This is a genomic window from Clostridium sp. OF09-36 (genome assembly GCF_003481985.1).
Lineage (GTDB): Bacteria > Bacillota > Clostridia > Lachnospirales > Lachnospiraceae > Brotaphodocola.
The window spans coordinates 1-50,914 of record NZ_QUMD01000019.1 but is presented as its reverse complement, the minus strand read 5'-3'; the positions used below and the strand labels follow the sequence as shown (position 1 = coordinate 50,914).

Annotated in this window: 82 protein-coding genes (1 of these 82 cut by a window edge); 16 read left to right on the top strand and 66 right to left on the bottom strand. The window is 46.5% G+C overall.

What is annotated here, in order from left to right:
* Window positions 1–352, top strand: the 3' portion of a protein-coding gene (locus DXA97_RS13835) for a DUF2513 domain-containing protein (protein ID WP_118720799.1). Its footprint begins 38 nt before the window's first position; 352 of the gene's 390 nt are visible here — the last part of the coding sequence; its start codon lies beyond the left edge, outside the window; the stop codon is at window positions 350–352.
* On the opposite strand, the gene DXA97_RS20265 is transcribed toward DXA97_RS13835, so the two are convergent.
* Both DXA97_RS20265 and DXA97_RS13830 read right to left on the bottom strand, forming a co-directional pair.
* Window positions 315–491: a hypothetical protein gene (locus DXA97_RS20265; protein ID WP_182436909.1), complete on the bottom strand. Its 177-nt coding sequence runs from the start codon at window positions 489–491 to the stop codon at window positions 315–317. The two genes, DXA97_RS13835 and DXA97_RS20265, sit on opposite strands and share 38 nt — an antisense overlap.
* Window positions 492–507: 16 nt before the next feature.
* Window positions 508–729 (bottom strand): helix-turn-helix transcriptional regulator, encoded by a 222-nt coding sequence (locus tag DXA97_RS13830; RefSeq protein WP_243107673.1) that lies wholly within the window; start codon window positions 727–729, stop codon window positions 508–510.
* Between the two features lie 133 nt (window positions 730–862).
* Between DXA97_RS13830 and DXA97_RS13825 the strand changes: the two genes are divergently transcribed.
* The 7 genes from DXA97_RS13825 to DXA97_RS13795 all read left to right on the top strand — a co-directional run bounded on the left by DXA97_RS13825 (window position 863) and on the right by DXA97_RS13795 (window position 6,030).
* Complete coding sequence (locus DXA97_RS13825) at window positions 863–1,270, top strand: helix-turn-helix transcriptional regulator (protein WP_118720797.1); 408 nt, start codon at window positions 863–865, stop codon at window positions 1,268–1,270.
* Window positions 1,271–1,285: 15 nt separating this feature from the next.
* Window positions 1,286–1,510 carry a hypothetical protein gene (locus DXA97_RS13820; RefSeq protein ID WP_118720795.1) on the top strand — a complete coding sequence of 75 codons (225 nt, stop codon included), beginning with the start codon at window positions 1,286–1,288 and terminating at the stop codon, window positions 1,508–1,510.
* Between the two features lie 59 nt (window positions 1,511–1,569).
* Window positions 1,570–1,806: a hypothetical protein gene (locus DXA97_RS13815; protein ID WP_182436908.1), complete on the top strand. Its 237-nt coding sequence runs from the start codon at window positions 1,570–1,572 to the stop codon at window positions 1,804–1,806.
* Window positions 1,807–2,085: 279 nt separating this feature from the next.
* A complete protein-coding gene (locus DXA97_RS13810) occupies window positions 2,086–3,033 on the top strand; it encodes an Abi family protein (RefSeq protein WP_118720793.1) in 948 nt (315 codons plus the stop codon).
* Between the two features lie 199 nt (window positions 3,034–3,232).
* Entirely contained in the window at window positions 3,233–4,504 is a 1,272-nt protein-coding gene (locus DXA97_RS13805) for a site-specific integrase (protein ID WP_118720792.1), read from the top strand.
* Between the two features lie 158 nt (window positions 4,505–4,662).
* Window positions 4,663–5,691, top strand: coding sequence for a tyrosine-type recombinase/integrase (locus DXA97_RS13800; protein WP_118720790.1), 1,029 nt, complete (start codon window positions 4,663–4,665; stop codon window positions 5,689–5,691).
* An 18-nt stretch (window positions 5,692–5,709) separates the two neighbouring features.
* Window positions 5,710–6,030 (top strand): hypothetical protein, encoded by a 321-nt coding sequence (locus tag DXA97_RS13795; protein ID WP_118720788.1) that lies wholly within the window; start codon window positions 5,710–5,712, stop codon window positions 6,028–6,030.
* An 89-nt stretch (window positions 6,031–6,119) separates the two neighbouring features.
* Here the strand turns inward: DXA97_RS13795 and DXA97_RS13790 are convergent, their stop codons facing one another.
* From DXA97_RS13790 to DXA97_RS20245, 61 genes are all read right to left on the bottom strand, one after another.
* Entirely contained in the window at window positions 6,120–6,935 is an 816-nt protein-coding gene (locus DXA97_RS13790; protein WP_243107672.1) for a M15 family metallopeptidase, read from the bottom strand.
* Between the two features lie 12 nt (window positions 6,936–6,947).
* A complete protein-coding gene (locus DXA97_RS13785; protein ID WP_347561623.1) occupies window positions 6,948–7,109 on the bottom strand; it encodes an XkdX family protein in 162 nt (53 codons plus the stop codon).
* Window positions 7,110–7,113: 4 nt separating this feature from the next.
* Window positions 7,114–7,590 carry a hypothetical protein gene (locus DXA97_RS13780; protein ID WP_118720786.1) on the bottom strand — a complete coding sequence of 159 codons (477 nt, stop codon included), beginning with the start codon at window positions 7,588–7,590 and terminating at the stop codon, window positions 7,114–7,116.
* Between the two features lie 74 nt (window positions 7,591–7,664).
* Window positions 7,665–8,036 carry a phage holin family protein gene (locus DXA97_RS13775; protein ID WP_243107671.1) on the bottom strand — a complete coding sequence of 124 codons (372 nt, stop codon included), beginning with the start codon at window positions 8,034–8,036 and terminating at the stop codon, window positions 7,665–7,667.
* A gap of 223 nt (window positions 8,037–8,259) precedes the next feature.
* Window positions 8,260–8,463 carry a hypothetical protein gene (locus DXA97_RS13770; protein ID WP_118720784.1) on the bottom strand — a complete coding sequence of 68 codons (204 nt, stop codon included), beginning with the start codon at window positions 8,461–8,463 and terminating at the stop codon, window positions 8,260–8,262.
* A gap of 495 nt (window positions 8,464–8,958) precedes the next feature.
* The gene (locus DXA97_RS13765; protein ID WP_118720782.1) at window positions 8,959–10,128 is read right to left on the bottom strand and encodes a phage tail protein; all 1,170 of its coding nucleotides are present in this window, start codon (window positions 10,126–10,128) and stop codon (window positions 8,959–8,961) included.
* Between the two features lie 13 nt (window positions 10,129–10,141).
* Window positions 10,142–10,822, bottom strand: coding sequence for a hypothetical protein (locus tag DXA97_RS13760; RefSeq protein WP_182436907.1), 681 nt, complete (start codon window positions 10,820–10,822; stop codon window positions 10,142–10,144).
* Window positions 10,819–11,655, bottom strand: a complete 837-nt coding sequence (locus DXA97_RS13755; RefSeq protein WP_243107670.1) for a baseplate J/gp47 family protein — start codon at window positions 11,653–11,655, stop codon at window positions 10,819–10,821. The genes DXA97_RS13760 and DXA97_RS13755 overlap by 4 nt, the downstream gene beginning before the upstream one ends.
* The gene (locus tag DXA97_RS21015; protein ID WP_243107669.1) at window positions 11,649–11,996 is read right to left on the bottom strand and encodes a hypothetical protein; all 348 of its coding nucleotides are present in this window, start codon (window positions 11,994–11,996) and stop codon (window positions 11,649–11,651) included. Before DXA97_RS21015 ends, DXA97_RS13755 begins: the two co-directional genes overlap by 7 nt.
* Window positions 11,989–12,351: a hypothetical protein gene (locus DXA97_RS13750; RefSeq protein WP_118720780.1), complete on the bottom strand. Its 363-nt coding sequence runs from the start codon at window positions 12,349–12,351 to the stop codon at window positions 11,989–11,991. The genes DXA97_RS21015 and DXA97_RS13750 overlap by 8 nt, the downstream gene beginning before the upstream one ends.
* 4 nt (window positions 12,352–12,355) lie before the next feature.
* Window positions 12,356–12,724, bottom strand: coding sequence for a Gp138 family membrane-puncturing spike protein (locus DXA97_RS13745; protein ID WP_243107668.1), 369 nt, complete (start codon window positions 12,722–12,724; stop codon window positions 12,356–12,358).
* Between the two features lie 66 nt (window positions 12,725–12,790).
* Complete coding sequence (locus DXA97_RS13740; RefSeq protein ID WP_118720776.1) at window positions 12,791–13,642, bottom strand: hypothetical protein; 852 nt, start codon at window positions 13,640–13,642, stop codon at window positions 12,791–12,793.
* Window positions 13,642–14,001 (bottom strand): hypothetical protein, encoded by a 360-nt coding sequence (locus DXA97_RS13735; RefSeq protein ID WP_118720774.1) that lies wholly within the window; start codon window positions 13,999–14,001, stop codon window positions 13,642–13,644. Before DXA97_RS13735 ends, DXA97_RS13740 begins: the two co-directional genes overlap by 1 nt.
* Window positions 14,002–14,013: 12 nt before the next feature.
* Window positions 14,014–14,601: a phage baseplate protein gene (locus tag DXA97_RS13730; RefSeq protein WP_118720772.1), complete on the bottom strand. Its 588-nt coding sequence runs from the start codon at window positions 14,599–14,601 to the stop codon at window positions 14,014–14,016.
* 9 nt (window positions 14,602–14,610) lie between these two features.
* The gene (locus tag DXA97_RS13725; RefSeq protein ID WP_118720770.1) at window positions 14,611–17,001 is read right to left on the bottom strand and encodes a hypothetical protein; all 2,391 of its coding nucleotides are present in this window, start codon (window positions 16,999–17,001) and stop codon (window positions 14,611–14,613) included.
* 77 nt (window positions 17,002–17,078) lie between these two features.
* Window positions 17,079–17,231 (bottom strand): acetyltransferase, encoded by a 153-nt coding sequence (locus DXA97_RS13720; RefSeq protein ID WP_118720768.1) that lies wholly within the window; start codon window positions 17,229–17,231, stop codon window positions 17,079–17,081.
* Complete coding sequence (locus tag DXA97_RS13715) at window positions 17,224–17,487, bottom strand: hypothetical protein (protein WP_243025742.1); 264 nt, start codon at window positions 17,485–17,487, stop codon at window positions 17,224–17,226. Before DXA97_RS13715 ends, DXA97_RS13720 begins: the two co-directional genes overlap by 8 nt.
* A 59-nt stretch (window positions 17,488–17,546) precedes the next feature.
* Entirely contained in the window at window positions 17,547–17,948 is a 402-nt protein-coding gene (locus DXA97_RS13710) for a phage protein (protein WP_118720764.1), read from the bottom strand.
* A gap of 12 nt (window positions 17,949–17,960) precedes the next feature.
* Window positions 17,961–18,662 (bottom strand): DUF3383 family protein, encoded by a 702-nt coding sequence (locus tag DXA97_RS13705; protein WP_243107667.1) that lies wholly within the window; start codon window positions 18,660–18,662, stop codon window positions 17,961–17,963.
* Window positions 18,617–19,024, bottom strand: a complete 408-nt coding sequence (locus DXA97_RS21010; protein WP_243107666.1) for a hypothetical protein — start codon at window positions 19,022–19,024, stop codon at window positions 18,617–18,619. The genes DXA97_RS13705 and DXA97_RS21010 overlap by 46 nt, the downstream gene beginning before the upstream one ends.
* Complete coding sequence (locus DXA97_RS13700) at window positions 19,014–19,544, bottom strand: hypothetical protein (RefSeq protein WP_118720762.1); 531 nt, start codon at window positions 19,542–19,544, stop codon at window positions 19,014–19,016. The genes DXA97_RS21010 and DXA97_RS13700 overlap by 11 nt, the downstream gene beginning before the upstream one ends.
* Window positions 19,541–19,909, bottom strand: a complete 369-nt coding sequence (locus tag DXA97_RS13695; RefSeq protein ID WP_118720760.1) for a hypothetical protein — start codon at window positions 19,907–19,909, stop codon at window positions 19,541–19,543. The genes DXA97_RS13700 and DXA97_RS13695 overlap by 4 nt, the downstream gene beginning before the upstream one ends.
* A gap of 34 nt (window positions 19,910–19,943) precedes the next feature.
* Entirely contained in the window at window positions 19,944–20,696 is a 753-nt protein-coding gene (locus DXA97_RS13690) for a hypothetical protein (RefSeq protein ID WP_118720758.1), read from the bottom strand.
* Window positions 20,696–21,343: a phage gp6-like head-tail connector protein gene (locus tag DXA97_RS13685; RefSeq protein ID WP_118720756.1), complete on the bottom strand. Its 648-nt coding sequence runs from the start codon at window positions 21,341–21,343 to the stop codon at window positions 20,696–20,698. The genes DXA97_RS13690 and DXA97_RS13685 overlap by 1 nt, the downstream gene beginning before the upstream one ends.
* The gene (locus DXA97_RS21625; protein ID WP_279221177.1) at window positions 21,312–21,437 is read right to left on the bottom strand and encodes a hypothetical protein; all 126 of its coding nucleotides are present in this window, start codon (window positions 21,435–21,437) and stop codon (window positions 21,312–21,314) included. The genes DXA97_RS13685 and DXA97_RS21625 overlap by 32 nt, the downstream gene beginning before the upstream one ends.
* A 10-nt stretch (window positions 21,438–21,447) precedes the next feature.
* A complete protein-coding gene (locus DXA97_RS13680) occupies window positions 21,448–21,855 on the bottom strand; it encodes a hypothetical protein (RefSeq protein ID WP_118720754.1) in 408 nt (135 codons plus the stop codon).
* Between the two features lie 15 nt (window positions 21,856–21,870).
* The gene (locus tag DXA97_RS13675; RefSeq protein ID WP_243107665.1) at window positions 21,871–23,496 is read right to left on the bottom strand and encodes a phage major capsid protein; all 1,626 of its coding nucleotides are present in this window, start codon (window positions 23,494–23,496) and stop codon (window positions 21,871–21,873) included.
* 13 nt (window positions 23,497–23,509) lie between these two features.
* On the bottom strand, window positions 23,510–24,175 hold the full coding sequence (locus DXA97_RS13670; protein ID WP_118720752.1) for an HK97 family phage prohead protease: 666 nt from the start codon (window positions 24,173–24,175) through the stop codon (window positions 23,510–23,512).
* 91 nt (window positions 24,176–24,266) lie between these two features.
* A complete protein-coding gene (locus DXA97_RS21005) occupies window positions 24,267–24,998 on the bottom strand; it encodes a phage minor head protein (RefSeq protein ID WP_243107664.1) in 732 nt (243 codons plus the stop codon).
* Window positions 24,950–26,428 carry a phage portal protein gene (locus tag DXA97_RS13665; protein ID WP_243107663.1) on the bottom strand — a complete coding sequence of 493 codons (1,479 nt, stop codon included), beginning with the start codon at window positions 26,426–26,428 and terminating at the stop codon, window positions 24,950–24,952. Before DXA97_RS13665 ends, DXA97_RS21005 begins: the two co-directional genes overlap by 49 nt.
* A 5-nt stretch (window positions 26,429–26,433) precedes the next feature.
* Window positions 26,434–27,885 carry a terminase gene (locus DXA97_RS13660; RefSeq protein ID WP_118720750.1) on the bottom strand — a complete coding sequence of 484 codons (1,452 nt, stop codon included), beginning with the start codon at window positions 27,883–27,885 and terminating at the stop codon, window positions 26,434–26,436.
* Window positions 27,875–28,699 carry a terminase small subunit gene (locus DXA97_RS13655; RefSeq protein WP_118720748.1) on the bottom strand — a complete coding sequence of 275 codons (825 nt, stop codon included), beginning with the start codon at window positions 28,697–28,699 and terminating at the stop codon, window positions 27,875–27,877. Before DXA97_RS13655 ends, DXA97_RS13660 begins: the two co-directional genes overlap by 11 nt.
* 112 nt (window positions 28,700–28,811) lie before the next feature.
* Window positions 28,812–29,258, bottom strand: a complete 447-nt coding sequence (locus DXA97_RS13650; protein ID WP_118720746.1) for a hypothetical protein — start codon at window positions 29,256–29,258, stop codon at window positions 28,812–28,814.
* Window positions 29,259–29,281: 23 nt separating this feature from the next.
* The gene (locus DXA97_RS13645; RefSeq protein ID WP_118720744.1) at window positions 29,282–30,403 is read right to left on the bottom strand and encodes a DUF4317 family protein; all 1,122 of its coding nucleotides are present in this window, start codon (window positions 30,401–30,403) and stop codon (window positions 29,282–29,284) included.
* A 38-nt stretch (window positions 30,404–30,441) separates the two neighbouring features.
* Window positions 30,442–31,161 carry a hypothetical protein gene (locus DXA97_RS13640; RefSeq protein WP_118720742.1) on the bottom strand — a complete coding sequence of 240 codons (720 nt, stop codon included), beginning with the start codon at window positions 31,159–31,161 and terminating at the stop codon, window positions 30,442–30,444.
* 1 nt (window position 31,162) lies between these two features.
* Window positions 31,163–31,705 carry a LemA family protein gene (locus DXA97_RS13635; protein WP_118720740.1) on the bottom strand — a complete coding sequence of 181 codons (543 nt, stop codon included), beginning with the start codon at window positions 31,703–31,705 and terminating at the stop codon, window positions 31,163–31,165.
* A gap of 148 nt (window positions 31,706–31,853) precedes the next feature.
* A complete protein-coding gene (locus tag DXA97_RS13630; protein ID WP_118720738.1) occupies window positions 31,854–32,267 on the bottom strand; it encodes a hypothetical protein in 414 nt (137 codons plus the stop codon).
* 33 nt (window positions 32,268–32,300) lie between these two features.
* The gene (locus DXA97_RS13625) at window positions 32,301–32,807 is read right to left on the bottom strand and encodes a class I SAM-dependent methyltransferase (protein ID WP_118720736.1); all 507 of its coding nucleotides are present in this window, start codon (window positions 32,805–32,807) and stop codon (window positions 32,301–32,303) included.
* 14 nt (window positions 32,808–32,821) lie between these two features.
* Window positions 32,822–33,172: a hypothetical protein gene (locus DXA97_RS13620; RefSeq protein ID WP_118720734.1), complete on the bottom strand. Its 351-nt coding sequence runs from the start codon at window positions 33,170–33,172 to the stop codon at window positions 32,822–32,824.
* A 27-nt stretch (window positions 33,173–33,199) separates the two neighbouring features.
* Window positions 33,200–33,790: an HNH endonuclease signature motif containing protein gene (locus DXA97_RS13615; RefSeq protein WP_118720732.1), complete on the bottom strand. Its 591-nt coding sequence runs from the start codon at window positions 33,788–33,790 to the stop codon at window positions 33,200–33,202.
* Between the two features lie 16 nt (window positions 33,791–33,806).
* A complete protein-coding gene (locus DXA97_RS13610) occupies window positions 33,807–34,247 on the bottom strand; it encodes a hypothetical protein (RefSeq protein WP_147355575.1) in 441 nt (146 codons plus the stop codon).
* 19 nt (window positions 34,248–34,266) lie between these two features.
* Window positions 34,267–34,521, bottom strand: coding sequence for a hypothetical protein (locus DXA97_RS13605; RefSeq protein WP_182432961.1), 255 nt, complete (start codon window positions 34,519–34,521; stop codon window positions 34,267–34,269).
* 149 nt (window positions 34,522–34,670) lie between these two features.
* Window positions 34,671–34,841, bottom strand: a complete 171-nt coding sequence (locus DXA97_RS20260; RefSeq protein ID WP_182436906.1) for a hypothetical protein — start codon at window positions 34,839–34,841, stop codon at window positions 34,671–34,673.
* Window positions 34,842–35,036: 195 nt separating this feature from the next.
* On the bottom strand, window positions 35,037–35,309 hold the full coding sequence (locus DXA97_RS13600) for a hypothetical protein (protein ID WP_118720728.1): 273 nt from the start codon (window positions 35,307–35,309) through the stop codon (window positions 35,037–35,039).
* Window positions 35,310–35,322: 13 nt separating this feature from the next.
* Entirely contained in the window at window positions 35,323–35,487 is a 165-nt protein-coding gene (locus DXA97_RS20255) for a hypothetical protein (RefSeq protein ID WP_182436905.1), read from the bottom strand.
* Window positions 35,480–35,725, bottom strand: a complete 246-nt coding sequence (locus tag DXA97_RS13595; RefSeq protein ID WP_118720726.1) for a hypothetical protein — start codon at window positions 35,723–35,725, stop codon at window positions 35,480–35,482. The genes DXA97_RS20255 and DXA97_RS13595 overlap by 8 nt, the downstream gene beginning before the upstream one ends.
* On the bottom strand, window positions 35,715–36,209 hold the full coding sequence (locus DXA97_RS13590; RefSeq protein WP_118720724.1) for a hypothetical protein: 495 nt from the start codon (window positions 36,207–36,209) through the stop codon (window positions 35,715–35,717). The genes DXA97_RS13595 and DXA97_RS13590 overlap by 11 nt, the downstream gene beginning before the upstream one ends.
* Window positions 36,210–36,489: 280 nt before the next feature.
* Complete coding sequence (locus DXA97_RS13585) at window positions 36,490–37,023, bottom strand: hypothetical protein (RefSeq protein ID WP_147355574.1); 534 nt, start codon at window positions 37,021–37,023, stop codon at window positions 36,490–36,492.
* A gap of 1 nt (window position 37,024) precedes the next feature.
* Window positions 37,025–37,366, bottom strand: coding sequence for a hypothetical protein (locus DXA97_RS13580; RefSeq protein WP_147355573.1), 342 nt, complete (start codon window positions 37,364–37,366; stop codon window positions 37,025–37,027).
* Between the two features lie 122 nt (window positions 37,367–37,488).
* Window positions 37,489–37,776 (bottom strand): hypothetical protein, encoded by a 288-nt coding sequence (locus DXA97_RS13575; RefSeq protein ID WP_118720718.1) that lies wholly within the window; start codon window positions 37,774–37,776, stop codon window positions 37,489–37,491.
* On the bottom strand, window positions 37,773–39,032 hold the full coding sequence (locus DXA97_RS13570) for a hypothetical protein (RefSeq protein ID WP_118720716.1): 1,260 nt from the start codon (window positions 39,030–39,032) through the stop codon (window positions 37,773–37,775). The genes DXA97_RS13575 and DXA97_RS13570 overlap by 4 nt, the downstream gene beginning before the upstream one ends.
* Window positions 39,032–41,149, bottom strand: a complete 2,118-nt coding sequence (locus DXA97_RS13565) for a PcfJ domain-containing protein (RefSeq protein ID WP_182436904.1) — start codon at window positions 41,147–41,149, stop codon at window positions 39,032–39,034. The genes DXA97_RS13570 and DXA97_RS13565 overlap by 1 nt, the downstream gene beginning before the upstream one ends.
* Window positions 41,130–41,726, bottom strand: coding sequence for a hypothetical protein (locus tag DXA97_RS13560; protein ID WP_118720712.1), 597 nt, complete (start codon window positions 41,724–41,726; stop codon window positions 41,130–41,132). Before DXA97_RS13560 ends, DXA97_RS13565 begins: the two co-directional genes overlap by 20 nt.
* Window positions 41,727–41,728: 2 nt before the next feature.
* Complete coding sequence (locus tag DXA97_RS13555; RefSeq protein ID WP_118720710.1) at window positions 41,729–42,238, bottom strand: hypothetical protein; 510 nt, start codon at window positions 42,236–42,238, stop codon at window positions 41,729–41,731.
* A gap of 6 nt (window positions 42,239–42,244) precedes the next feature.
* Window positions 42,245–42,607, bottom strand: coding sequence for an RNase H family protein (locus tag DXA97_RS13550; protein WP_118720708.1), 363 nt, complete (start codon window positions 42,605–42,607; stop codon window positions 42,245–42,247).
* Window positions 42,588–43,409: a hypothetical protein gene (locus DXA97_RS13545; protein WP_182436903.1), complete on the bottom strand. Its 822-nt coding sequence runs from the start codon at window positions 43,407–43,409 to the stop codon at window positions 42,588–42,590. The genes DXA97_RS13550 and DXA97_RS13545 overlap by 20 nt, the downstream gene beginning before the upstream one ends.
* Window positions 43,410–43,594: 185 nt before the next feature.
* Entirely contained in the window at window positions 43,595–43,789 is a 195-nt protein-coding gene (locus tag DXA97_RS13540; protein ID WP_118720706.1) for a hypothetical protein, read from the bottom strand.
* Entirely contained in the window at window positions 43,782–43,961 is a 180-nt protein-coding gene (locus tag DXA97_RS19920) for a hypothetical protein (protein WP_147355572.1), read from the bottom strand. The genes DXA97_RS13540 and DXA97_RS19920 overlap by 8 nt, the downstream gene beginning before the upstream one ends.
* An 8-nt stretch (window positions 43,962–43,969) precedes the next feature.
* Window positions 43,970–44,407 (bottom strand): hypothetical protein, encoded by a 438-nt coding sequence (locus DXA97_RS13535; RefSeq protein WP_118720704.1) that lies wholly within the window; start codon window positions 44,405–44,407, stop codon window positions 43,970–43,972.
* A gap of 96 nt (window positions 44,408–44,503) precedes the next feature.
* Window positions 44,504–44,659, bottom strand: coding sequence for a hypothetical protein (locus DXA97_RS20250; RefSeq protein ID WP_182436902.1), 156 nt, complete (start codon window positions 44,657–44,659; stop codon window positions 44,504–44,506).
* A gap of 14 nt (window positions 44,660–44,673) precedes the next feature.
* Window positions 44,674–44,832, bottom strand: coding sequence for a hypothetical protein (locus DXA97_RS20245; RefSeq protein ID WP_182436901.1), 159 nt, complete (start codon window positions 44,830–44,832; stop codon window positions 44,674–44,676).
* Window positions 44,833–44,933: 101 nt separating this feature from the next.
* Between DXA97_RS20245 and DXA97_RS13530 the strand changes: the two genes are divergently transcribed.
* The gene (locus DXA97_RS13530) at window positions 44,934–45,533 is read left to right on the top strand and encodes a hypothetical protein (RefSeq protein ID WP_118720702.1); all 600 of its coding nucleotides are present in this window, start codon (window positions 44,934–44,936) and stop codon (window positions 45,531–45,533) included.
* Here DXA97_RS13530 and DXA97_RS20240 read toward each other — a convergent pair.
* Window positions 45,507–45,659 (bottom strand): hypothetical protein, encoded by a 153-nt coding sequence (locus tag DXA97_RS20240; protein ID WP_182436900.1) that lies wholly within the window; start codon window positions 45,657–45,659, stop codon window positions 45,507–45,509. The genes DXA97_RS13530 and DXA97_RS20240 overlap by 27 nt on opposite strands.
* Before the next feature lie 105 nt (window positions 45,660–45,764).
* On the opposite strand from DXA97_RS20240, the gene DXA97_RS13525 reads away from it, so the two are divergent.
* Window positions 45,765–46,259, top strand: coding sequence for a hypothetical protein (locus DXA97_RS13525; protein ID WP_118720700.1), 495 nt, complete (start codon window positions 45,765–45,767; stop codon window positions 46,257–46,259).
* Here DXA97_RS13525 and DXA97_RS13520 read toward each other — a convergent pair.
* Window positions 46,241–46,513, bottom strand: coding sequence for a hypothetical protein (locus DXA97_RS13520; protein WP_118720698.1), 273 nt, complete (start codon window positions 46,511–46,513; stop codon window positions 46,241–46,243). The genes DXA97_RS13525 and DXA97_RS13520 overlap by 19 nt on opposite strands.
* Before the next feature lie 147 nt (window positions 46,514–46,660).
* Between DXA97_RS13520 and DXA97_RS13515 the strand changes: the two genes are divergently transcribed.
* Complete coding sequence (locus DXA97_RS13515; RefSeq protein ID WP_118720696.1) at window positions 46,661–47,020, top strand: helix-turn-helix domain-containing protein; 360 nt, start codon at window positions 46,661–46,663, stop codon at window positions 47,018–47,020.
* 290 nt (window positions 47,021–47,310) lie between these two features.
* On the opposite strand, the gene DXA97_RS13510 is transcribed toward DXA97_RS13515, so the two are convergent.
* Complete coding sequence (locus DXA97_RS13510; protein WP_118720694.1) at window positions 47,311–47,508, bottom strand: helix-turn-helix transcriptional regulator; 198 nt, start codon at window positions 47,506–47,508, stop codon at window positions 47,311–47,313.
* A gap of 177 nt (window positions 47,509–47,685) precedes the next feature.
* Between DXA97_RS13510 and DXA97_RS13505 the strand changes: the two genes are divergently transcribed.
* The 5 genes from DXA97_RS13505 (at window position 47,686) to DXA97_RS13485 (ending at window position 50,783) form a co-directional block, all read left to right on the top strand.
* Window positions 47,686–47,868 (top strand): type II toxin-antitoxin system HicA family toxin, encoded by a 183-nt coding sequence (locus tag DXA97_RS13505; RefSeq protein WP_118720692.1) that lies wholly within the window; start codon window positions 47,686–47,688, stop codon window positions 47,866–47,868.
* 40 nt (window positions 47,869–47,908) lie between these two features.
* Window positions 47,909–48,337 (top strand): type II toxin-antitoxin system HicB family antitoxin, encoded by a 429-nt coding sequence (locus DXA97_RS13500; RefSeq protein WP_118720690.1) that lies wholly within the window; start codon window positions 47,909–47,911, stop codon window positions 48,335–48,337.
* Between the two features lie 35 nt (window positions 48,338–48,372).
* The gene (gene dinD / locus DXA97_RS13495) at window positions 48,373–49,182 is read left to right on the top strand and encodes a DNA damage-inducible protein D (protein ID WP_118720837.1); all 810 of its coding nucleotides are present in this window, start codon (window positions 48,373–48,375) and stop codon (window positions 49,180–49,182) included.
* 165 nt (window positions 49,183–49,347) lie between these two features.
* Window positions 49,348–50,013 (top strand): recombinase family protein, encoded by a 666-nt coding sequence (locus tag DXA97_RS13490; protein WP_118720688.1) that lies wholly within the window; start codon window positions 49,348–49,350, stop codon window positions 50,011–50,013.
* A gap of 104 nt (window positions 50,014–50,117) precedes the next feature.
* Complete coding sequence (locus tag DXA97_RS13485) at window positions 50,118–50,783, top strand: zinc ribbon domain-containing protein (RefSeq protein ID WP_147355571.1); 666 nt, start codon at window positions 50,118–50,120, stop codon at window positions 50,781–50,783.
* The last annotated feature ends 131 nt before the right edge of the window (window positions 50,784–50,914 follow it).

The following is a 50,914-nucleotide window of genomic DNA, read 5'->3' as shown; positions in this document are numbered from 1 at the left end:
TACTGTCGAAAACATGAATTACAATTCTTCTTATACAGTCCAACAACTGCATGACCACTTACCTGCATATTCGATTGAAGAACTGAATTATCATTGCCTTCAAATGATCGATGCAGAATTGCTGAATGCAAAATCAATGAATGTTATAGGTTATATCTCTCCTCAAATATGGAGAATATTTGACCTCACCTATACTGGACACCAGTTTTTAGCTGATATTCGTTCCGAAAGCACTTGGAACAAAACTAAATCCATTGCTAAAAATGTTGGATCTGAATCGCTTCATGCTTTAAAAGACATTGCAGTTAGTGTTGTCACTTCTGCGATTCAGAACAAACTCGGCCTACATTAACATACATTGTCACTGTAAGCTTCGCTGGTTCTGATGAGTCAGCGAAGTGTTCGAGTTTATACCCTGTTACATTCTCAATTTCTTTGCCATTCAGAAATATTCTTTCATTGGCATCGATTGAAACTTCTTTTAATTCCACGTATCTCGCCTCCTCTCTATGTCACTTTATGTGACATCTTCGGTAAAAAAATTTTTTGCACAGTTGTCTTATAATACTTTGCAAGCGCAATCTTTGTAGAATCTCTTGGAACGCGCTGTTCCGTCTCATACATTCCAAGTGTTGACGTAGCAATTCCAACTGCTTTTGCGACTTCTGCCTGACTTCTGTTTCCTCTCAGCTTAATTAATCGCTTTCCGTACGGAACCAACTTTATCACCTCCTGTTTGTCACTCTCTGTGACTGGTTTTAGTATAGCACCAGTCACGTATAGTGTCAATCACATTTTGTGACATTTTTACATTTACTTTTATCACGTTATGTGATAACATCAATTCATAAGGAGGTACAGCATGGGCGACTTTCAAAATATATTTAAACGACTTAGAAATTCATGTGGACTTACACAAGCTGAAATGGCTGAAAAATTGGGAATATCCAGAAGTACTATAGGAATGTATGAAACAGGAGCAAGAGAACCTGATTTTGAAACTCTCGAAAAAATTGCAGATTTTTTTAATGTAGATATTGATTATCTATTGGGACGAACTGACAAAACTACTGTTCTTCCTGAGACAGTTGGTCATTACTATATAAATGACGAAACCAGAGAAATAGCTCAAGAAGTTTTTGAGAACCCAGAGCTGCGCACCCTCTTCCACGTTGCCAGAGACATCCCGCCGGAACGCCTGAAAGCACACATCGAATTTATGAAGAGCCTGAAAGCTCAGGAAAAAGGCGATCCGGACGAACCGTGTTAAGCAAAGGAGACCTATATGAATAACCCACTGCTGACAGAAGCCATCGGGGTATACTTTCTTGATATGGATACCGCTGTGGAAGAAGAAGTGCATCCGAACGAAGACGGCAGCTTTACCATTATCATAAATGCCCGGATCAGCCAGGCCAGGCAGATGATCGCATATCAGCACGCCCTGGAGCACATCATGCGGGATGATTTTGGCAAAGCTGATGCAGATGCGATTGAAATGGCTATGTAACCCAGCGCTGATTGTCATAGAAAAGTTTTGAAGAGCAATACTATTGCAGAAAGGATTCCATGGATACAAATACCGGAAACATTTTAATATACCAAAATGAAAAGGGAGATACCAAAGTCGATGCTTATTTCAATGATGATACTATTTGGATGACCCAGCGTTCCATGTGCGAACCATACCAAGTTTCAAAATCCTCAATCAGTGAACATATCAAAAATATCTATCTTGATCACGAATTAGAGGAAATTCAACTGTTCGGAAATTCCGAACAGTTGGGGATCACATCACCGAAATGACTACCTATATATGACGCATTTTACATTCCAATCTATCTATCAACAATTATTAAGTAACACATTGTACAAATGCAATGAGAGCAATAGTAATTCAGCCAAATATATCGTTGAATGATTGTTTATTTTTACATATTGACAAATTTCTGTTGACACAGGCGCACTAAAATGATATAGTGTAGGAACAAAGAACGCATACTTCGATGTGTTCTTCATATACTATATGGAACGTACTCCGGTGTCCTTCGGGCCCGGGGTCTTTTTATTTTCAAGGAGGATTTTATGGGAGATAAACCATTCAAAACCCATGAAGAGCTTATAGTTATTTTGACGCAAAGAGGAATAAAGATTGATTCTGACGAGGACAAAGCATATGCAAAAACCGTTCTTGCCAAAGAAGGGTACTACAATCTAATAAATGGATATAACAAATTATTTTTAGATTCCAGCGCTGGACCAGATCACTATAAAGATGGAACAACCTTATATGAAATACATGCACTTTATCAGTTTGATCGTGTGCTACGCGATATTTTCTTCCGTTACATATTAAGAGTTGAAACTCATGTAAAAAATTTAATTGCCTATTACTTTCCCATGAAATATGGACACAGCAATTATTTGTTGTATAACAATTTTAATACGAAAGTTAAGGATGCTCAAACCAATATTACATCTTTAATTTCCGAAATCCAACGCCAAATTGCAAGCCGCACGAGTGATCCTAGTATATCCCACTACTTAAAAGAATATGGATATATCCCGCTTTGGGTCCTCAATAATATTTTGACATTTGGCACTATCAGCAAATTTTATAGTCTGATGCAGGTGAAAGAACGCCAAGATGTTTCGCGGACATTTGGAATTATGGACAACGAACTTGAAAACGCCTTAATGTATCTCTCTGCCATTCGAAATTTCTGTGCTCACGGAAATCGGCTTTATTGCTACAGAACTAAAAAGGCATTGATTGATACCAAATTGCACGATCAAATGGGCATTGCAAAAAACAGTAGGGATGAATACATGCAAGGAAAACGTGATCTATTTGCAGCGCTCATTGCTTTAAGACGCCTTCTATCTCATAATGACTACAAAAGAATGACAGAAGAGCTTTCGCGATCTATTCGTAATTTGAATAAAAAATTATCGGTCTTATCACCAGACGATGTATTAAAAGAAATGGGCTTTCCAACCAACTGGAAGGATCTCGGATCATTACCTAATTAAATTCATATAGCAAAACCGCCCGGTGTTACCAGCACCGAACGGCTTTACATAGATTTCTCTTGCCAGATTGCTCCGGCTTGATATATCAGCTTGAACACCTGAATTATATCATCTCCGAAGCGCCCTGGCAAGGGGCGTATTTTTTGTACCTATTTTACCGTTGCGACGTCGCAACACCCACACGAAAGGAGAATGATATATGGGACAATTAAGAACAAGGAAACGTGGATCAACCTGGCAATACAGCTTTGAAGCTGCGCCGGTGAACGGGAAACGAAAATCTATCTCAAAAGGCGGATTCCGTACCAAGGCTGAGGCCCAGACAGCCGGAACTGCAGCAATGAATGAATACAACTCTTCCGGCCAATCATTCACACCATCTGAACTCAGCGTGTCCGACTATCTGGACTACTGGTTTGATAACTATTGCAAAACGAATTTAAAATACAATACGCAGCTTGGTTATCTCTATATTGTAGAGAATCGGTTAAAGCCACGTTTCGGGCAGTACCGGCTAAAATCGCTGACCACTGCTGCCATACAGGAATATGTGAATCAGTTAAGGATTGACGGCCTAGCAAAATCATCCGTCCTTGGAATCTTGCGAGTATTATCGGCTGCCTATGAATATGCTATAGAACCGCTGCAGTATGTCAGAGAAAACCCCTGCGCCCGGATAAAACTGCCAAAATTTGAGAAAGCTCCAAAACAGCGCTATGTTATCCGTCCAGACGAATTTAAAAAAATTCTGGAACGTTTTCCGGAAGACAGCAATTTTTATCTGCCGCTTATGATTGCCTATTATACCGGTTTACGTCTCAGCGAGACCTTTGCGTTATGCTGGGATGATATCGACATGGAAAACCGCACTCTGTCCGTCAAAAAGACTATCGTAAAACGAAATTATGGGGTTGATGTCCGTAAGGTGCTGGAACAGAAGGGAAAGAAGGAAGAAAAATCAGCCTGGTACTTTGGAACACCAAAAACAATCAATTCCATCCGCACCATCAAATTTGGAGATGCTCTCTACAAAGCGTTAAAGCATGCTCTAGTCACACAGAAAAAGAACCGGCTTCTCTATGGCGAATATTACACAGATTATTATCTAAAACCGGAGAAAGATGAAAAAGGAAATGGTATATACCGGATTGTTCCGGTTGAACACAGCATTAGCTGTGCCCTACAACGCGTGGACTTCCTGTGCGTCCGGGAAAACGGGGAATTTATCAGCCCCGACTCCTTTAAATACTGCGCAAGGGTAATCCACCATGAGCTGAATATGGCTTTCGACTATCATTCCCTCCGGCACACTCACGCCACCCTCTTAATAGAAAATGGTGCCGATATCAAGGATGTCCAGATGCGCCTGGGACACGCTGATATCAACACCACCTTGCAGATCTACACTCACGCCACCGAAAAAATGGCAGAACGCAGCGTAGAAATCTTTGAAAAAGCTGCCAGTCTTTGACAACATCTCAAAAAAGTGTTGTCAAATCGTAGTCAAATGGGCTTTCGTGGTCGCCCAGAAAGCCCACAAACCCTTATTTTACGCGGGTCAGCAGCGCGATCGTCTCACAGTTGGTTGAGGTTAAAAGTTACCATATTATAATATCAAAGGAGGTCCCTATGGTACGAACTATTACAACCACAACATTGATCAATGACATCCTGATTGCTCTACATACATCCGGTGTCGTCTCGGACGAAAACCTGAATACAGCTAAGATGATCCTGGAAATGCACCTCTGTCCCTACCAGATCACGCAGGAGGATGAAACAGCCCTGTCTACGGATCTGGATATGACAGATTCTTATCTACAACAATTCCTTTTGGACATGCACTTGCGCGGATGCACCGAATTGAGCATCCGATCATACCGCTATGAGCTGCGCACGTTTCTTGATTTTGTTAATAAAAATGTTAAAGATATCAAATATGCCGACATTATGGCCTATCTGGTGCACGGACGGCTGAATAGAAAATGGCGCGACGGTACCTACAACGGAAAGCTGATCCAGATCCGTTCCTTTTTCTCGTACCTGTATGCAGAGGATCTTCTCCCGGACAATCCCGGGAAGAAACTGAAAGAGGCAAAGGTAGAACGAAAGATCGGTCCTACAATCAACTCCTACCAGCGCGAAGAGGTCAAATGTGCCTGCAAAAATGAACGCGAACTTGCGCTTTGTGAAATGCTTTACAGCACCGGTGCCCGTATCAGTGAGCTGTTAGCCATGAATCGCAGTGATGTGGACATGGTAAACATGAAAGCTATCGTGTACGGTAAAGGACGCAAAGAACGTGAGGTTTACTTCACGGCTCCGGCCAAACTGCACCTTGAACGCTATCTCGCATCACGCACTGATAACAATGAGGCTTTGTTTGTCTCAGCCAACAAGCCATACAATCGTTTAAGCAATGCCGGAGCACGTCATATTTTAAAGAGTATCCAGGCTCGTGATGAGAACATTGCACACATCAAGCTCACCCCGCATACATTCCGTCGATCGGTCGGCACCGATATGATCAACCGTGGTGCGCCATTGGAACTTGTAGCCGAAAAGTTAGGTCATGTGCAGCTTGATACCACCAAAAAATGCTATGCTGCTATCAGCAAAGAGACCGTGCACCAGGCACACAACCGTTTTGTCCAGTAAAAAAGGAGACCAATTACCATGCCTTATACCTTAAACATTAATTATGCCATGTACTATTTAACCTTACAGTATCTTAATGCCAAATCACGTAACTCTGGCCGTTCTTTTGTTATTGACAAGACCGATATTTATTCTGCCGGGGAGGCTGAGTACATCAACCTTTCCCCAGAGGAACAGCACAGCGTTTCTGTTATGGCTGCTAAAGTCGCAGACCAACTCTTTTCCAAGTTACAGGATCGCCCTGGTACGTTAGTTCTTCGGATGCGCCCTGCCGTATTGATCGATGCGCAAGACAACTCTGGCTTACAAGATTCCTATTTATTTGAACCGGAGCTGTAAAAAAAGAAAAGAGCTGGGAGATTGCTTCCTAGCTCTTTTTCTTTATACGTGCGCCCGGCGGCGCACGTATAAAAAGGGAGGGGGAGATCTTATATCTCTCCCTCCCTTTTGTTAAGCCGCAAGTCCTGGATACTGCAGAGCACCATCCTGATCAGAGTCAAGGTCACCGGCTCCGTTGCCATGTGCCCCTCCTCATCCAGATAGTACCATTTGCCTCCAATGGTCTGCAGGCCTTTTACCATTGCTCCGTCTGCTCCCAGGTAGTACCAGTCATCATTGTATCGATACCAGGTGTCATGGACCATCATTCCCGCACCGTCAAACCAGTACCAGCGATCCCCGTCTTTGTACCAGGCATTTACCACATACTTTCCGCTACCGTCCCTGTAGTAAAACCGCCAACCGCCGTCCTCCTGCTGCCATCCGGTCTTAATCTCCTCCGGCACCCATGTAGCCATGAACCGTTCGGGAGTTCCGAACTGTTGAATCATCATGGTCGGTGTGCTTCCCCATTCTGGCATGTACAGGTGCGGTTTGTCTACGATGCTTGACCAATCTCCTCCCCATGCAAGGCCCAGCTTTTTTGCAATCTCTGCAGCACGCTCAAAATGGTGTTGGCTGTCGTTGTACGCATCATCTGATACTTTTCCATCGCCGTCCACATCCATTTTTAAATAAAAATCAAAGGCGATGCCCCACTGATGCTGTGATCGGTAGCTGCTGCCTCTTGCGTTCGTTACGATGTTTCCCGGTTTGGTTCTGCCCTGAGCAAACAAAGCATCCTGTTCCGCTGCTGTTCTCAGGGTCTCACTGATGGCTACGGTAATTCCTTCTGTGGCACATGCTTTAATCCAGGCTGATGCAATACGCTGGAGTCTCGGGTGGCATAATGCAATGTCTCTCATACTCTCACCCCTTTACTTTTCGGTTGCACCGGTGCAACTTTTCTTCTTTTCGATGATTTCTGCTTTCTCCTCTGCCGTGATCCATTTTTTCTTTACGGCATTATCCAGACCTTTTTCGGTCAGTTCCCCTTCCAGGTACAGCTTTTCAATTTTTTCTCTCATAATGTTTCCCATAGCCTTATCCCTCCAGCATTGCCACTAAAATATTGTTCTGGACTTCCTGCATTTCTTCTACGTCCTTGCGCAGATCTGACTTGCACAGGACGATTTCTGCGGCATCTCCATACACCAGCTCACTGTGATAGGATTTAACCTCTCTATCGGTAATGCCGGTGTTATCTTCTGCTTCTGCAGGCTCCTCTGTTTCTGTTGTCTCTTCCGGCTGCTCATCTTCTACTTTTTCGATGTCTACCGGCACATCAAACAGTTTTGATACGCTCTTGATGTACTTATATCCTCTATAGTTCTTGATCAGCTTATCATCTTCATCGTAAAGGCCAATCACATCCAGGTTCTCAGACTGCAGCTCTGCTTCGATATCATCAATGCTTTTATCTCCCAGCTTGATGCGCATGGTCAGACTCTCTTCTCTATCCTGGACTCCGTTTGGCACCATGCTTTCAGTGTTTCCTGATGCAAATTTAAACTTTTCCATAAAATTTCCTCCTGTTTTTAGGTTTATGCGGCCATAACCCGGGCCGCTACGGGAGATATCCGGATCACCTCCTTCTACTCTTTGCTGCCTGCCTTGCTATCAATTTTATTTTTCAGTACCGCAATATACTTCGCCAACCACTCCGGGACTGGTGCACCCATTCTCCCTGCATTTTCTATGATTGATAACGCTTCATTAACCAAGTACCATGCTGTCACCAGCAATGACAGTCTAACATTCACTGGCAACGATAAGCCCAACTGACCAGATGCCTTGATAAGTACATAGTCTATTGCTATTGCAGCCAAAATAACACAAAAATAGGCTACTTTCTTTACTATGCCTTTGGCACCCTTCCGGCTGCTCCAGCCGTAATGACTATCTCCTGGATGGTCCAGTGCTTCCACTGCACTGGCTGACATTCCAGAAAGGTAATCGATCACCATAAGGGCCAGTAAAATTCCTAATAAATAAAAAAGTAAACCCCAGCTTTTCGCTGAGATATGCGACCAATCCAGCCGCCAAAACCTGTACAGTCATGCATGTGCTCCTGTTCATTTTTCTGTTTGCCTCCTTTTGCAATTCATGTTATAATGTTGCAAAAGTTTATACTAAAAAGAACCCGGAAATCCTTAGCCCTTGGATCCGGGTTCTTTTCTTTATTCTCCCTTATTCGTGATCGCAATCCTGATGTCCAGGACCACCCTGCACATGCCTCGGCTCTGCATGATCTGCAGTTCCCGGCGTGCTGTCCTTACGGTACTCATGATCCTTTCCGGTGCTCAGAGCCTCGTTGTGCGGTTCTGGAGACTGTACTCCTGTTGCTGGTCCGTAAGGGATGTTCGGTGTTTCAGATTTGTGTTTGATACTCATGTTCTTTTCCTTTCTGCTGTTTTACGGACAGCTCCGATTCATAAATAAAGCCGCCTTTTTCATGGCGGCATGTTACTCTTTTTTTCAATTTGTAATCGCCTCTTACATGTTCTACCTCTCCGCTTCTCCATCCCATTCGCTGAGTCATATAGTAATTTCGCTTATCGTAAAGGTGACAGCCTTACGATTGATAATGTTGTGATATTCGGTTGTATAACACTACAAAAAGCTCATCTGATTTTTCATATTCCGCTAAATAAACCTTGTTTTGCTTCATCGTGCAAAATTAGTGGCAATTTTTATGTAAGACAAAACGGTGCTTTCTTGCCAGAAACTCCTTGGACGCAACCACTATCAATCAATGTGTATTCGCTTGGCATAACATTGAAAGGGGGCATGATCGTTGTAGATATGACCGGTCATATATGGGACACGGCAACAAATAACGAAGGATGTGTTGTGCATTTGTTTGATACCACCATTACATTTACTTGATTATAATTTTTTATCAAACAGAACAACGCCATAATTATAACCTCTGTTTTCTGGTGATGAAAAAGTAACCTGTTGTCCAGAAATAGAGTATGTAATTAATTCTCCGGTTTTCGCTGGTTCAAATATTGGCATTACATTTGCGGTTTGTCCTACTCCGTATATTAAATACATCCCTGGATCATTTCGTCCAGATGCAACAACAAGCGCTGTAGAACCACTGCGTGGCACACTCACACTATAGCTAGATTGCCAACCTTCGCCATAAACAGTGTTCTTCAAATTACTATTTAACTCATTATATTTTGTCAGCAGGTCCTCATACTTGTCCAACAGATCCTTATTCAGCTGATAGAGCAGGTACGCGCTCGGGATTTTGTCCAGACTGTCAACATTTGCCTGTGTGATCATACTTTTCAGCAATCCATATTTTTTCAAGTAGTTGATGTCGGTATCATGTTTCTGACCCAGAATTGTTCCCATGACTGTGACTAAATCACCAGTCACACCCTCACCAAAACCATTAATAATGTCATTCTGGTGTACCGATGTTCTCTTTTCATCCATTAAATCGATACTTTTTGCATAATGCTGTTTCACATATTCATATCGTGCCAGTAACCAGCGGATATCCTCTCCTCCGTCCAGGATATAATCCTGTTCATTCTTGCTTTCATCCAGTTTCGGAAGCGTTGGATATGCAATCTCGTCAAACTTTTCTTTCGTTACCAGACTTCCGGGATTGATCACAGCAGTTACGCTCTGCACCTCTCCGATCTTAACCACCAGAGTCATCTCAATAAATTTGCTGATCGCGTTGTTCTCTGGGTACATATACTGAGGATCCGCTGACATGTCCAGATAAGCATACAGGATTTCTCCCTCATCCGGATCTGTAGCAAAAAGACCGGCCTCCGTGATGGTAAATCCGGTCTCTACTCCAATTGAGCTAATCTGCATAACCACGCTGGCCTCATCTCCTGATGCGCTGTGAGATGCGATGCTCCCGTCCATTTTGTATTCATTCAAGCCGGTCATGCTGCCTGGATCATACCCTCCCGGCACCTTTCCGGTACCAATGGCCACTCTCGTAAAGGTCAGCGCTGTTTCTGATGCCACCAGCTTTGTGATCAGCTGTAAGCCTTTACGCGTTACTACTGTTCCGTTTGCCATGATTTACTCCTCCTTAATTTGCTCCATATGTGATCTGCAGGTATTCCAGACGCGGCAATGCCACATTGATGCCTGTACCCATTCTGATTTTTTTGTTCGTTGCATCTGGTGATGCCGTTATCTTGATATGATTGGACCGCATCGACATGATATACAGTTTTTCCGCCCCGCCGAAGTAGGTCTGATAAAAGATCCGGATGCCGATTCCAGATGCCTTGATTCTGCTCATTAGCCCCGCTATGGTTTCCGCTACTCTTTTATGCTCCTCATCCAGCTTGTCCTCATCTATGTACAGGTACACTTTAGCTGGATAGATTTCTTCGGTTTTAACATCTGCTGCCGTTACTCCAAACAGCGTAGCTGCAGACAGGATTATTGTGTCCAAATCTCCGGAGGCCAGCATGGCAATGGTCTTGACCTTGATCATGATTCTCAAAATCTCATCACTTGCCTCGCCCCTCGGCACTCCAAAGCTCTCTCCATATCTGGTCAGCGCAGATCCCTGCATGACATCTATGTTGTCCCACAGTTTTACCTTTTCCGTCTGGTCTTTGATAATATCAAATCCCCAGCCCGCAAGCGAAAACAGCTTTCCGATGTTGGTCTGCGGCATCTGGTTTTCTTCCAGGCGCTGCATATCCGTCCGGTTGTAGGAGCTTGTCAGCATCTCCAGCATCTTGATTGCAAAACTCATACGATGATCACCGCGCTTTCTTCTGTGATAGCCTTTTCTCGATACCCCACTTCGATGTTTGTCTTTGTGTAGGTGTTTCCGTCCGTGCTGATATCAATATCAAAGTCTTCCACTCCCGATACCGCCGTTACAATCCCAGGGAGCTTGATGTATACCACATTCTGTCCAATCTCCAGACCTCCGGCTGTATTGCTGCCGATGTAATCAATCAACGCCTGCTTTATAGCATCATCTCCAGCATAGTCCGCGCCCTTTTTCAGGTTTGAGACCTTGATCCATACCTTTTTCGTTGTCGGCCGTGAAAAGCGAATATACAGCTGTTGCTGTGATGCTGTCATCACACTCACTGCGACATTTCCAACGGTCTGGATTCCTCCGGATCGTTTTGCATAGATAGTCTTTGCAATGGTCTCATCTACTCCACCATAGACCACCGCCTCAATGGAATGTGCCGGCAGGTTATAGGTATTGTCAAACTCATCTGCGTCATTCTCATACACAAATGCAGATGATACACCCTCAACGTCATTCAGCAGCGCGGCGCGAAGTGCATCCGCATTTACTCCTCCCGGATAATCGACTGATTGATAATACCGTTCCCGGAATTCTGCGTCTGTTTCTTTCAGCCGTCCTCCCGCTATGTCTGCATCGTTTGTAATCGATTCAATTCCCGCCACCGAAGAGGGATTGACAATCACCAGCACGGTTCCTGCTGCTGTGTTGTATTCCGGTCCTGTCTCCACCGCTCTAACCAGTGCCAGTACATTCCCGGACTCTCCGATCGTCACCGGCTCCATGACGGTATACTGCAGGCCTCCATTGGTGGCTACCAAAAACCAGCCGGAACCGTTGTCCCTGGTGTTCCGGTCACCTTGATATATCCGGTTGCCTTTCCCTCCGTGAGGAGCTGCATGCCAATCGCATTACCCAAGTGATACAGGCTTGTCCCCACTGCAGTATCGATAAACCTGCTGTTATAAACATCTTCCAGGCACGCAAAGAGGATATTCCAGATCCATGCCAGGATGCGCAAAAACACGCCCAGAGGGGAGCGCACAGTCAGATTAATTCCGTCCCCATATAACTCCCGCGCTTTATATTCCAAAGCGTTCAGGAGAACCGTATAGGTCGGTCTGTAAAACCCTTTGTCTGTTAATCCCCAGTTATCATTCACCTACGTTCACCTCCATGCTGACTTTCTTTCCGTCATTCAGCGTACCGGAAAAACTGATCTCAACCGCACGCTTGTCCATGTTTACTGTAAGCTCATCTATCATTGCGACGCGATCCTCCTGGAATATTGCCTCGCGAATGACCTCATCTGTGGTCTCCTCATCGACCGGCAAGCCTAGAATTTGCTCATAGTCGGTACCGTGTTCTGGTACCAGGTCAAAATCGCCCTGAAAGGCTGTCAGGGCCATTCTCACGCTTTGCGCTGCCGTCTCATCATCGCTTATGGTTTCCAGTATCCCGTTATCGTCAAAACACAGGTCTTTCGTGTCCGGATTTATTTTCCATGCATCGTTCATATCCTTATCCTTTCTGCACTACACCGACAAAGACCGCATCGTCTCCAGAATGCACTCTGGTGGAGTTTGGCATGCTCTCCGCGCCACTCTTTAATGAGTTATCGCTGTCCAGGTCCAAATAGACTACCACTCCAATATCTCCAGGATTGATTTTAACCTTTACGGTTCCTTTCTTCCCCTCGACCTCCACCTCGATCGGGATGTTGGCCACCTTAACTCCAAGCACTGGAGGCGGCGATACATACGTTCCTCCAATCTCTCTTTTTACAAGCGGCTTTACATCGACGGTCATCTTTCCCTCGTTAAATGCAGTTACCTGTACAAGATCTGCGCAGCGTACCTTTAACAGGTTTTTCCGCTCGTTGGCTTCCAAATTGGCTAATCCTGGGTCTTTTCTTGCCATAGCCTAACTATTCCCCACCTTTCTGCTTTCTGTCCGTTATCCGGCCACCTTGAACTCAATCTCCGTGTTCCACGTTCCGGTCGGGCTACCTTTGTGCGTTCCGGAAACGATCTGAAACATCCCGTTTAAATCTCTCGACTGGATCTGTACAATGTCACCCGGTCCCATGCGATAATTTAACAGGCATGTTCGTTTCCAGGTTTTCTGTTCTGCTGCCTTTTTTTCCGCATCTGCCCCTTTGGTCTGGGTCGACTCGACCGTCGTAACATCCGAATCCGCAGATGTGAACAGCAGTCCCGTTTCCGGTGTAAGTAAATAACCTTTGTTTACACCGTCCGCAGGATTGTTGATAATGATCTGGTTTGTGCGGATCAGGAGACGCGATTTGCACTCGTTTACCACAATCTCAGTCAGGATGTCTTTTAGCTTTCCGGAGCACACACGCCCTCGCGGATATGTCACATTTTCAACCAGTTGAAAAACTCCAATCTCCAGCCCGAAGATGTTGAGCAGATCTCTCACGATGTCCTCTGCCTTGCAGTTTTCCGCGTAGGTTTTATTGATCTGGGTGTTTAGCCACTGATCCAGGGCCGCCGTGGCTGTGATCTTTGTCACCCACTCAACACCCTGCTGGACATGCCTGCAGCTTGCTACCTGGCCAACAAACAGCACTCCCACATCGTCCTCATATCCTGCATTGAGGATAACAACCTGGTTTTTTTGGATTCCGGCTCTTGATGTGGCACTGAGGTTGTTTACCGTAAAGCTCGCAGTCACCAGCTGGTCGGAGTCATAAAACGGTACCTCAAAGTCAAAATAAAATCCGTCATCCATGTTATATTTAAGCGGCCCGATCTGGAGCATGGCGGACCTCAGAAAAAATGCCATCAGTCCGTCCTCCTCTCATGCAAGTACAGCTGCACATCGGTACCGAAATTATCCTTTGTAACCTCATCAACCTCTCCCGTGAGGCAATACGGAACGATAACCGGCATCGGATACCTTGCATCCTCAATAACACGGAACATCGGTCTCCCATAACGGACCGGATCCCCGTAACAAAGCACCTCACCCGTTGCCATAATAGCCAGGTCGATCGTGTAAAACCCACCCTCATCGTTATACTTGACCGTCATCGTATAGGTGCGGTCATCCAGCTTTACCGAAAAGGTATATGGTACCTTTTCCGCATCGATCGGAATATATTCCACCTCAGCGGTCAATCCCATTGACTGGAGTTCATCCATGCCCCCGCCTCCTTATACTCCATTGTGACTTGCTGTTTTTCTCTGTGTCGGTCCAGAGCTGCTTTTGCCGTTGTAGCTGTTTACATAAGCTGCATAAGAACTCTGGCTGATTTGTTTGCTTACGGTTGTCTTTAACCCCGCTGCTTTCGTTTCCTTCGCTGCTGCTGGTTTCTTTTCGCTTTTGTCTTGTTGGCTCATGAGCTGTTTCTGTCCAATCTCAACATAAGATCCGGAAACAATATTCGCTTTTTGCAGCGTTGCCGTGAACGAAAATCCTTTTTTGTTTGACGCATCATTTTTTAGCTGCAGGTTCGTGATCACATAATTGCTCACCCGGAATTTTCCAACATACGTCACCAGATCCCGATTCCTCCACATACTTTCCAGCCTTGATTGAAAGGAGCTGTAGTTTTTTACTACAACTCCCACAATCTGGATCTGCTCCGGATTAAGATATACATGGTCCTCGATACTGCTTCCACCCTCGATGGCATTTGATGTCATCTTACTGGACTTTGTCACAGTCTCTTGTGTAATGGTTCCGGTCTTTGGCACAAATGATACCGTCCCAGACTTTTTCCCAGTCAATCTATATGACATAATCTCCTCCTACGCATTTCCCTGCTGGATTGCCAGCTGATCGTTCTGATCGTTTTGCATCTCCTGATATAACTCTTTTACCATCTGTTTCAGATCGTCGGTCCATCTGGTACCGCCTCCACCGTCTCCATGGATTTCCACTTTGATCGTTGGATTAAAATTGATATCAGTCTTGGTTGTTTTTGTGCTGTTGCTATTGTTAATGATCTTATCGCTTTTATCGGCCGGAATGATCGTTGATCCGGACGGAAGATATGCCATCTCTCCACCACGCTCATTGATATGTGTCCATCCGCCGCGGAAATTAAGATCACCGTCCGCATTATGCGGGATCTTGGCACCGGCTGATTTTACAGAGGATCCTCCTCCAAATAATCCGGCTACCTTTTCCAGCACTGTTCCGACACCGTTGCCGACATACTCTATAATCTTGGACAAAAAGCCCACGACTGTAGATAACACGCTTGCGATACCACTCAGGACCGGCGATATCGTCTGCAGAATCGGCGGTATGATACGCAATCCGGATGCCAGTGCTGGCAAGAGTGCGTTTACCATGTTTTCGACGTGTGGCATGAGTGGCGCTATCACGTTGTCGTTTAACGTCTTTAAAATGCTGACTAATGGCGGGGCTACCGTGGTTGCGATGTTCCCGATCATGCGGGCCAGCGGCGGTAATACCGTTGTTCCGATGCTTAACAGGATTCCTCCCACCGGAGCCGCTACACTTCCCAGTTGTCCCAGGATGTCCATAAGCGGCAGTATCGCATTCTGAGCCAGGTCCATAATGACCGGTGCTCCTGCTGCAATTCCATTGCTCAGCATGTCAACCAGCCCCATAAGGACCGGTTCAACCTGCGGCCACGAATCCAGCATCGTTCCTACCAGATTCGAAAATACCGGTTCAAATCGTTCCGCGGCATTGGACAAAAAGTCCTGCCAGATACCGTTCAGGCTTTTCAGACCATTGGTATAGCCTTCCTGCTTCTGCGCAGCCTGCTGCTGGATCTCCGTGGAGTTTTTCAGCAGCGCATTCATACGGACCTGTGCCATGGCAGCATCATCCAGCTCATCAATGTTCTGCCCCAGCCCCATTTCCATTGCTGACTGTTTTAATACCGTGTCATCAATCTGGATGCCATATTCCGCAAGGGCACTGGTATTGCCATTGATGTAGTCCTGCATGACTCCCAGTGCTTCTGCATCATCCATCTTAAAGGCTGTTCCCAGGTCATAAGCCAGTGACGTTGTAATCTTTGACAGATCTGTCGCGGCCTCTCCTGTAATCCCCAGCTCGTTGTACATGGCTTTATTTGATACCAAAAAGCCTTGCACTTCTTTTTCGCTTCGGTGGATTGCTCCTGCGAAGTTATCCGCCCACTCTGCCACCCCAGAGTCTGCAGAAAACGCAGCATCAAACTTTGCCCCTGTCTGCTCTGCGTTCTTTCCTGCCTCTACTAGTGCGGATCCGAATTGCTTTGCGACATCGATTCCAGCCTTGACTACTTCAATGGCTGCCGATATAGCAAAAAACGACTTGACCGCAGATCCCATAGCATCCTTGATGCTGGTTCCTGCGTTCTCGCCGTCTTTACCCATATCGTCCAGATCGTCTCCGGTCCTATCCGCTTCGTCTCCTACATTGTCCAGGTCTTCGCGTGCCCTGTGCAGTGCCTCCGAAAGCTTTCCCTTTATGGTCTGAATCGGATGCTCAAATGCGTCCCTGACGCTCTCAGCGCCCGCCACAGCCTTTTTTTTGAACTCATCCGCACGTTTTCCCGCATAGCCATAAGCGCCCTGCATTCCGGCTCTCATTGTCTTTGCCATGGAGTTTGTTTCCTTGTTTGCTGCCGCACTTGTCCGAATTACGGCTTCCCGGAAGCTCCCGGCCTCAGCGCCCATCTGAACATATGACTTCTGAACCTGGTCTCCCATTTGGTCAAAGCTGTCTCCGGCATCTTCTGCTGTGTCGGCCATCGTATCCATGTCCTTTACAGCCGTTCCTGCAGTCTTTGCGACTTCGCTTCCCAGGTCTTCCGCTGCATCTGCAGCTTTCTCCAGTTCCCGTTTGGTATCGCTCACATTCTCCGCGGCTTTGGAACCCATTTTGTCAAATTCTCGACCCGTATCCCGGATAGAGTCCCCAACATCCTCTCCAGCATCACCCACAGCATTCATTCCAGCAGTAACTTTCCAGCTTTCCTCCCGTGCCTCATGCAGCTCATCCGTAAGCATTCCGGCGCTTTTGGCTACTTCGCTTCCCATTCTTACACCGGTATTTTCTGCTTCCATGAATCCTGCCTTAATATCGGATATCCTGTTGATGATTTCTCCAATCTGAGAAATGGAATCACTAAGGCCAAATGTCACACCTATGGTCAGGTTTCTCTTGTCATTCAACTCCGTCCCCCTTCCCGCATATAAAAAGCGGGGGCTCTACGACCTTCCCGCTTGTTGTTTCCGTTCTTCCTGGTAAATTATCCAGCTTCTCTTGCTTCGCAATATTCTGCCAGGTCCATAGCTGCCCATTCCGAATAGCTCATTGTTCCTGATGTAAAAACCAATGTCCAAAATTCATGATGCCGTCTTGCGCTTGCTTGTGCTTGTTCTTCATCACTTTCACTATCCAAGAAAGTGTTCCACCTCTGTCAGCAGCTTTCCGGCTGTTTTGATATCCTCAGTTTCCTCGAAATAATCCAGTCCATTTGTACTGACTTCTTTCGGTTCAACTACTACATTCTTGAATAACTCGTCCATGTATTCCGCAGTCTTCCTGCGTCCTCCAGTCATTCCGCACCGGTCATTCAGATCAAAATACCATCTCGGAGATACACTCTGTAAAGTAAATTCCATTCCATTTACAGTTACCTTTTTCTGTCTTGCCATATATTTTCTATAGCTCCTTTCTGATAGTCCTTTTGGCCGCTCAGGCCACGCTTTACTCATTAGCGGATCTGCAGGTTCGGCACGAAAATACTTACCTGCACACTTCCGGCGGTCTTTCCTCTTGTTACATCCGGCATCTTTACCACGCGGCACCTCTGGGCGCTTACTTTGATGGAATCACTGTCATTCGAATCTGATACCATCAGCGAAACCTCTTTCCGTGATGCCGCCAAGGACCGGAACTTACTGACTGATGACGATGTGCCTGCTAAAGTCAGCTGGACGGTACCGCTCTCATTCGCGTTTTCGGAATATACAACATCTCCCTGGCATCCGACCTCCGTTGTTACCGCATCTTCATTTTTTGTAATGGTAATGAGCGAATCTGCGGCAAAGCCGGTAATGATGCTGCCATTTACACTTACATTTACCTTTTTTACGTCATAACTGGTAATTTCCACGGCTTATCCTCCTTAATCCATTGATACTTTTAACCGACCAGAAATCTTTACACCATGAACGGCTCCAGCCAGCGTAGCCTCCCACGGAATATCCGGCATCTGTCTGGATGTAGCCTGCTTATCAGTTGCCTCTGAACGCTTCGGCACGGTCACGGTATATACTCCTGCTCCTGACTCCGCATCTGTTGCAATGATTCCGTAGCCTGCTGCCTCGTCCATGGTCTCAAATACACCAGCGGCAACCTGGGTAAAGCCTGCATCCGTATACGGAATGGTCGGATTGGTCATAAAAATATTGTAGAGCTTTTCTCTCATGGTCTTTGCGATCCAGTCCGCTCCCAGGATAGCATCGATCCATTCGCCATCCGCACAGCATCCGTTTTTGATGTAGTTTTTCTTGTACTCGTTGGTTACCCAGTTTACGTGATGTTCTTCCAGGGCCGTAAGCTCTGATTCTTTCAGGGCCGGTACGGATACCCCAGTCGGCATCTTAAATTTCCAGGTGACGGACTGCGGATACCACGGACCTACCGCACCGATCCATGCTGCGTCAATATGCTCATCCAGGTCCTCAGTGTACACAATCACCGAACGGCGGTTGCTGACCTCCAGTTCCTTGTTGTCGGTCTGCGCAAAATAAAACTTCCGGTGATCCTCCACACCAGCGGTCAGCTCCGCCTCGCTTGGCTCACTGTCCTCCGCAAACTTGGCCAAAGCTTGATATAATCATCCTCGGCCTTGTCCGTCAGGAACAAATACCAGCCATTATCCGTTTCCTGGAAGGTTTTAATAGCCGTTACCAGTGCGGAAGCTGATTCCGGTTCTGCAAATCCCACAATTCTGACCTTTTTGATCAGAGAGGCCGGGGTCGGTTTTGCCTTGCCCTGCCCCATCATCTGGGCGGCCATCTTATACATATCACTGGTTTCTCCCCAGTCGGTTTTGATATCCTCTAATGCGGTATAATCCTTTACCGCCTTTTCTCCGGCTGTTGAAATCAGGAGAATGTCCAGGGAATCCACTGAGGTATCCACCTGTTCCAGACTTACAACAACCACAACATCTTTAGAGCTCATCGTTCTCTCCCTTCTTTGTTACTACATTTTCGATCACGCTAACCTTGCGTGCCTCTTCATGCGCATAGCGGATTCTGGCATCAAATCCATACCGCCGCGCCTCTTCATCCACCAACAGCGTAGAGCGGTCCTGCACCGTTGATACATCAATCACAGTCACGCCCATGCCTGCAAAAAAGTCATATCCCACATGGTCGAACCATCCTGCTGCCTTCATGGCCAGGAAACAGGCTTCATCCTCTCCCAGGATATACTCGTCACCTGCCTCACGGTCCACGCTGCAGACCGTAAAGGAAAAGCTGCAGCTTGGTTCCTCCCGCCTGTACTCAGTATAGGTGTCTCCATCCTGCTCAGTTCTGTAGTTCCCCAGTTCCCCCGCCTCCGGGTTATACGGCAGTACGCTGTAAAACACATACGGCGGATCCTGTTCCGGGTTCTGCTGATTGTTGAGTACCACCGGGCAGCCCAGATTCTCACTCAGCCCCTGCACGATTCTGTTTCTGATTTCCAAAAAGTTCATCGTTTTGCTGATGCCTCCTTCCGCTCAATCAGATAGCGTTTCATCGGATGGATGGAGTTATGCCCCAGTTCCTGAACCACTGTATAAATGGTTCCATCTTTGTCCCGCACCCGTGCCCCATTCTGGAGCGCATGACCGTTGGTATAAATTTTTTCCGTACAATGGGTGTACGTTCCTGCTGCATCCCGCACCAGGTCTTTGTCATTCACCGGCAGCACCACACCCTGAAACGGTTCTTCTTTTCCTTTCCCTGGGATGTACTGCCCTCCGTTGTTCTGCTTAAATTCCGCCCCTGACTGAATCTCATACATCTCATGCATCAATCCGGTCGGAATCTGCGGCTGTGCGTATGCGAATCCCGTCATCTCATGCTCCTTTCCAGTTGCACCGGTGCAACTTTTACTCCAGACCCTCAATCCGATATGTGATCGAATTTCGGAGCCGTCCGGTCTCAATCAGCGGGTTGTCTGGCCAGTTTGTCGTTGCTTTGGTGATTTTTCCTTTTGCCTTAAAATTAAACGGCTGATTGATATATTCCTGGATCATCCCGACCACCTTCATTCCTATCCGGTTCGCTGCTGTCTCAGCTGTTTCGCCGTACAAAATGATCAGATAAACTGCTTCGGCGGCTATCTCCTCCATGGCCTTCTGATTATTGTCGTATCCGGCGCGGATAAAGCTACGTTCTGGGATATTGACGGATTCCATCAGGATAAACAGAAACTCAATATCATCTTGCTTTTTCCGCTTTGTCTTGTCTTTCCCCGGCTTTTTCTTGTCCGGCTCTTTGTCGGATGGCTGTGCTGTCTGCCTGGGTGCCCCGCCCTTACGCTCTTTGCTGATACATCCAAACAGATAGCCCTCCGCAGTGCGCAGGAAGAACAGCCCTTCAAAATCCATTGGACTTTTTCCGATGGACTTTTTTGCAATCGGAATGGCCAGGTACTTGACGTTCTTGGCCTTGATCGTTGCTCCGAACTCATGCACGTTTGCAATGGTCATGATATCGGCCGGAGCTCCTTCCCGGCCCTCACCACCTGCTCCATATCCGTTCTCACCCTGGATACCAATATGTATCTGTACCTCACTCAGCTTTTTCAATTCTCTCTGAATCCGTTCAAGCTCCGGAGTCACATTATCCTCGATCGTCATTACGTCCACCTCATGTACCGGTTGATTACATTCTGTACCTGGGTACTCAGCTCCTTGTCAAAAGTCCAGCTTACGTCTGAGATGCTAAAAGCTGACAGCCCATTTGCGCCATTGTTGGCAAGATTCCACTGTTGCTGCACCATCTGCCAGACCACATACTGGAGATCATACGGCAGATCTGACAGATTCTCGGCGGTGGCATCCTTCGGCATGATGTATCCGGCCTCATAGGTCACCCGCAGGCACCTCTTGACCGCAATCATATCGTTGGCCAGGCCGCCATAATATCCGCTGAGCGCCCAGCCGGAATCCTTATACAGCACACCGATTTCCCCAGTATCCTCATAGGAATAGGAATCCGGTTCCATAACCTTTCCGCAGTCAGTATCTACTACCGATGCCACAGACCTGATCGGATACTGTTTCAGGCATAATTCCTGGTACCCGGTCGGGTGATGGTTCTCAACATACTCTTTCCGGGCAAACTTACGGTCCGTCATCGTCTCGATGTACGCAGATGCGGCATTAATCAGCCTTTCCAGGTTATCCTTTGTCGCATCGTCTACCGTTGTCATCCCCATAAATCCCATCAGGTCCGAAAGCGTTGTCATGGCATTACCTGCCAGCAGGCTTTTTCTTTCTTCCATGGCTCTCACCATCCTTTTTTAAGGAAGAGGCCGGAGTCTCCGCCTTGTTGCATCTCGGACCAGCCATCTTATTTTCTCGACTTTTCTGATCCATAGGTACCTCCTTAGACCGGTGCCTTGGTCGGATCACCCATAACCAGTGCATACGCTGCGTTAGCTGCTGCCGGGCTGCTGCCTCCGGTAAAGGAAATAGTCGGAGTGATCTTGATATAACGTTTGCATCCCAGGAGATCCAGATTCATTTTCAGCTCATCACCGGAGCTAACCGCCACCTCTTTCAGGATGCCATTTAAGGTGGTTGCGTCCGGATCCATCTTGGTATCCGGTACCGGCTCAAATTCGCCTGCTGCGGTGTCACAGTGTTCCACCTTCACGCTCAGCTTGGCCGCAGTCGGGGTGCCAGTAATAGCACCTACAGATACAGCAAAGACCGCGGAGAGAAATCCCTCGCGGTCCACAGCCTTTTCAGCACCGATCACAACAGCCACATTGTCAAACAGTGTTCTTTTCATTCTTTTTCACCCTCCTTAAAATGCCTTGATTCCCTTGCAGTACAGGAAGCTTTCCTCATGGCGCGCAGTAATATCATCAAACATGATTGCACGGGTAGCGGACAGATTTTCCTCGAATGCGTTATGGGTAATTCCCTGCTCATCGGTCCATGAACCATCCAGAGTAGTGTAGGTCTCCAGTCCCATCTGATCACCAATCAGGAGATCCGACCAGTTACCAAAGAACAGATCTGTCTTTCCGTTCTTATCGGTCGGGATCTGGTTGCTTACGCGGTACGGCATTCCGCACAGCTTATGCTCACCCATCATCTCATCACGATAGATATACTCTCCGGTCTGGGTCTTCATGTTTTTGAATACACCCTCCAGCAGGCTGTTCATAGCCCAACCGGTATGGACGTCATCGATATTCTTGGCCATTGCCTTTGCAGATACATATACCGGGAAATCTGCAGTGATCTTACCGGTTGCATCTGCCAGATCCGTGTTATCCAGCTTGGTTGCGTCAATATTTTCAATGCCCTTATTGTTTGCAATACCCATCGGCATGAACTCAGATCCGGTTCCATACAGACCACCAAAATCAAGACCCAGCTGCATACGGCGGAACAGATCGTTCGCAAACATCGCGTCTGCAGAGTATGTGGTCATTAACAGCAGTTCTCTGGACTGCGGTACAATGGCCTCCAGTCTCTTTGCAGACATCCGGATGTTTCCATACTTCGGATTGGTGGCTGCGATCTTACGACCCTCACCGCCCCACTGTGCACGGGTTCCGGAGGTCATGCGCGGAAGGTTCAGGTTACCATTGGTCAGCGGAATCGGCTGAGCGCCTAACTCTACGATAACAGTCTTCGGATACAGCAATTCGATGATCTGGTCAGAATATACCTCCGGAATCAGGAAACCGCCACCAACGGAATTGGTTGCGGACATTGCCTTAAACTCCCGCTCCATGTCCTTATCGCCATACTTCTTGCGGGCAATCCATGCCGCACGTTCCGGATCACCCTTTCCATGGATGTCCATGCACTTGATAGCACGGGCAATCACAATCTCCTTCGGAATATTCTTCTGCTGCACTACGCCCGGGTCCTCTTTGCGATTCAGGAAGATATTACTGTACTTTCTGGACGGAGCACGACGGGCGGATTTCTTCTGACGTTTCGGAGCTGCGCTCTTTCTGCCCTTCTGCTCATCATCTTCCACGCTGTCATCCTCCATTACCTCGGCAACCGCATCCAGCAACTCATCCGCAAAACCGTCACCCAGCTCATCATCCTTGCGGGATTTACGCTTCTCGTTGACATCGTCGATGGCATCCTGGATTACGGTCTCCAGATCCACCTCGTCACTCTTGGTGCCGTCTGCCGCATCCACGATGGCATCCACGATCTCTGCTGCGTCATCCTCGCTGATTTCATCAGCCTTGGCCGCCTTGCGCTTCTCGTTCATGGCATCAATGGCATCGCTCACAATGCCAGCCAGGTCATCGTCTTTGCCCTCTTCCGGCTCGTCATCATCTTTCTGTTCTTCCAAAGCATCTTTTACTGCTGCCTTGATCATATCAGTCAGATCGTCCGCTCCCATTTTCATGCTTTTTCTTCTTGCCGCTTTACGGTTTAATCTGTATTTGCTCAAATTATCATCCTCCTTAAAATACAATTTCAATTTCTCTTGATTTTCTGCTTCCAGGAGTCCTTCTCCGGGAAACTGATTTCTTGCCGTCTGCTTCCTCGATTACTGAATCGATCATGCGGGCGGAGTCTTTCATAGACTGGCTGACCTGTTTCAGAGACTTCAATCTTGCATCGCTGATTTTCCGTCCTTCTTTCAGTTCGCGTCGGATTTCCTCAGTCGCGGACTTATAGTCCGTAATGACTGCCTCCGGGTTCATGGCCCAGGTAACTACCGATACCTCCCACAGATCCACCTCTTTCAGATGCCGGATGCCTGCCTGGTCAAATTCAAAGACCACCGGCTCATATCCAATGGATAACTCATTCAGGACCCCATCCTTTAACAGGATCTTGATGTCCTTACCCATGGAGGTATCTGAGATCTTTGCTTTTAAGAACAGCCCCTTCTCATCCTCCCGAAGTTCCAGAGGCTTTCCTATCGGCAGCCAGCAGTCATTATGCAGAGCCAGGATCTTCACCCGCTCCCATCCTGCTGCCAGCGCCTTCGCAAAAGCTCCCGGCTCGATGATGTCACCGCCACTATCCACATTCTCGAAGACCGCACCGTATCCGGAAAAGATACCCTCTTCCTCGTCGTACTCGTCCATCTTGAATGACAGCCGCTTTGTCTCGTGCTTCACGCTTGGTTCCTCCTTTCTGCCAGATTTTTATAAATAAAAAAGACCAGGTCTCCCTGATCTTCTTTACTCGCTTATTCAATTTTCCCCGGCTTTAATCGTAGGTCAGGAAGCAATGACAGTTTACCGTCTCTTCTGCTACCGTACAGTTTGGATCGCACGGCATCATCAGCTTGTTACCCTTAGATGTCACAAACGGTTCCGATATCATAACCGTCTTGCCGTTAAGCTCCCGGTGTGTATCTCTGGCCTTGCTGACGTTGGTAATATGCCAGGTCTTGGTAGCAAATCCTCCGTGTTGGGCCATATCAAAGTTACCGGCCAACAGGCTTGTATTGCACTCCTGCGCTGCAATAGTCCGTGCCCTTGACTCCGTAGTGTTCATGGCATCCATGATTTCCTCTGTCAGTTCCTGACGGCCTTTTCCAGTCTCCAGACCGCTCGACACAATCTTTGCAATCTGGTCCTTTGTTGTCTGGGTCACTTTCGTGATACGTTGGCCACCCATCAGTCTTGCCGCGGATGTCAGTTCCGGCCGGTTAATAGATGGGATACGGTACATCCGGATCACATCCTCTGCTCCCGCATCGTAGGTCTCAGCCCACAGCGGTGTCAGGATCTGATCCAGCAGTTTCTCCTCTTCCTTCCAGTCCAGCAGACCATTGACAAATCTCATAGTAAGATCCTGCTGCTCCTCCTGTGACAGCTGCATGAACTCTTCCTCGGTAATTCCCATGGCATCCCATACATTCTCATCAGCGGCCTTCCTGGAGCCATTCAGCGCCTGCTCCATGCGGTCACGCTGCTGCCGGAAATACTGCTGCATTCCCTGCTCAAACTTGCGGCCCTGGGTTCTTCTGGCTTTCTCCAGGCTCCGCCCTGCTGCTTGATACGCCTGGCCTTAATCTCCGCCGCCCTCCTCAGAATCTTTTCTTCCTCCAGTTCAATGAGCTCAGTCGGTTCGATTTCAACCTGGTTCCTGTCCTCTTCCATCGGCGGTGCCCCATCGGCATATTGCATATTCGCGGATGCGGAGCTTACTGCTACCGGATCCTCATCTGACTGCAGGTACAGGTCAGCAAAATTCATCTTGTAGATATCCCCGTTCTTGGCTGGTTCCACTCCCAGAAGCTCGCGTGCCTCGTTCTTGGTCAGTAAGCCAGCATTCCAGCCATCCAGGGCCGTTTCCTTATCAAACTCCTGATTGTGTGGGATGATATCGTCATATTCCCAAACCAGGTCATCCCCATATGCCGGGAGCAGCTGCTGATTGATTGCATCCTGTCTGCTCCTCAGTTTCGGTGTCAGCACATTCTTGGCATAGATATACTGCGCCGCATCGGCGGTGGCCCTGTTGCTGTTCTGAGTGATTCCAATGATCTCACGGGGTACTCCAAAATGCTCCAGGACTGCATCCCGCACAAAGGTCCGGCCATTGACCATGTCCAGGTCCTTCATGTTATCTGCTACCTTTGTTACTGTGGCCGGATGATCCGGCGGGCCTCCGATTGTGATGACGCTATGGCTCTTGTCTGCTCCACGCAGCCTTTCTTTCCATTTTGCCAGGAATCGTTCCTGCTGTGCGTCACTCGCTCCAGGCATTGCTACAACGATTCCCGGAGTGGCATCATTGTAGAAAAACTTTTTCTGGAACTTCGCCGCGTATTCATCAATCTCAATCTCATCTGCCAGTGCTTCCGCCTGGCCCAGACCTCTCCGGTACGGATCCAGCGGTTTCAGATCCCTCATGATAAACATGTCATCTACAGACACGTTCATGATGGCTCCGTCCGTTGTCTTGATCTGATAAAACGGATTCCCCATGTATGGTGTTGTCTGCACCCAGTGTGTCGGCACCGGCCACAGCTCCGCCGGGGTACCGTCTCCGTATCGTTCGATGATAAAGTATCCTTCGCCCTTGAGCATCAGATAGATGGCCTGCAGTCTCCATACCGCTGACGCAGTGAACTCATGCAGCGGGTTTGGCTGAGCCATGAAGTCCAGGAACGGATGATCCGTCACTTCCTGCCGTTCTCCATCCTGGTTGATCCGGTACAACTTTCCCGGAACATACGACAGGTCTGATGCTATCTTGTCCACAACCGCCATACGCGGGTTTTCCCCGAAACTTCGCATCCACTCCGCTGAGTTTCGGTCAGGTGGTGTGGTCCACTTCGGATACATCTTTTCTGTTCCGCCTACAAAGCGGTCCCTCTGATTGCTCCGATTTCTGTTAAACAAATTAAATAATCCCATATCTATCACCAGTTTACAGTCCACTCAGGCGGATCGTACAGTGCAAGAGCCAGCGCATCGGCCATATCCGGAGATTTTAACCCACGCTTTTTCATCTCTTCTTTTCGCTCCAGCTCTATCCGTCCGTCTTTGTTTACTCTGTATTTACGGTTGCTCAGCTGTGTCATGAGTGTGTCATTTTCCGGGATCTGCAATGCCCCGGCCTTTAATGCTTTTCGGACGGCTCCCCACATCAGTCCGGTGCTGTTGGCATATTCTACAGGGTCATCCTCATCCACCTTACCGCCGGATCCGCCGAAATGGCACTCAACGATGTGGATGTCTGGCTTTGGCACCCTCTGGCATGCATCCCATTGATGCGCATCTTTCGGGTCCAGTCCGTCCTCTCTGCAGCAATCCTCCCATATATCGTCAATGATCCTGTCCTTTTGCTCCTCCAGGTTGTCGTATACACCGACTCCCAGTCCATCACAGTCCACCTTGACATGTATGGATGCCTCTCGGTACTCCATAGCATAGCGTTTTACCATGATGACCGCGTATCCTGCGATCTCCGTTGTGCGGTTGTGGTTGTACTGCTCTATCTTATCTGACTTTTGCTTGTCAAATACTGGATACAGCACGGAGCTATCGTCTCCAAATCGCGCAACGTCAATCCCAATATCGATCCTCTGTTCCGGCGGCTCGATGCTCAGCTTGGTTGCCTGCTCGCACCACTCCATTGCTATAAAGGAGTCCGGCGTGCTCTTCGGAAATTCTCCCGCCACACGTACCCGGAAGACATCGGAATCCTCGCCAAACATCTCAATGATCTGGTCCACAAACTTTTTCGATACCCTGATGCTATCGCGCCCGTCCACATGGATAGCGCTGTAGGATCCTCGGTTTTTATGATGCGAGTCATAAAAAAAGCCCGACAGTCTTGTCGGGTTACCCATCATCAACAGCTTTGCGTCTGGTCCTGTCATCGCACCCAAAACCGGCTCGAATACCTTATCCGATACACCGGATGCCTCATCAATGATATACAGCACATGGTCTGCGTGAAAGCCTTGCAATGCCTCCGGGTTGGTTGCTGTACGCGGTACCGCGAACCACTCCTCCGGTTGTCCACTCATGTATAGCTTTTCCTGCGTCCAGATCAGGTCCTTTTTTAATGCTGGATTGCCTCGCATCCACTTACTGATCTCAGCCCACAGGATATCATACAACTGGTGCTGTGTAGGAGCTGTGCACGGGATCTTCGGAAACGGTCTGGTCACCATAAACCAGATCACAGACCATGCCTCCACGGCGCTCTTGCCGATACCATGTCCAGATCTCACGGATGTCATGCTGTAGTCTCTCAAAGACCGGAGTATGTTACGCTGCTTATCGTCCGGTGTCGCATGCAGGATGTCCTCCACAAAATCAATCGGATTATCTGCATAATACAATATTGCATTATCATCCAGCATCGTCCGCACCGTCCTCTCTCTGCTTTGCCATTCTCTTTTCCCATGCGCCCACAATCGTCTGCGCAAGGGACTGCTGCCCGCCTGTGCCTAAAGACATGTGCTCAGACAGCCACTCCATGGCCTGCATCGCATCGTATAACTCCACGCTTGCACCATCTTTTCCGTTTTTGATTTTTTTAATTGCCCGGCCGTCGACCTGATCAGACTCGATAAAGTCCACATAGTTGACCGTCTTCATGACCGGTTCCCCGGTCTTTTTATCCACGATCGGTCCAAATGCTCCCATGGCCTGGACCTCTCGTCTACCAAATTTTAGGTAATCCGTGATGCTCGCTGTGGCTATGTCCAGGTACCACTGGAATATATCATGCTCATCAAAAAGCTGGTTCTCAAACCGTTCTTTTTTCAGTCGTTTGATTTCGTCTTTTATCCTATCATTTCCTATCAATCTTGAGCTGTTTGCCAAGGCTGATTCGTATGGACATTCATAGGCTTTCATGTATGCCCTTGTAGCATTGAGTGATTTCGCGTAAAGCAAGCAAAATAGCTGCTGCCGCGCTGTCAGCTCACCATTCTCAATGGTCTCCTCTACATCCTCTTTGGGGTGCTTTTTTCCAATGGTAACGTTACCATTGGAATTTGGTAACGTTACTTTTTCTTTTTGGTCTTCCCATTGGTCCTGATTTTTCCACTTCCGAACCTGCGATTCTGATACCTGGAGTTCTGCTGCGATGTCTTTCAGCTTTTTCTTTTTTCCACTCTCAATCCATAACTGATACGCTTTGTCCCGGTTGGGACTCCTTGTCCTGGCCAATCACCTCACCTTCCGTTCTTTGGATATAAAAAATGGGAATCCGTTTTTGGATTCCCATAAATATATTCTACACTATACCACATGTCAGGTGTGCAAAACAATGCAAAGTTTTCTAATCCTGCTGCCCCCACGCATCCGGAATCTCCAGATTTTTCAGTGCTCGACTATGGATGTAATGCACATTTCTGAGCGCATATCCAATTCCGTCAGCAATTTTGTCCCAATCCCAGCCCAGCATATACCTTTTTGTCAGTACATAAACCTCATCACTGTCTTTCAGTTTTCGAATTGCTTTTGCCACTTCTGTTGCATCATTTACCAAAAGATAGCGCTCATGGATGATGTCCTCTTTCAGTTCTTCCAACTTCACTACATAATCTGACAGATCTGTCTGGTTATGTGCATGAGGCATTCCGTCTCCCACTCCACAGGATGATGCCCCACGCTTTGCGGCTTTGAGTTCTTCTAACTGATCCACCAGTGCTGCTATATGCTTCTTTCTCTTTCTGTAGGAGCGCAAAAACTCTTTCTTACGCTCATTTTCCGCTGATCTGTCCATCTTGCACACCCTCCGTCTGTCTTTTACTGCTTATCGGTTTCTTTTACCGGCACTCCATTTACCTCTGTTCGGCCCGTTATCTGGATCGTAAGATACTTTTCCCCATTTGCATGCTCCACGGTGACTTTTCCAAGACCGCTTGGCTTTACGTTGATTACTGCACCGTCCGTTTCGACTTTCAGTTTCTTTTCATCCACGATCTTTTTTGCCGGCAAGGTTTCTTCCTCACCAAAAAATTCATCCCAAATATCGTCAAATTCTTCCAGAGTTTCCAGAGCCGCTCCGGCCTCTTCCAGTATAGCCCTGATATCTTTTTTCGTCAGCATAAGATCATCTTCTTTGTTCCACTCCAATAACCGGTTTATGATACGCTCATAAATGTCTTTCAGCTGCCAAAATTCACTTCGTCCCGATAAGATTCTCTGCATTACATTTTCTAATGCCTCTTTTTTCTGTTTATCTGTTCTCCCTATGCTGCAGTTAAACAGGCCCTTTATGGTAGCATTACCTGTGTTTGGATTGTCCTGGAATACCAATGCTCCGTGTGGATCCGCCCGACGGTCGTTAAATGCCGGATATAAGATTCCCAGTTTTGGACCCAGAATCGCAAGAGGTGGAACTGTCCGCTCAAATACATGCTTGTCCTCATTGTATCCTATGTACGGTATTGGTCTTGCCACCGGGCAGATGCAAACCATGACATACTCATATACCGATTCTGATGCATCCTCCATTTCAATTCCGTCGTTTGTTACTCCAGGAATATCATACACGCTGTGCATAGCCAGAATAATATGGCCGCCTACCCACTCTCGGTTGCTCTCCATTACCTTTGCACAAAAATCCTCAAATACTTCATCATCTTTGAGACGCGTTTTGCGAAGCCACTCCAATTTTTCTCCAAATTCCAGATTTTCCGGCTCTGCTGCCAGGTTGTGCAGCTTATCTCCCAGTTTACCGCGCAGGCAGTCCGCTCCCATTCTGAGATATTTAAACATTTCCTCCTCCGGAAGGCTCATAAACGGCTTATTGATCCATGCTTCCGGTTCTCCGTCAGGATTGACGTAGCATCCGCGCAGGCGCGTGATAGAGCATTCGGTTGCTTTAAACTGCTTTTTTATCTCTGCAATCTCTCTTTTTTTCATGTTTTCCTTTCCGTTGCACCGGTGCAACTTTTCGGTTTTTAGTTCCTATTTAACCAGTCATTGTCCGCATAATAGAATAAATACACAATCGCACATGTTAAGATAATCCAAACCACCCAAAAAATCCATGTGATCGACATTGTTACTTCTTTCAAAGCCTCCTCAATGCCAGTATTTACTCGTAATACGGTACCGTCTGGTATTTCCCCGTCCCTCAGATCTGCGTAAATCGTTCCTACGCTTTTTACCGGTTTTCCGTAATAGTTAAACCTGACCTTCCGTGACTCTTTAATCGTATCTATGTAAGCTGTGCAAGGTCTTACTATCTTTTTATAATCCATCTCCATGCCGAGAAACCGGATTCGCTGACTATGGATGGATTCGCTTTTGTATAAATCCCACGTCCAATACACCTCAATTCGTGTATGTTCTTTTCCCTGGCTGTCTTTTTCTGTAACTTCTCTTTCATGCCTGGTGTAGTGTTCCTCTTCTTTTTCTACGTACAGGTATGCTCCACCAATCTCTGGATACGTCACAGGATCGACTGCCTCCAATGTGCCATAAACAAACGCATGACCTACAGATGTATCCATTCCATACCGGAACTGGTCCGGATCTGTAATCTGCAGGGCAGTGTTGTATTCCTGGTTTTTCTGGATCTGCCATGCATCAATCCGTCCAGCTATCGTAAAACCCAGAATCAGCATCACTGCTATGATTGTTATGCTGGCCAGAATCTCTCGTTTTGTGATCTCCATATCAGTCTCCAAACAAATTCTTCGGTGCGTCTGTCGGCGCTCCATAATCTAAAAGGTCGTATGTCATCATCTCATATCCTGTCCAGTCTAAAAAAATTCTGGCCGGAAATCCTTTAACATATCTGCGATAGTTTCCCACCTGTGTGTTGTAGTTTTCTCGATACTGAGAAATCAAATTCTCTGTCGTAGCCAGCTCCGTCATATACTGTTTGTAATTTTCATTGCTTTTCAGTTCCGGATACGCTTCCGCAACAGCTGATATAGCTGTTGACACATTCTCTATGCCTGCTGCCCCGCCTCGACCGTCTACGATTGCTTGCAGAACCTCAGCCTCATGTTTATCATACTGTTTGATTGCATCTACCAGATTCGGGAGCAAATCAAACCGTCTCTTTTCCTGCACATGGATGTTTGATTCTGCCGTTTCCACCGCCTGTTCCAGAACTATAGCTTTATTCCTGCTGCTCTGCACTCCAAACACGCACATCAGGACCAGGCAAATCGCTCCTACTACTCCTACTGCTGCTACTTTCATTTTTCCCATCTTCTTTCCGCCTTTCTTTGTCGATTTTTGCGATTCCCACCCATTGCATATTCTTTCTGGATGAGGTATCATGTAACTGTCCTCAATCAGGGACTCATAAACCTAGGCCTTAGCTTTCCCCATAGCTAAGGCCACTTTTCTTTTTTAATTACGCTTTATCGTTCCTGTCACAAGCAACATTAATGATTTTGATTATTGCCAACCACTCAGTTTTGTTCAAAAACGGTCCGCCTGTGATGTTGTGAATAACCTTGCGTAAATCTCGGTTCTGTGCCATTGTTACAGTCTCATTTGATAATCCAGCGGTTTGCACACGCTCCTGAAAACGCTGCTCTTTATCCTTGATCTGCGCCGGATCAACCAGTAATCTCAGCTCGTTTGCACACTGGATAACGTCCGTGTACTCCTCCTGCAAATGCGCTTTTGCACTTCCTAACAATACCGGGGTCGGGTTCTCGCCTCGCAGGATCCTCGCCGCCTTTAATGCTGCCTGCGCAAGCTCCGCAGCTTCCTCCGCCAGCTGCTCCAGCATTGCCGGAGTGCCGATAATTTCAATCATCATTCTCAAGATCCTCCTCTATATTTCAGTTTTGAATCATTTTACGCCCTTCATGTAGCAGCCCCAAAATGTCTTTGAAGCTTTTCCGCTCCGATGACCAAACAAGGGTTTCTGGCCTATCGCATCCCACACTTCTTTCGCCGGAATCTGGCATTCGGACCACTTGAATATCAGTACGCCATCCTCTTTCAGCACTCTCATACACTCCTGGAATCCATCGTGTATCATTTGCGGCCAATGCTCGTCGAGTTTACCGTACTTTTTTGTCATCCACGCCGTCTCCCCGGCATCTTTTAAATGCGGCGGGTCAAAGACAACCAGCGGAAATGTATCATCCGGGAAAGGTAGAGATGTAAAATCACACTGCACATCTGGAGATACCATACATGTACGTCTTCCTTTGCCATTTCCAGACTTCCAAATACCAATAAGGTCTACGCAACGCTTGTCGCAAAACACTGCTGCCGGGTTGTCCTTGTCAAACCAAATGGTTTTTGAACCGCATGTGACGTCCAAAATCTTTTTTCCTTCTAAGTTTTCCATTTCTTCTCCAAATCTTAAATAAACTCCGTAATATCATAGATTTTTGATATATCCAGCAACACCTCTCGCATCTCTGCCTTAGACCAAAGCTGCCGATAAAGCATAGCCATGAGACCGTCAAATGTATCGATGCCAAACTGCAGGTTATCGTAAATGATCTCATCAAATGTCTCATCATCCGTGTAGAACTCCGGCGACATATCCTCGTTTCTGGCCTTATAAGCCGCTCTGATCAGGTTTCTGGCTGACATATCTGTATCGTAGTCTCTGTACATTGCCTGCCGGTCTTTCACATAGCAATCATTATATGGCAGTTCGAGCATGTCCATTTCTGATACCGATTTAGTGCTTAAATTAATTCCCATCTTTATCTATGACCTCCAAATCTTAAGTTAGCAAAGTTCAATCTCCTTTTTCTCCAGCAAATAAACCAGACTATACAGATGTTCAAATTCATCCAACAGAATTTCTCGTGTCTCTTCGTCTTCTGTCTGCTCCTCAAATCTGTTCTCATACATCTGGATAAAATCATCCAATGCCTCCGACAGCTCCAGCTGCTCGTCCTCTGTCATCTGCTGCTCAAACATATTCACCGGGTCCCTGTCACTCTGCAGTCGCTCAAAATAAAACGTGATTTCTCTCTTTTGCTCTTTAATCAGTCCGTACTTGACCGCCAGGCGGTAGGTGAATTCTTTACGCAGATTGTCCATCATGACCGTCTGCAGGCGCTTTCGGAATGTCCCCAGCGAGAACGTATCCTTGTAAAAATTACACTGTCTGCAGGCCGGGAGCAGATTTGAAATGTCGTACATTTCCGATTCTGTCATATCATGCCCGATGTCGTTATGGACATAAACCGGTTTAACATGGTCGACCTGCATATCCTTATATTCTAGGTTGCAGCCGCAGTATGCGCAGCGGTGATTGTACTTCTCGTAAAGCTGCTGCCGGATTCGTTTCGGTATTTCTTTATGTTTTGACATCTTCATCCTCCAAATTTCAGTTTTGCTGATAAATTGCCTGTCCACATTCCGGACAATAGGAATCGCCTATCAAACTAATATCTCCACAAGTGTTTTCTGCTCCGCACGCCGGGCAACGATACTCATCAACATGTATTTCTTCTACCTTCATCGGTATCTGTTTAATCAATGCATCCAATATCAAATGCGTTTTCTTTTTATCAATCGTCACGGTACAATCAATGCCTGCCTCTTTACACGATTTTAAATACCTTGCAACTCTGGAAATTTCATTCATTTCAACCGCTTCTTGCTCCCTGTTTAACCACTTAATATTGTCGTCAATGAACGCTTCCAGGACGGATAGACCTTTATCTTTCTCAATTCCTTTTCTTTTCAACTCTGCCTTTATGGTGTCCACTTGCTCTTTTACTGACTGATATGACAATAACATTCCTGTTTTCATTTCTTCGTTCATCTTCTTCATCCTCCAAATCTTAACCTGCATCAAAAAGCACTTCTGCATCGGGTAATGAATTGTCTACTGTTTTCCATTTAGCTTCTACCTGTTCATATTTTCTGTCAAACTCAAATGTAGGTCTAAAATCACCATCGCCATCAGAATAAAATTCAACCATAGACGAATGACCTATTTTCCCACAACTTTCCATCCAATGTAACATCGAGCAAAAATCATTAACCCATCTTTCACTCATTGTTACTCTTATATTAAACTCAACTGTTTTCGCCATATCCACTTTCTCCAAATCTCTTAATTATCCTCAACAGCCTTGCCACACCATTTACAATATCCTACAAATGAATCATTTCCCTGCTTTCGCTTTATACTCTTCCGCACTGATGGTTCTAACTGATTCTTCTCCTACTCCACACCAAGCCGCTATGCTTGTGATTGCATTTTTAGCGTAGTCATATGCGCTGTGTTTAAAAATTTGCCGTTTTTCATCTGTGACAGCAAAATCAACTGCTGCTTTTTCATATTGTTCAGCGTAGAATCTGCCGGTAATGGCTTTCCGAGCACACCCTTGTCAAATCCGTTAAAATTAACCATATAGCACCTCCATATCTTGATTCAGCTACTGCCGTTTGCAGCTTCGCAATCCTGCCCTTTAACGGTTGCTGTACCGTCCGCTTATGGTAACGGCGCACCTGTTAATTTCCGGCTGTTATCAACTCACCATCCTTTTTTATCGATTCTCTGGTTTTTGCTCCAGCGGTTCTATAGCACATCCTTTGCTATTTTTTCTTAATTTACTTTGTCAAATCGTTCTCTAAAATGATTTTTCCAAACCTCTGCCTTTTTTTCGTCCTCTTCTACTGCTCGAATCATTGCTTCGTCGAATGGTTTGCTATCGTGCAATTCCAAGCAAATCACCGGTGCGGACGCATCGGTGATACCGATAATACCGATCTGGTAATTCGGCCAGCCAATCCGGTTTTTGATATCAGCCACAATAAATCGGATTTCCTCGCCATCTGGGTATTTATCCAGATATGCTTTTAACTCTTTTACTGTCATCAAATCTCTCCTTTTAGTTCATTGTCCAACTCATCACGTACAACATCACTGCACTTACAAACCACAATACATCTGCCACTTCTTTTCCTTTTTTGCTTGTGTCTATTCTCATTCCCCAGAAAAACAACATCGCTCCAAATACTAACGCTTGCGGTGTTGTTATGTACCATTTAATCATTTTCTCCTCCCGGAATATAATCCTCAAAACGCTCCAGATCCATTTCCTGCCGTTCTGTATTAAATGTGATATGCATCAACGTTTCGCACCCGGGGCAGAAACATGCCCCGGTGTTTATCCCCATTTCCATAGCCCAGCTTTTGCAGATCCACATCTCTTTCCCGCAAACCGGGCAGATTCCGCGGTATCTTGGACGTTTATCCTCTTTTGGTGGATTAATCACTCCTTTACCTGTCATCGTCTATCTCCTCATTCTTTACTGCTACAAATTTTGGTTGCTTCCGTGCTCCGCTTTTTCCTCGGGATATGGTCGATATGATCGTTCTGCTTTTGCAACCGGTCATGGTTTCAAGTTCTATTGCTGAGTCCGCTATAGCTGTCGGCAATGACAATCTGTCTGCTGTGACTTGCATATACAGTTTCCGTCCTTCGGGTCTTGTGATCTGTATCGTTGACAGATCATAGCCGCTGTGTAACAGCTGCTGCCGCGTCCGCTCCCACTCCGCCTCCAGATCCAACGTCATCGTTTTGGGCTTTATCAATCCCTTTTTCTGTTCCTTAACACGCTCAAATCGATAGACTCCATACAGGTATCTGCAGGTGTTTGCGTAGCTCCTAACCGTATAGGCTGAGCACCCAATCATGGTTGCTGCCTCTTCCGCTGTTTTTTCGCCCACAAGATTGTTATTCCGGAATACTTTGTACTTTCCCGCCTCCAACATGTCCTCCCTGTGTCTTCCATACCAGTCTCTGTCCGCATGTTGGACAGTAACAATCTATACATGTCACCATTTTTTTGCATGTCGGGCAATTCCCATGGAATGGATTGTACCTCACTGGGTTTTCGCATACTTCTATGCGAGTTACTTTTTTCGGAATGTTTTTCTCCACGCAGGCGCAGGCCGCCCGCAATGCACTGCGTTCCGGTCCTGCTGCCCCGCTCATCATTTTTCTGATGGTTTTATGTACAGTTCTCAGTTTCATCTGGATCCCCCATTTTCCTTACTGCTGCAGGTTTCTTTTTAAAACTCTTTCTCCAGGTCCTTCTGCAGCATATTCCTGCTCCAGTTCGTTTCTAATGTTTTCTGCAATGTTTGCACAGTTCCATGTAGTCCCCGTCGGCATTGTGATATCTACCACCGGCGTTACCGTCACTTTATTTGACGACTTACATAATTTTCTGTTTTTCCAGTCCTCAAACATGGCATCCCACACATTGATTTTCGCCATTTCACGCTCCACATCCTGTCCCTTGAGCATCATTTCTCGGATCTCTCTTAATCCCCACCAGGCCTCTCTCAGCATGCTCTGGACCTGATTAATAAGATGTGCCTCCTCAGCCCGGCTTCTCATAACGGCTTCTATCTCTAATGGCGATAACCCACTTTCTTCGTATTCGGCCAGTCGGTTAATCGCTTCTCTGACTGCCATCCAGTCCGCTCCCTCCAAGCTCGTCGGAAGCTGCTCGCTGTCCATTCTACGCAGTCTCCATTCGTCGTTCTTTGTTCTCTCAGTAAGTCTCTTGTCTCTTTTCAATTTAGATTCCTCCCGCCATTTTCATGTGTTCCGCAAACACGGCTTTCAGCTCTTCCTCGGTATACCAGTGATCTGTTGCCATAAAAAACACCAACTGATTTCCCGGTGTCCATACAATGGATACATGCTTCTCAATCGGCTGCTGAATCTTATATTCCCCGATTGTGATGCTTTTCCGTTTCTCTTTCTTCCGGCATTTTTCTGTGTAATTCACTGATTTTCCATTTATCATTTTGCATACAATGCGTTCTTCATTGTTTTTCAGCATGTTATAGCATTCCTGCATCTGCTCCCATTCTACTTTTAAATCCGGCCACATCTCAGTTTCTTCTTTTTTGGACATCTTCTTTCCTTTCATGCCCCGCCATAAAGTCAGCGGGGCAGTACCAGCGGCATGTCGTGACACATTGGCTCGCTTTGAATAAATACATCTATGTAATGCCCTTTCGGACGCATTACCCATAATCAATCATCCAGATAATTTTCTCCAAATATCTGGATAAATTCTTTACGGCTGTGATTCTTTTCAAATGTTTTCTGGGCGATCTGCTCCAGATACCGGCGTTTTTCCACAGCCTGACCATGGACACCGTTTTTGTTGTCCCTGTGATCATACGGACACAGCCATACTTTTAATCCGTATTTCTCGGACCACTTCCGGTTCGGATTCCCGAAAAAGATGTGGTGAGACTCCAGGTTTCTGCAGCACCCGCAGATAAAGCATTCCTTCTCAGTCTGGATTATGCTCTTCAAGGTTGCCAGCCTCCTATCTTCTTTAATACCTCTCCGGCCAGCACCTCGGCATCTGCTTTGTTATCATTAAGCACCTTCTGTCTCAGCACATACAGCTTGTCCAGGATTGCTTTCTTTTCGCTATGCGCAGTTTCCGACTCATTCTGTTCATTTTTCATTCCATTCTGTCCAGTTTCCGCGCTTTCTGTTACATCCTCATAAGTGGTATCCACCACCGGCTCCGGCATCCATTCCTTGTGATTTTCTATGGAGTCCTGCCCTTCAATTTGTTTCTCCGGTTCTGCGGGTACTATCTCCGTTTCTTCTGGAGGCTCTACCGGATCCGGCTTCGGAATACTCGGCTCCACATCATGGAGCAACGGCTTTTTCGGTGACGGCACCGCCGCCTTTGTTACCTTGCTTTTCGGTTTTTCCGGTTTCTTTTCTGGTTGCACCGGTGCAACTTTCCGCTTTTCTGGATACGGCTCTCCATAAGCCTGCTGCCAGGCTGCTGCCACATCATCTCCCGGCATAATGCTCAACAGCAAATTTTCCATATCCGCCCAGGTGTATGTTTCCTTTTCTCCTGTCCGGACGGCCACCACATCAATGTTTTTATCCGGTCCTTTGTAGGACACCATAAGCCGCCCGATGCCCGGAATACGCACCATATCCACCTTGCTTTCTCCAGGACAAAAGATTTCTGCCACGTCCCGCACCGAATGCGGTTGACTGATAACCTGATGCAAGTCTGCGTACATCTCAGGATCAACCTGCAGGCGGCTCTTTACCGCCTTGTCCAGCATATTCTCTTCCTGCTGCTCCGGGTGCTCCTGCAAGTGCTCCTGCTGCTCGATGATCATTTCAATGTCGGATGTCTTCTGTTCTTCGTCGATTTCGTCCTTAATAGCCTTTACATCTGCCTTACTGAGATCTGCGGTCAGCAGTGCATTGACCTCATCCGGCAGATTCAGCATCAGCGACAGCTTTGCATATCCAAACGCCTCATACTGTTCCTGTATCCTGTCGGAGTATCCACCCTCCGAAAACTTATCGTTGATTGCAATAAACCGGGATACCTGCGATTTATCCAGGTCAAATTCTGCTGCCGCGTACGTCACAACGTTCGGGTATCCGCTCTCATACAGGATGTTTGTATCTCTCGCAACCTTTAACAGATACCCGATCCGGACAAATCCGTTTGCGGTCTTTTGCAGTTCTGCTTTGAGTTCCGCATTAAACTCTTTATAGCTTTTGTTATACTCGATTAAATCCATTATCCCACTGCCTCCATGAAGTCCTCCATCAGTCCCTCCAGGACCCTTGTGTTGTTTTTCTGTTTCAGTTCCGCGATGTTCTCTTCGCGCTTTTCCTTTGATCTGGCCGCACGTTCGTGATCCTCTGCTTTCATCCGCTTTCGGATCACCTGCTGCCACTCCCGCAGGAACGGCTTTACCTTCTCAATGTCCGGTTCTTCGTCATACATTCCTCGGTGCTGCCGGATCGTTCCTCCCGGTTCTACCTCGATCGTATAAAACGGCTCATCCGGCGCTTCTGTCTTTCGCAAAAAGCAGATATAGGTCTCATGATTTTTGATCCGGTCAAAATAACGGTCTGTTGCTCCTACGCAATGATGCAGTGCTCGGCCCTCTTCGACGATGTTCACGATGCGGTGCGGCACCGTAATCTGGTAGTTCTGGCCGGTGTACTCAAATTTTTCTCTAATTTCATTCATAACCCGCTCTGCTTCCCCGAATTTTTTTGAGTATTCATCTGCCACCAGTTCGGCTTGCCGTGCCTCTACTTCATTTACCGCTTCATCATGTCTCCGTTTCAATTCACGCGGTCTGTAAATCATCTCATCTGCCAGGTTTTTCTTTAGCTTCCGGCACATGTCAATGTAGTCCTCATACTGGTTGAGTACGCTATAGGCCGTTCTTTTCGGATACTGCTCTTTATTTTGCCGCTCAATATAATTTACCGCTTTTTCCAGGCTCATAAACCGGCAAATAACTTCCATGTTCCGCGGCTCTAACTTGTTTTTGCTGAGCCAATCTAACGCCTTGTCTGATATTTTCATGTCCTCTTCATCGCTCTTTCTCATCCACGCAAGCATTTGCCTTCCGCCATTTTTATCGCGGATTCGATTGATTTTTTGTCTGTCTTCGATTTCAAAAACATCTTCGATACATTCTCCCTCTTCGTCCAGCGGGCCAATGTATCCTATCACATGCCATATATTTATATCTTTGCATGCTTCCTGCAGCAGCTGGTAAAAACGCCCACGGTACAGCATCTCCACCATAGTTCTGTAGTTCTGGTCCTTGTACATGATCATCATTTTGTTATAATCCAGTTCCAGCCCCGTTTCTGAGAACTCTTTAAACAGCCTCGTCCATGGCTCATAGGCCGTGTCTTTCAATGTTTCTTCTAGTCCAGCATCGTACATAAATCCCGGATATTCTTTGCGGTTGATTGGATTGCCCTTGTTATCAAACGTGCCGTTCCATTGTCTGTAGTAAATATCACAGTTCCAATGAAGTTTCTCAAACTGTCTGCTGCCCTTTTTAAACAGCACAATTCGAACATCCTCCTGCAGCAACATATTCTTCTTTTTGGAGAACCAGCAGTCTATGCTGGCGCTAAAATACCTTACCACTGATATCTCTTGGTCAATCGGCTGGGCCAGTGCAAAGTGCGTTTTTACCTGTACGCTCTCTTTTCTTGCCATGTAAAGGATCTTTTTCCCGCACATCGGACAGGTTATTTCTGTCTTATCTTTAGGTTTTCCCGGGAGTTTTTCCATCTTCCCGCCGCATGCGGAACAGGTCCACACCCCATTTTTTCTGTCTTTCAGGCAGTAGTCGCGCTCATCATTCGCTTTCCGGTCAATCCATTCCGCCAATCCATCCGGAATATCCGGTATCCGGTCCATCATTTTCACGACGCGCTTGATCCGTCTCATTTCCGCCAGCTCCCGTCCTTCCCGTTTCCCATCCGTTTCCAGGTCTGATATGGCATCGGCCCATTCATTCGGTTTATAGCTTTTCCATTTTGCGTCGGTATAGGGTTTTATCTGTTCCCATACCATTTCGCTATACTCTTCTTTTAACTTTGAGCGGTCGATGAAGTCCTTCCCTGTCCGTGGATAACCGTATGTCGTATCGTACATCGTTTCATAGCATTCCGTTATTCTCTGGTTGTTCCATACCCCGTTTGCCGCGATATACGATGCATATTCTTTTGTTTCTGGATTAAAGCAATGGCGGCACAGCAGAGTTTTGTTTTTATAAATGTTAAATACCAGAATCCCTTTAACATTCTGCACTGTAGTCTTCCAGCCGTCTGCTTTTACCTGTATGGCCGGTACCGCCTCAATGCTTTTCTTTTTCACAGCTCCACACCACCTTTCTGTCATCATCTAGGCTCAATGCTTTGCCCGCCTGTTCTTCTGATGCTTTAAACAGCTTACACATGACCAGTCCTGTTTCGTCTTCGACGATTAAACCCAGGATTGCTCCGACCGGTCCTTTTACGACCGGTTCTTTTCCGCGTGCAATCGCAATGGCACCTGCTGCCGTGGCCTCCGCGCTGTCCTGCTGCACGCTTACGTTCAGTCTGTCCTGCTCCCAGCCGGAGCGGTCCGGATGCTCTACCATATAACGCATGGCTTCCATGGCCATCTCCCACGGTATCAGCGCTTTAATCAGCGTGATCTTCGTGCAGGCGATCCGGCCGGATGCGTCCTCATTGATGTCTCCTGCGGCTTCCACCAGCCACAGCTGATTTTTTCCATCCAGCGGATAATACGACAGGCAGTCCAGTGGGTTTTCGTAGCAGTGGAACCCGTTGCGCATCACCTTGCACTCACTTTCCTCTTTTGTCTCGCCTGGCTGAAAGAAACAGCCGTCTGCAGTCCCGTTCCCGTATGTGGATTTCAATTCCGGTGAGAATCCTTTGAATGCTTTCATGGTCACGCCTCCTTTTTGCCGCAGTAATACTCTAAGGCCAGGCGGCGGCGTGTTCTTGCGTCCTCTGCTCCGATCGTGAGCCGATGGCTCCCCATGATCTGTTTTACCTGCTTCGTTCTGTCTGTGATTCGATGATCTACTGTAATCCGGTTTTCATAGCCATAGTCGATGATCAGCGCAATGTATCCTGCCAGGTCCTTTCCTTTTCTGCGTACTCCTACAGTCAGCTCGTCATCCTCGCTGCACTGATCGGCCAAATCGTTCACCCAGTCCTGCAGTACGCCTTCCAGTTTCAAGTCAGCTGCCTCCACTTCCAGCTTTCCCACTGCTGCGCCAAACGGCAAAGTGATAAAATCCGCAATTCCGGCCAGAAAACAGTCTGCATCTTCCGGATCCAGACCGTTTTCTTCTGCCAAAGCTCTCACGGCCTTTTCGTCTCCTTCTGCTCTCTGGGCCAATGCTGCCCGGTTCAGTTCTTCCGCTGAGTCAAATTCGCCAAATTTTTCCCACATTGTAAATTAATCCTCCTTTATAAATCTCACGGTATGCTCCGCTAACAGCTTCTTTACATGCTTCCACTGCTCCGCGTTCCGCACTGTTTTTCCTTTTGCGTTCTTCCAGTCATGCTGCGCCCAGCTCTGCAACCACCCCTGCCGGATCGGCTCCACGATATAGTCGGAGTGCGAGTAAATACTCAACATACAGGGTCTTTCCAGTGTCCCCAAGACGGCGAGTAATCCAGCCAGATAGTTGCTCTGCATACTGGCCTGTCGCTCCTTCTCAATGACTTTCTCATGCAGGACCCCCTTTTTGTCTTTAAAGCTCATCCGGCTCTTATAGCCCTGCTGCGTTGCCTTTATCTCAGCATTTACGAGATACACTGTGTTTCCTCCTCTTTCTTTTTACTGGTTGCAGATCATCAGACGGCCAGTCTGCGTCTGTCGGGTTTAACTTGACCATGGTATAGGTCTGGTACTCATAGCCCAGCTTATCAAATCCGTTATACAGGCTGTCTTTTTTTATGTAATACCCCGGCCATGGTTTCGGGTCCTTTTCCCAACCTTTTTTCGTTTTAACATCCCGCCTGGTCACCTTTGGCTGTACCAGGTTCCTGCTGCGGGAGTACCGCTGTTTTACTGGACTATCTGGATCCCGAAATGTTTTATCGGTCTCCTTTATCAGATAATCAGCCAGCTGAGCATATTCCGCATCCTCATAGAGCTGCACATATTTTGGATGCCCGTTCGTTTTCCATATCTTCCGAATATGATCTTCTGATGTCTCTTTCCCGTCATTGATCTTGTTTATGATCAAATGATGGTGAATACTCTTGCTTTTATATTCTGTTGCACATATGTACTTGAACGCTTTGCCCCGTTTCCGGTACCATGTCCTCATAGAATCCAGAAAACTCTCCAACCTCTTCTGGGCTTCTCCTGCGTCTGGTCTCTTATCTTTTATGTATGTCAAGATCACGTGGAGGTCTCCCGGCCGGAAGTTGGCGTTGATCAGTCTTTCTAGTTTTTTCGCTGCCTGCCTCCGGTTCGCCTCCTGGATCTCCTCCTCTGTCTTTTTCTTATAGTTCGGATCCCGTTCGTGCCCCTTCCTCATCCGGAAGGCATAGCATTTCGTGATCTCCACTACCGCCCCACACCTGTGGGTGATCATTCTATATCTGTGCATATACCATAGTCCTCTAAGTTTAATCCTTTAATCAAGCCTAAATACCGGCTCAAAATCCGGTATTTTCTTGACTTTTCCGGGCTATCGGTATACAATGTTCTTAGTCAAATTTTTTATCATTGTATACCAGTAAGACGGTGACCCTGCCAGGTTGCCGTCTTATCTTTTGCCCTTTTATCATTTTGCTACCCCACCATTTCCACCATGCACGCTCCCAGGATCATGCCGCCGACCAGTGTTACCGCCGCGCCGCATACACACATGCGCAGCATATTCGCAGTGCGCTCCAGCTCCTGCTTTACGTCTGCATGTTTTTCGTTTTTTCTGATAACCGCATAGCTCAGCATTGCCTTATGTTTAGCCTGTTTAAACTCAATCATCGTCTTTCTCCAATTCCACCCAATCAAAGGGATTTAATGTTTCCGCCTTTCCGGCGGCATCGTATACGGTAACCGTACTCTCATTCCAACTGATCCGCTGGACTGTCATGGTCACCTCTCCACACTCTCTGGATCTTGCGCATATGGTCTGCCCGACCTTTATGCGATTCACTGGGTATTTCATTTCAGCCAGATCCGTATAAGCATATCGTCATATGCTCTTTCGATTGCATCCCACGATTCGATTTCGTGGTCTTTTGCCTCCGGCCACCAGTCCTGCATCGACATACAACTAGGCTGATATTCGTTCCGGTACATTTCTTTCTTTTCTTCCCATTCTTCTGGATCCAGGATCATATAATCATAGCGCTGGTCAAATGTGAGCGGTTCCCCGTGCAGGTAGATGTCAAAAGTGTTGTATCCGTCCATCTTCCCGACAAATTCTTCTAATGTCATGCCCTTTTGAAGTCTATCTTCTTTTTCTTCCGCTTTCTCGATGTCGATCAGACCATGTGCGATAGCATCCAGCCACAGAACAGCTATGTTCCAGTTAATCTGCGTCGGCGCATACTTATCAATCGCCTCCAGGATTACCCTGGCTTTTTTGTTTCTGTTCATTTCTTCTCCTTTCGTAGTCCCTGCATGGATATTTCCGATCCCGTTCCCGGCATCTTATCCAATACTTACAGGTCGTGCATGATTCGCCCATTCTGATCACGCACCTTTCGCATCTTCCTTGCTCTCTTCATCCTTCTTAGCTTTCCGCGCCTTCGCGATAATATTGTAGACTGGGTGGCCTGCCGGGATTACCATGCCCTCGATGGAGTCCACCACTGTACCGTCCGACAGCACATGGATTACTTTTGCCATATCTTCACCCTCTTTCACACTGCACGCTTCGCTGATTCCAGTCCAAACCGGAACCCTTCCATAAAGTTAAGTAAATCGCGCCGATTCTCTTTTTTAATTTCGGACAGGGTCTGCGCCATTTCTTCCACATCCTTTACCTGACTCTGCAGGCTCTTTTCGTTTGTTGATAACATATCTCTCCACTCCTTTCTGTCCCGATTGCTTTTCTCCGATTCTCGCTTTATACTGTACCCACAGGCATCCCTATGCTGAGTAATACTAAAGGAGAATCTTTATGAATCTGAACTTCTTACTCACACTTCCTAAAAAGGATATCTTGTTGCTTATTTTTCTCATTTTCTATGCATGGCGAATTGTCACTCTCTGGTATCGCGTTTTTAAAACCAGTGTTCTTCTGGCCTACTTAAGAGAATATCTGGAATCTGTCCCCACCAAGGCTTATCCCGATTGTCCTGTTGAATACCTTATCAAAGAGAGTTCAACATATTATCCTTGTTTGGATAATGTATTAAGGCATTATCCTGCTATGTACAGTCTTGAATACAATTACATAACACCTTTAGAATATGGAAAAGCTGATTCTAAAAACTACAAAGCTGCTATTGAGCACTACAATGAACTTGCAATGAGGCGTAATTTTTTCGTTGATGACGCAAAAAAATCTTTCAATCCACTATCCGCAGTTCAAAATTTGTTTTCCATTCCCAGTCGCTTCCTTGAATGGATTGGTTTTAATCTCAGTGAATCATTTTCCAAAATATGGAACATTGTTGTAATCGTCGGTTCCTTTTTTCTGGGTATGTATCACAACGAAATTAAATCCTGTTTTGATCTCCTGGTGAATCTTTTATTCCAGCACTTCTTTCACAACTAGATACAAAAGAAAAAATAAGCTACCTTTCTCGTACATTGTCATGCTATTGTCGTTCGCCAGAATTACTGCCTCAAGCGCGCAATAGCATAACAATGTAACCACAGCTTTCAAAATCTGTTTTTTCACCTTTCTCCCCTCCTTTCTGTTCCAATTGCTTTTCCATTCCCTCTGCCATATAATTTCCGTATCAGCACCGCCATGCTGAAATACTTTTACAAAGGAGATACCACCATGCCACTCTTTGACGATGATTTTCACCCCGGCATTTCAGATTTTGACATCGGTATGCGCGCTAAGCCCGGATTCCAGTTTGACATTCCAAAATTTAATGATTCTGAATGGAATGATTTGAAAAAGCAGGCTCGCTCCAATCCAGATGCCGTTATCGAATCCTGCAAAAAACAGATGACGAAGCAGGAACAGTTTTATGAAAGCTTACTAAAGCAACTTTCCGAAATCAGCGCTTCCGCTTCTGCCTCTGCTGAGGCCGCCAAAAAACAGGCCGAATCCTCCTGCTCTCAGGCTAAATCTGCTCAAAAACAAGCTGAGGCTTCTGCCGTTTCCGCTGACGCCTCCAAATCCCAGGCTGAATCCGCTCATAAAATTGCGAATCGTTCCGACAAACTCAGCATCATCGCAATTATCATTTCTGCACTCAGCCTGTTGTTTCAGTATGTTTCTGTGCATCAGCAAATCATTTCTTTTTTTCAGCCGTTAAAGAACTGAATCAAGCTGACTGCAAAAACTAACAAGCTAATTGCAAATGCAATTGCAGATAACTTATACGATTTGTCCACGTAAATCTCTGCTGCGGAACTCTCTTTTTTTTCGGGTTCCGCAGTTATTTTTTCATTTGCAGCATTTTTCCACATACTCTCTTCGATTCGGCTCAACTGGATAGTTATAATGGCCTCATATGATTCGATTCGATCTAATTTCCGCATTACCATTTCATACATTTCGAATTTTTCCTGTGCCACTTCTCTCCCCTCCTTTCTGTGCCTTGTAGCTACATAATAGTCCCTTAAAGCTATTTTGTCAATATCTTTTTGTCCCTTAAAGGCACTTTTTGGTTGACACAGTTATTTTGCTGTGTTATTGTGATAGCGGAAAGGAGGAGGTCACCTATGACACAAGGAGAACGAGTTCGGGAAATCCGGAAGGCTCTGGGACTTACATTAGAAAAGTTCGGAGATAAACTCGGTGTTGGCAAAACAGCTATTTCTAAAATAGAAAAAGGCGAAAATGCTCTCACTGATCAGATGGCAAAATCCATCTGCAGAGAATTCAACGTTTCTTACGATTATCTGATTTACGGAGACGGGGAAATGTTTGACAACCTACCACAGACCATTCTTGATGAGCTGTGCCAGCAGTACGATCTGGACGATCTCGACAGACAGATTATTGACCTTTACGTTTCATTTCCAAAGGAGCTGCGCGGCGAAATCAAAAAACGCATCCGGGAGAAATTCGGAAAGGAATAATCCGGGCAGCAAAAAGCGGGAACCAAAGCATATGCTCTGGCTCCCGCCTCTCATTTCGTATGTATGTATACATACTGTATGAACTTATAAATCCGGGTCAGGTCTCTTTGTGAAGAAATCTTGTTAAGCAACTCGTTGATTCGTTGGCGTATGTCCATCCGCTTCACCGTCCTTTCCTCTGATCCGATTATAAACCGGTATCAGGCGGGCGGGAATAGGCTCTGCGGCTTTGTCAGGATATCCTGACAAACAGCCCTGAGCTGTTTCATACGTTCGATTCTTTTGCTATACTACTTGTAGTCAGATTCATAAAGCTCGCTGATTTTCATGTCAAGCGCACGGGCAATGGTTTCTAATTCCCACAGCGTCGGTGATACCTTTCCATTTTCGATATCATTGAGTGTGGTCCTGCTGATTCCTGTCAGTTCTTCCAGTTTCCGCAGAGTCAGTCCACGTTTCGTCCGTGCCTGCCATGTCAGAATCTCCATGCACATCTCCTCCGCGGTGTCATCTCTTCTGATCGTGGATGTGCATAGATCTATTATACAGAAAATTCTTCTTTCTCTCGCTGGGAAATCCTGGCAAAAATCGCACGTATTAATACATATTTCCGTTGACATACGTGTTGCTACGTGCTATAATTTAATCATAGAAAGGAGAAAGAAATGAGATACCCGGAATTAACAAGGATGCTTAGTAACAACAGATGTTATTTATTAAGGCACGGAACCAATCACGACATCTGGCACAGCGAGATCACTGGAAAGAACTTTCCGGTACCTCGACACAAAGCAGAAATTCCCACCGGAACATTAAAAAACATCCTGAAGGATGCGGGACTGAATTAGTCCCGCTCCTCTGGGAGTTTATTATAGAAAGGAGATCACTATGGCAAAATATGCTTATCCGGCTGTTTTTACACCAGAGGAAGGAGGGAGCTACTCCATTAACTTTCCGGATCTGGAAAGCTGCTACACCTGCGGCACTTCTTTACAGGACGGAATCGAAATGGCTGAGGACGTTCTTGCGCTTGTCCTCTACGACTACGAAAGAGATAAAAAAGAAATTCCTGTACCTTCTGCTCCTGCTGCCCTTCCGCTTTCTGGAAACGAATTTGTTAACTGGATTGCCTGCGATACAATGAAATATCGCAAAATGTACAACAACAAGGCGGTAAAGAAAACCCTTACTATTCCAGAATGGCTGAATGAAACAGCTTCGGATATGGGGCTGAACTTCTCACAGGTTCTGCAGGAAGCTCTTATGGAAAAGATTCAGGAAAAAGAATATCTGAGTGATTTTTCAGAAAGAAGGTAAACATGTTCTTCTTTTTCTTTAGTAATGAACAAATTATGGAAGTAGAACTGTCGTTCGACTCCATTAAGCATGTAAATGAATACGGACAGGAATTCTGGTATGCTAGGGAACTACAAGCAGCTCTTGGATATACAGAATGGCGAAACTTCATCAAAGTTATTGAAAAGGCTAAAATAGCCTGCAAAGGTAGTCAAAATTCTATTTCCGACCATTTTGTTGAGGTCAACAAAATGGTTGAAGCCGGTGTAGCAAGTAAAGAAATTGATGACATACAGCTATCACGTTATGCCTGCTATCTGATTGTTCAGAATGGTGACCCCAGAAAGAAAACCATTGCGCTTGGTCAAACTTATTTTGCAGTCAAAACCCGTCAACAGGAGCTTGTTGAAAACTACGATGATCTCTCGGAAGATCAAAAGCGTTTAGCGATTCGTAGGGAAATGAAAGAGCATAACAAATCTCTTGCAGATGCTGCGCACGATGCTGGAGTGACTGAGCAAAAAGATTATGCTATTTTCCAGAACAAAGGATACCAGGGGCTATATGGCGGTCTTTCCAGGCAAGACATTCATGCCCGAAAGGGGCTTAAAAAATCCCAGAATATTCTTGACCACATGGGAGCCGAAGAATTGGCCGCCAATCTCTTCCGGGCCACCCAGACAGAGGCGAAGCTTCGCAGGGAACACATACAGGGAAAAGAACTGGCCAATCAGACGCACTACGATGTAGGAAAGAAGGTTCGACAAACAATTTCTGATCTCGGCGGCACAATGCCAGAAGATCTTCCTACACCAGCGCAGAGCATTCAACAGCTCGAACGAAAGCAAAAGAAACGTCTTAAATAAAAATAAAACCGCCCGGTGCTACCAACACCGAACGGTCTTTCGAATAGATTTCTCTCGCCGGATTGCTCCGGATTGATATAATCACCCGATTCAAGTGAATTATATCATCTCCGCTACGTCCTGGCAAGGGGCGTATTTTTTATACCCATTTTTTGGAGGTGCTATATGAAAAAAGTTGCAATTTATGTCAGAGTATCCACGCAGGAGCAGGCCGCGGAAGGTTACTCTATCCAGGAACAGACCGAACGGCTTACCAAATATTGCGAGGCTCACGGCTGGGTCATTGTAAAGGTCTATACAGATCCTGGTTTTAGTGGCGCAAATCGTGACCGGCCTGCTCTGCAGATGCTTTGCTCTGATGTTAAAAAATCCATGTTTGATACTGTGCTTGTTTATAAACTGGACCGTCTTTCCAGATCGCAAAAAGACACCCTCTATATCATCGAGGATGTCTTTGAAAAAAATCACATTGCTTTTGTGTCCATGCTGGAAAACTTCGATACCGGAACCCCGTTTGGCCGTGCCATGATTGGTATTCTGTCCGTATTCGCCCAGCTGGAGCGCGACCAGATCCGTGAGCGTTCGCAGATGGGGCACGATGCCCGCGCCAAAGAAGGCTATTTCCACGGCGGCGGCTATGCCCGATCGGCTACAACTATGAGAACGGTCTGCTCAGCATCAACGAATATGAAGCCACAATCGTCCGCAGGGCGTATGAGCTGTTTCTGGACGGTCTTCCGATTCATTCCATCTATCTTACCATGGAAAAGGAATTTCCGGCCGGAACACGCTTTGGCAGCATTACCTATTCTTCCGTCTCATCTATGCTGAAAACAATCCTGTATGCTGGTTTTATCACCTGGAAAGGAAATCTCTATCCAGGAAAGCACGAAGCTATTATCCCCTACGAGACTTTTCAGAAAGTGCAGTCTATTATGAAGCGCCGAAGAATCGACGATCCACAACGTCTCTCTTCGTTTCAGCACACCACCATTCTCGGCGGCATTGTCTTCTGCGGATACTGTGGTGCCCGTTACTTTTGTAAAAACAATAGTGCCTCCAAAAAGCAGCATATTGTGCAAAAATACTACACCTGCTATTCTCGTGGCAAGTCCAACAAAAATATGATACGGGATCCAAACTGCAGGAATAAATCCTGGAATGTAAAAAAACTGGATGCCGTGATCCTGGAAGAAATCAGCAAGCTGAACCTCTCCCGCGACTTTGCCTCCTACGAGAATGCTCCAGACAATTCAGAGCGGATTGCATCGATTACTTCTGCACTCTCTGCGACAGACAAAAAGCTGGAAAAACTGATTGACCTTTATACTTCCGACACCATTCCGGTACAGATCCTGAACGAACGTGTTGCAAAGCTCAACGCGGAAAAAGAGACTCTGGAGTCAGAGCTTGACACGCTCCAGAACGCTCCGGTTCCGGATCTTTCCACCGAAAAGGCAAACGAAATTCTTGACGGTTTCCAGGCCGTTCTGGATTCCAATGATCACGATCTGCTCCGGAACTTCATCCGCTCCCTGATTGACTCCATTATCATCCGTGGGGAAGATATCGAAATCCACTGGAAATTTACTGTGTTTTAACTAGGCAACTTATAACCTCTACGTTTGCCGTGTCTTGAACCTGTGAATCTACTTATTATATAGTAAGTTATGCTATCACTCAGTTTCCGCACAAAATAAGGCAAAACTGGTTACCGAATACATTTTCGTTT

What these genes read in the sequence shown, in the direction of transcription:
- DXA97_RS13700 (WP_118720762.1), bottom strand. Translation starts at nt 19,544, where the DNA reads ATGAACTTTTTGGAAATCAGAAACAGAATCGTGCAGGGGCTGAGTGAG.
- DXA97_RS21005 (WP_243107664.1), bottom strand. Translation starts at nt 24,998, where the DNA reads ATGCAGCAGTATTTCCGGCAGCAGCGTGACCGCATGGAGCAGGCGCTG.
- DXA97_RS20255 (WP_182436905.1), bottom strand. Translation starts at nt 35,487, where the DNA reads ATGATTAAATGGTACATAACAACACCGCAAGCGTTAGTATTTGGAGCG.
- DXA97_RS13555 (WP_118720710.1), bottom strand. Translation starts at nt 42,238, where the DNA reads ATGTGGGAAAAATTTGGCGAATTTGACTCAGCGGAAGAACTGAACCGG.
- DXA97_RS13760 (WP_182436907.1), bottom strand. Translation starts at nt 10,822, where the DNA reads ATGAGTTTTGCAATCAAGATGCTGGAGATGCTGACAAGCTCCTACAAC.
- DXA97_RS13640 (WP_118720742.1), bottom strand. Translation starts at nt 31,161, where the DNA reads ATGGAGATCACAAAACGAGAGATTCTGGCCAGCATAACAATCATAGCA.
- DXA97_RS13805 (WP_118720792.1), top strand. Translation starts at nt 3,233, where the DNA reads ATGGGACAATTAAGAACAAGGAAACGTGGATCAACCTGGCAATACAGC.
- DXA97_RS13605 (WP_182432961.1), bottom strand. Translation starts at nt 34,521, where the DNA reads ATGGCGAAAACAGTTGAGTTTAATATAAGAGTAACAATGAGTGAAAGA.
- DXA97_RS13650 (WP_118720746.1), bottom strand. Translation starts at nt 29,258, where the DNA reads ATGGACAGATCAGCGGAAAATGAGCGTAAGAAAGAGTTTTTGCGCTCC.
- DXA97_RS13540 (WP_118720706.1), bottom strand. Translation starts at nt 43,789, where the DNA reads ATGATTGAGTTTAAACAGGCTAAACATAAGGCAATGCTGAGCTATGCG.
- DXA97_RS13500 (WP_118720690.1), top strand. Translation starts at nt 47,909, where the DNA reads ATGGCAAAATATGCTTATCCGGCTGTTTTTACACCAGAGGAAGGAGGG.
- DXA97_RS13490 (WP_118720688.1), top strand. Translation starts at nt 49,348, where the DNA reads ATGAAAAAAGTTGCAATTTATGTCAGAGTATCCACGCAGGAGCAGGCC.
- DXA97_RS13715 (WP_243025742.1), bottom strand. Translation starts at nt 17,487, where the DNA reads ATGGCAAGACAGAAAAAGGTAACTGTAAATGGAATGGAATTTACTTTA.
- DXA97_RS13695 (WP_118720760.1), bottom strand. Translation starts at nt 19,909, where the DNA reads ATGACGGGATTCGCATACGCACAGCCGCAGATTCCGACCGGATTGATG.
- DXA97_RS13505 (WP_118720692.1), top strand. Translation starts at nt 47,686, where the DNA reads ATGAGATACCCGGAATTAACAAGGATGCTTAGTAACAACAGATGTTAT.
- DXA97_RS13730 (WP_118720772.1), bottom strand. Translation starts at nt 14,601, where the DNA reads ATGTCATATAGATTGACTGGGAAAAAGTCTGGGACGGTATCATTTGTG.
- DXA97_RS13530 (WP_118720702.1), top strand. Translation starts at nt 44,934, where the DNA reads ATGAATCTGAACTTCTTACTCACACTTCCTAAAAAGGATATCTTGTTG.
- dinD (WP_118720837.1), top strand. Translation starts at nt 48,373, where the DNA reads ATGGAAGTAGAACTGTCGTTCGACTCCATTAAGCATGTAAATGAATAC.
- DXA97_RS13665 (WP_243107663.1), bottom strand. Translation starts at nt 26,428, where the DNA reads ATGGGATTATTTAATTTGTTTAACAGAAATCGGAGCAATCAGAGGGAC.
- DXA97_RS21625 (WP_279221177.1), bottom strand. Translation starts at nt 21,437, where the DNA reads ATGGATCAGAAAAGTCGAGAAAATAAGATGGCTGGTCCGAGATGCAAC.
- DXA97_RS20260 (WP_182436906.1), bottom strand. Translation starts at nt 34,841, where the DNA reads ATGGTTAATTTTAACGGATTTGACAAGGGTGTGCTCGGAAAGCCATTA.
- DXA97_RS13515 (WP_118720696.1), top strand. Translation starts at nt 46,661, where the DNA reads ATGACACAAGGAGAACGAGTTCGGGAAATCCGGAAGGCTCTGGGACTT.
- DXA97_RS13615 (WP_118720732.1), bottom strand. Translation starts at nt 33,790, where the DNA reads ATGTCAAAACATAAAGAAATACCGAAACGAATCCGGCAGCAGCTTTAC.
- DXA97_RS13765 (WP_118720782.1), bottom strand. Translation starts at nt 10,128, where the DNA reads ATGGCAAACGGAACAGTAGTAACGCGTAAAGGCTTACAGCTGATCACA.
- DXA97_RS13735 (WP_118720774.1), bottom strand. Translation starts at nt 14,001, where the DNA reads ATGGATGAACTCCAGTCAATGGGATTGACCGCTGAGGTGGAATATATT.
- DXA97_RS13785 (WP_347561623.1), bottom strand. Translation starts at nt 7,109, where the DNA reads ATGGGAAACATTATGAGAGAAAAAATTGAAAAGCTGTACCTGGAAGGG.
- DXA97_RS13820 (WP_118720795.1), top strand. Translation starts at nt 1,286, where the DNA reads ATGAATAACCCACTGCTGACAGAAGCCATCGGGGTATACTTTCTTGAT.
- DXA97_RS13590 (WP_118720724.1), bottom strand. Translation starts at nt 36,209, where the DNA reads ATGTTGGAGGCGGGAAAGTACAAAGTATTCCGGAATAACAATCTTGTG.
- DXA97_RS13485 (WP_147355571.1), top strand. Translation starts at nt 50,118, where the DNA reads ATGAAGCGCCGAAGAATCGACGATCCACAACGTCTCTCTTCGTTTCAG.
- DXA97_RS13535 (WP_118720704.1), bottom strand. Translation starts at nt 44,407, where the DNA reads ATGAACAGAAACAAAAAAGCCAGGGTAATCCTGGAGGCGATTGATAAG.
- DXA97_RS13685 (WP_118720756.1), bottom strand. Translation starts at nt 21,343, where the DNA reads ATGGAAGAAAGAAAAAGCCTGCTGGCAGGTAATGCCATGACAACGCTT.
- DXA97_RS13545 (WP_182436903.1), bottom strand. Translation starts at nt 43,409, where the DNA reads ATGCACAGATATAGAATGATCACCCACAGGTGTGGGGCGGTAGTGGAG.
- DXA97_RS20245 (WP_182436901.1), bottom strand. Translation starts at nt 44,832, where the DNA reads ATGTTATCAACAAACGAAAAGAGCCTGCAGAGTCAGGTAAAGGATGTG.
- DXA97_RS13800 (WP_118720790.1), top strand. Translation starts at nt 4,663, where the DNA reads ATGGTACGAACTATTACAACCACAACATTGATCAATGACATCCTGATT.
- DXA97_RS13580 (WP_147355573.1), bottom strand. Translation starts at nt 37,366, where the DNA reads ATGTCCAAAAAAGAAGAAACTGAGATGTGGCCGGATTTAAAAGTAGAA.
- DXA97_RS13610 (WP_147355575.1), bottom strand. Translation starts at nt 34,247, where the DNA reads ATGAACGAAGAAATGAAAACAGGAATGTTATTGTCATATCAGTCAGTA.
- DXA97_RS13680 (WP_118720754.1), bottom strand. Translation starts at nt 21,855, where the DNA reads ATGAAAAGAACACTGTTTGACAATGTGGCTGTTGTGATCGGTGCTGAA.
- DXA97_RS13815 (WP_182436908.1), top strand. Translation starts at nt 1,570, where the DNA reads ATGGATACAAATACCGGAAACATTTTAATATACCAAAATGAAAAGGGA.
- DXA97_RS20250 (WP_182436902.1), bottom strand. Translation starts at nt 44,659, where the DNA reads ATGGCAAAAGTAATCCATGTGCTGTCGGACGGTACAGTGGTGGACTCC.
- DXA97_RS13510 (WP_118720694.1), bottom strand. Translation starts at nt 47,508, where the DNA reads ATGGAGATTCTGACATGGCAGGCACGGACGAAACGTGGACTGACTCTG.
- DXA97_RS13620 (WP_118720734.1), bottom strand. Translation starts at nt 33,172, where the DNA reads ATGGGAATTAATTTAAGCACTAAATCGGTATCAGAAATGGACATGCTC.
- DXA97_RS13570 (WP_118720716.1), bottom strand. Translation starts at nt 39,032, where the DNA reads ATGGATTTAATCGAGTATAACAAAAGCTATAAAGAGTTTAATGCGGAA.
- DXA97_RS13825 (WP_118720797.1), top strand. Translation starts at nt 863, where the DNA reads ATGGGCGACTTTCAAAATATATTTAAACGACTTAGAAATTCATGTGGA.
- DXA97_RS13560 (WP_118720712.1), bottom strand. Translation starts at nt 41,726, where the DNA reads ATGAAAGCATTCAAAGGATTCTCACCGGAATTGAAATCCACATACGGG.
- DXA97_RS21010 (WP_243107666.1), bottom strand. Translation starts at nt 19,024, where the DNA reads ATGAGCTCTAAAGATGTTGTGGTTGTTGTAAGTCTGGAACAGGTGGAT.
- DXA97_RS13690 (WP_118720758.1), bottom strand. Translation starts at nt 20,696, where the DNA reads ATGACGATCGAGGATAATGTGACTCCGGAGCTTGAACGGATTCAGAGA.
- DXA97_RS13645 (WP_118720744.1), bottom strand. Translation starts at nt 30,403, where the DNA reads ATGAAAAAAAGAGAGATTGCAGAGATAAAAAAGCAGTTTAAAGCAACC.
- DXA97_RS13790 (WP_243107672.1), bottom strand. Translation starts at nt 6,935, where the DNA reads ATGAGAGACATTGCATTATGCCACCCGAGACTCCAGCGTATTGCATCA.
- DXA97_RS13775 (WP_243107671.1), bottom strand. Translation starts at nt 8,036, where the DNA reads ATGGTGATCGATTACCTTTCTGGAATGTCAGCCAGTGCAGTGGAAGCA.
- DXA97_RS13635 (WP_118720740.1), bottom strand. Translation starts at nt 31,705, where the DNA reads ATGGGAAAAATGAAAGTAGCAGCAGTAGGAGTAGTAGGAGCGATTTGC.
- DXA97_RS13740 (WP_118720776.1), bottom strand. Translation starts at nt 13,642, where the DNA reads ATGGCATTTTTTCTGAGGTCCGCCATGCTCCAGATCGGGCCGCTTAAA.
- DXA97_RS13595 (WP_118720726.1), bottom strand. Translation starts at nt 35,725, where the DNA reads ATGACAGGTAAAGGAGTGATTAATCCACCAAAAGAGGATAAACGTCCA.
- DXA97_RS13625 (WP_118720736.1), bottom strand. Translation starts at nt 32,807, where the DNA reads ATGGAAAACTTAGAAGGAAAAAAGATTTTGGACGTCACATGCGGTTCA.
- DXA97_RS13660 (WP_118720750.1), bottom strand. Translation starts at nt 27,885, where the DNA reads ATGCTGGATGATAATGCAATATTGTATTATGCAGATAATCCGATTGAT.
- DXA97_RS13810 (WP_118720793.1), top strand. Translation starts at nt 2,086, where the DNA reads ATGGGAGATAAACCATTCAAAACCCATGAAGAGCTTATAGTTATTTTG.
- DXA97_RS13770 (WP_118720784.1), bottom strand. Translation starts at nt 8,463, where the DNA reads ATGAGTATCAAACACAAATCTGAAACACCGAACATCCCTTACGGACCA.
- DXA97_RS13795 (WP_118720788.1), top strand. Translation starts at nt 5,710, where the DNA reads ATGCCTTATACCTTAAACATTAATTATGCCATGTACTATTTAACCTTA.
- DXA97_RS13750 (WP_118720780.1), bottom strand. Translation starts at nt 12,351, where the DNA reads ATGAACGATGCATGGAAAATAAATCCGGACACGAAAGACCTGTGTTTT.
- DXA97_RS13780 (WP_118720786.1), bottom strand. Translation starts at nt 7,590, where the DNA reads ATGGAAAAGTTTAAATTTGCATCAGGAAACACTGAAAGCATGGTGCCA.
- DXA97_RS13525 (WP_118720700.1), top strand. Translation starts at nt 45,765, where the DNA reads ATGCCACTCTTTGACGATGATTTTCACCCCGGCATTTCAGATTTTGAC.
- DXA97_RS13630 (WP_118720738.1), bottom strand. Translation starts at nt 32,267, where the DNA reads ATGATGATTGAAATTATCGGCACTCCGGCAATGCTGGAGCAGCTGGCG.
- DXA97_RS13600 (WP_118720728.1), bottom strand. Translation starts at nt 35,309, where the DNA reads ATGACAGTAAAAGAGTTAAAAGCATATCTGGATAAATACCCAGATGGC.